This is a genomic window from Pseudogemmobacter blasticus (assembly GCF_003071405.1).
GTDB lineage: Bacteria > Pseudomonadota > Alphaproteobacteria > Rhodobacterales > Rhodobacteraceae > Pseudogemmobacter > Pseudogemmobacter blasticus.
Genome location: NZ_CP020471.1, coordinates 1 through 57,451, shown reverse-complemented (window position 1 = coordinate 57,451; position 57,451 = coordinate 1). Strand labels below are relative to the sequence as shown.

51 protein-coding genes and 3 pseudogenes (1 of these 54 cut by a window edge) are annotated in these 57,451 nt (G+C 61.4%); 25 read left to right on the top strand and 29 right to left on the bottom strand.

The window, feature by feature from the left end; all coding sequences use genetic code 11:
• The 5 genes and pseudogenes from B6K69_RS17535 to B6K69_RS18680 form a co-directional block, all read right to left on the bottom strand.
• Positions 1-135, bottom strand: partial view of a DedA family protein gene (locus B6K69_RS17535; RefSeq protein ID WP_108645032.1) — the start only. Its footprint begins 441 nt before the window's first position; the window shows 135 of its 576 coding nt (coding positions 1-135); the start codon lies at positions 133-135; the stop codon falls past the left edge of the window.
• A complete protein-coding gene (locus tag B6K69_RS17530) occupies positions 122-1,219 on the bottom strand; it encodes a ceramide glucosyltransferase (protein ID WP_108645031.1) in 1,098 nt (365 codons plus the stop codon). Before B6K69_RS17530 ends, B6K69_RS17535 begins: the two co-directional genes overlap by 14 nt.
• On the bottom strand, positions 1,216-2,088 hold the full coding sequence (locus B6K69_RS17525; RefSeq protein WP_108645030.1) for a UDP-2,3-diacylglucosamine diphosphatase: 873 nt from the start codon (positions 2,086-2,088) through the stop codon (positions 1,216-1,218). The genes B6K69_RS17530 and B6K69_RS17525 overlap by 4 nt, the downstream gene beginning before the upstream one ends.
• 148 nt (positions 2,089-2,236) lie before the next feature.
• Positions 2,237-3,168 (bottom strand): annotated as a pseudogene (locus B6K69_RS17520) (IS5 family transposase).
• Between the two features lie 9 nt (positions 3,169-3,177).
• Positions 3,178-3,438 carry a hypothetical protein gene (locus B6K69_RS18680; RefSeq protein WP_123876596.1) on the bottom strand — a complete coding sequence of 87 codons (261 nt, stop codon included), beginning with the start codon at positions 3,436-3,438 and terminating at the stop codon, positions 3,178-3,180.
• Positions 3,439-3,960: 522 nt separating this feature from the next.
• On the opposite strand from B6K69_RS18680, the gene B6K69_RS18280 reads away from it, so the two are divergent.
• Together B6K69_RS18280 and B6K69_RS17505 are read left to right on the top strand one after the other, a co-directional pair.
• Positions 3,961-5,934: a calcium-binding protein gene (locus B6K69_RS18280; protein WP_164682019.1), complete on the top strand. Its 1,974-nt coding sequence runs from the start codon at positions 3,961-3,963 to the stop codon at positions 5,932-5,934.
• Positions 5,919-7,265, top strand: coding sequence for a calcium-binding protein (locus B6K69_RS17505; protein WP_108645028.1), 1,347 nt, complete (start codon positions 5,919-5,921; stop codon positions 7,263-7,265). Before B6K69_RS18280 ends, B6K69_RS17505 begins: the two co-directional genes overlap by 16 nt.
• Before the next feature lie 1,963 nt (positions 7,266-9,228).
• Here the strand turns inward: B6K69_RS17505 and mazF are convergent.
• The gene (gene mazF, locus B6K69_RS17500; RefSeq protein ID WP_108645027.1) at positions 9,229-9,558 is read right to left on the bottom strand and encodes an endoribonuclease MazF; all 330 of its coding nucleotides are present in this window, start codon (positions 9,556-9,558) and stop codon (positions 9,229-9,231) included.
• Position 9,559: 1 nt separating this feature from the next.
• Entirely contained in the window at positions 9,560-9,802 is a 243-nt protein-coding gene (locus tag B6K69_RS17495; RefSeq protein ID WP_418260609.1) for an AbrB/MazE/SpoVT family DNA-binding domain-containing protein, read from the bottom strand.
• A 468-nt stretch (positions 9,803-10,270) separates the two neighbouring features.
• Here B6K69_RS17495 and B6K69_RS17490 point away from each other — a divergent pair, with 468 nt between their 5' ends.
• From B6K69_RS17490 to B6K69_RS17475, 4 genes are read left to right on the top strand one after another with little or no spacing between them, the layout of a single operon-like run.
• The gene (locus B6K69_RS17490) at positions 10,271-10,951 is read left to right on the top strand and encodes an SOS response-associated peptidase (RefSeq protein ID WP_108645025.1); all 681 of its coding nucleotides are present in this window, start codon (positions 10,271-10,273) and stop codon (positions 10,949-10,951) included.
• A complete protein-coding gene (locus tag B6K69_RS17485) occupies positions 10,941-11,543 on the top strand; it encodes an ImuA family protein (RefSeq protein WP_228156896.1) in 603 nt (200 codons plus the stop codon). Before B6K69_RS17490 ends, B6K69_RS17485 begins: the two co-directional genes overlap by 11 nt.
• Positions 11,470-12,954, top strand: a complete 1,485-nt coding sequence (locus B6K69_RS17480) for a Y-family DNA polymerase (protein ID WP_108645024.1) — start codon at positions 11,470-11,472, stop codon at positions 12,952-12,954. Before B6K69_RS17485 ends, B6K69_RS17480 begins: the two co-directional genes overlap by 74 nt.
• Positions 12,951-16,328, top strand: coding sequence for an error-prone DNA polymerase (locus tag B6K69_RS17475; RefSeq protein ID WP_108645023.1), 3,378 nt, complete (start codon positions 12,951-12,953; stop codon positions 16,326-16,328). Before B6K69_RS17480 ends, B6K69_RS17475 begins: the two co-directional genes overlap by 4 nt.
• 321 nt (positions 16,329-16,649) lie before the next feature.
• Here the strand turns inward: B6K69_RS17475 and B6K69_RS17470 are convergent, their stop codons facing one another.
• The 3 genes from B6K69_RS17470 to B6K69_RS17460 form a co-directional block, all read right to left on the bottom strand.
• Positions 16,650-17,078, bottom strand: coding sequence for a type II toxin-antitoxin system VapC family toxin (locus B6K69_RS17470; RefSeq protein ID WP_108645022.1), 429 nt, complete (start codon positions 17,076-17,078; stop codon positions 16,650-16,652).
• Entirely contained in the window at positions 17,075-17,329 is a 255-nt protein-coding gene (locus tag B6K69_RS17465; protein WP_108645021.1) for a type II toxin-antitoxin system Phd/YefM family antitoxin, read from the bottom strand. The genes B6K69_RS17470 and B6K69_RS17465 overlap by 4 nt, the downstream gene beginning before the upstream one ends.
• A 207-nt stretch (positions 17,330-17,536) precedes the next feature.
• Positions 17,537-21,334, bottom strand: a complete 3,798-nt coding sequence (locus tag B6K69_RS17460) for an SIR2 family protein (RefSeq protein WP_108645020.1) — start codon at positions 21,332-21,334, stop codon at positions 17,537-17,539.
• 197 nt (positions 21,335-21,531) lie between these two features.
• On the opposite strand from B6K69_RS17460, the gene B6K69_RS17455 reads away from it, so the two are divergent.
• Positions 21,532-22,158 carry a tyrosine-type recombinase/integrase gene (locus B6K69_RS17455; protein WP_228156895.1) on the top strand — a complete coding sequence of 209 codons (627 nt, stop codon included), beginning with the start codon at positions 21,532-21,534 and terminating at the stop codon, positions 22,156-22,158.
• 132 nt (positions 22,159-22,290) lie between these two features.
• On the opposite strand, the gene B6K69_RS18050 is transcribed toward B6K69_RS17455, so the two are convergent.
• Positions 22,291-22,653, bottom strand: coding sequence for a hypothetical protein (locus B6K69_RS18050; protein WP_123876595.1), 363 nt, complete (start codon positions 22,651-22,653; stop codon positions 22,291-22,293).
• 174 nt (positions 22,654-22,827) lie between these two features.
• Here B6K69_RS18050 and B6K69_RS17445 point away from each other — a divergent pair, with 174 nt between their 5' ends.
• Positions 22,828-23,223 carry a hypothetical protein gene (locus tag B6K69_RS17445; protein ID WP_164682018.1) on the top strand — a complete coding sequence of 132 codons (396 nt, stop codon included), beginning with the start codon at positions 22,828-22,830 and terminating at the stop codon, positions 23,221-23,223.
• Positions 23,224-23,495: 272 nt separating this feature from the next.
• Positions 23,496-23,705 (top strand): annotated as a pseudogene (locus tag B6K69_RS17440) (electron transfer flavoprotein subunit alpha/FixB family protein); the annotation flags it as partial.
• An 83-nt stretch (positions 23,706-23,788) separates the two neighbouring features.
• On the opposite strand, the gene B6K69_RS17435 reads toward B6K69_RS17440, so the two are convergent.
• Entirely contained in the window at positions 23,789-26,455 is a 2,667-nt protein-coding gene (locus B6K69_RS17435; RefSeq protein ID WP_123876594.1) for an ATP-binding protein, read from the bottom strand.
• Between the two features lie 106 nt (positions 26,456-26,561).
• Positions 26,562-27,380, bottom strand: coding sequence for a recombinase zinc beta ribbon domain-containing protein (locus B6K69_RS17430; protein WP_228156894.1), 819 nt, complete (start codon positions 27,378-27,380; stop codon positions 26,562-26,564).
• Positions 27,381-27,656: 276 nt separating this feature from the next.
• Here B6K69_RS17430 and B6K69_RS18045 point away from each other — a divergent pair, with 276 nt between their 5' ends.
• The 4 genes from B6K69_RS18045 (at position 27,657) to B6K69_RS17410 (ending at position 34,700) form a co-directional block, all read left to right on the top strand.
• A complete protein-coding gene (locus B6K69_RS18045) occupies positions 27,657-28,541 on the top strand; it encodes a hypothetical protein (protein ID WP_123876593.1) in 885 nt (294 codons plus the stop codon).
• Between the two features lie 420 nt (positions 28,542-28,961).
• Complete coding sequence (locus B6K69_RS17420; RefSeq protein ID WP_108645014.1) at positions 28,962-30,506, top strand: Fic family protein; 1,545 nt, start codon at positions 28,962-28,964, stop codon at positions 30,504-30,506.
• An 85-nt stretch (positions 30,507-30,591) separates the two neighbouring features.
• The gene (locus tag B6K69_RS17415) at positions 30,592-33,399 is read left to right on the top strand and encodes an AAA family ATPase (protein ID WP_228156893.1); all 2,808 of its coding nucleotides are present in this window, start codon (positions 30,592-30,594) and stop codon (positions 33,397-33,399) included.
• On the top strand, positions 33,396-34,700 hold the full coding sequence (locus B6K69_RS17410; RefSeq protein ID WP_108645013.1) for an McrC family protein: 1,305 nt from the start codon (positions 33,396-33,398) through the stop codon (positions 34,698-34,700). The genes B6K69_RS17415 and B6K69_RS17410 overlap by 4 nt, the downstream gene beginning before the upstream one ends.
• 260 nt (positions 34,701-34,960) lie before the next feature.
• Here B6K69_RS17410 and B6K69_RS17405 read toward each other — a convergent pair whose 3' ends face one another.
• Positions 34,961-35,644: a hypothetical protein gene (locus tag B6K69_RS17405; protein WP_123876592.1), complete on the bottom strand. Its 684-nt coding sequence runs from the start codon at positions 35,642-35,644 to the stop codon at positions 34,961-34,963.
• A 303-nt stretch (positions 35,645-35,947) separates the two neighbouring features.
• Here B6K69_RS17405 and B6K69_RS17400 point away from each other — a divergent pair, with 303 nt between their 5' ends.
• A complete protein-coding gene (locus B6K69_RS17400; RefSeq protein WP_108645011.1) occupies positions 35,948-36,631 on the top strand; it encodes an IS6 family transposase in 684 nt (227 codons plus the stop codon).
• 13 nt (positions 36,632-36,644) lie between these two features.
• Positions 36,645-37,136, top strand: a complete 492-nt coding sequence (locus B6K69_RS17395) for a hypothetical protein (protein ID WP_108645010.1) — start codon at positions 36,645-36,647, stop codon at positions 37,134-37,136.
• 60 nt (positions 37,137-37,196) lie between these two features.
• Here B6K69_RS17395 and B6K69_RS17390 read toward each other — a convergent pair whose 3' ends face one another.
• Positions 37,197-37,421, bottom strand: coding sequence for a WGR domain-containing protein (locus tag B6K69_RS17390; protein ID WP_108645009.1), 225 nt, complete (start codon positions 37,419-37,421; stop codon positions 37,197-37,199).
• A gap of 59 nt (positions 37,422-37,480) precedes the next feature.
• Here B6K69_RS17390 and B6K69_RS18675 point away from each other — a divergent pair, with 59 nt between their 5' ends.
• The gene (locus tag B6K69_RS18675) at positions 37,481-37,867 is read left to right on the top strand and encodes a DDE-type integrase/transposase/recombinase (protein WP_108645008.1); all 387 of its coding nucleotides are present in this window, start codon (positions 37,481-37,483) and stop codon (positions 37,865-37,867) included.
• Positions 37,868-37,947: 80 nt separating this feature from the next.
• Here B6K69_RS18675 and B6K69_RS18040 read toward each other — a convergent pair whose 3' ends face one another.
• From B6K69_RS18040 to B6K69_RS17375, 3 genes are all read right to left on the bottom strand, one after another.
• Complete coding sequence (locus B6K69_RS18040) at positions 37,948-38,511, bottom strand: DUF6990 domain-containing protein (protein ID WP_123876591.1); 564 nt, start codon at positions 38,509-38,511, stop codon at positions 37,948-37,950.
• A gap of 82 nt (positions 38,512-38,593) precedes the next feature.
• Positions 38,594-39,052: an IS6 family transposase gene (locus B6K69_RS17380; protein ID WP_108645007.1), complete on the bottom strand. Its 459-nt coding sequence runs from the start codon at positions 39,050-39,052 to the stop codon at positions 38,594-38,596.
• Entirely contained in the window at positions 39,033-39,263 is a 231-nt protein-coding gene (locus tag B6K69_RS17375; RefSeq protein ID WP_108645006.1) for a hypothetical protein, read from the bottom strand. The genes B6K69_RS17380 and B6K69_RS17375 overlap by 20 nt, the downstream gene beginning before the upstream one ends.
• 277 nt (positions 39,264-39,540) lie before the next feature.
• Here B6K69_RS17375 and B6K69_RS18035 point away from each other — a divergent pair, with 277 nt between their 5' ends.
• From B6K69_RS18035 to tnpC, 5 genes and pseudogenes are all read left to right on the top strand, one after another.
• Complete coding sequence (locus B6K69_RS18035; RefSeq protein WP_123876590.1) at positions 39,541-40,314, top strand: hypothetical protein; 774 nt, start codon at positions 39,541-39,543, stop codon at positions 40,312-40,314.
• Between the two features lie 90 nt (positions 40,315-40,404).
• Positions 40,405-40,544: pseudogene (locus B6K69_RS17370) on the top strand (transposase); the annotation flags it as partial.
• Positions 40,545-40,722: 178 nt separating this feature from the next.
• Entirely contained in the window at positions 40,723-41,112 is a 390-nt protein-coding gene (tnpA, locus tag B6K69_RS17365) for an IS66-like element accessory protein TnpA (RefSeq protein ID WP_107673214.1), read from the top strand.
• Positions 41,113-41,138: 26 nt separating this feature from the next.
• Positions 41,139-41,462 (top strand): IS66 family insertion sequence element accessory protein TnpB, encoded by a 324-nt coding sequence (gene tnpB, locus B6K69_RS17360; RefSeq protein ID WP_206340516.1) that lies wholly within the window; start codon positions 41,139-41,141, stop codon positions 41,460-41,462.
• A gap of 54 nt (positions 41,463-41,516) precedes the next feature.
• Entirely contained in the window at positions 41,517-43,073 is a 1,557-nt protein-coding gene (tnpC, locus tag B6K69_RS17355; protein WP_108645005.1) for an IS66 family transposase, read from the top strand.
• On the opposite strand, the gene B6K69_RS17350 is transcribed toward tnpC, so the two are convergent.
• The 3 genes from B6K69_RS17350 to tnpA (B6K69_RS17340) are packed head-to-tail and all read right to left on the bottom strand — an operon-like array spanning position 43,065 to position 44,284.
• Positions 43,065-43,490 (bottom strand): transposase, encoded by a 426-nt coding sequence (locus B6K69_RS17350; protein ID WP_228156892.1) that lies wholly within the window; start codon positions 43,488-43,490, stop codon positions 43,065-43,067. The two genes, tnpC and B6K69_RS17350, sit on opposite strands and share 9 nt — an antisense overlap.
• A 54-nt stretch (positions 43,491-43,544) precedes the next feature.
• Positions 43,545-43,868 carry an IS66 family insertion sequence element accessory protein TnpB gene (gene tnpB / locus B6K69_RS17345; RefSeq protein ID WP_206340516.1) on the bottom strand — a complete coding sequence of 108 codons (324 nt, stop codon included), beginning with the start codon at positions 43,866-43,868 and terminating at the stop codon, positions 43,545-43,547.
• Between the two features lie 26 nt (positions 43,869-43,894).
• The gene (gene tnpA, locus B6K69_RS17340; RefSeq protein WP_107673214.1) at positions 43,895-44,284 is read right to left on the bottom strand and encodes an IS66-like element accessory protein TnpA; all 390 of its coding nucleotides are present in this window, start codon (positions 44,282-44,284) and stop codon (positions 43,895-43,897) included.
• A 304-nt stretch (positions 44,285-44,588) separates the two neighbouring features.
• Between tnpA (B6K69_RS17340) and B6K69_RS17335 the strand changes: the two genes are divergently transcribed.
• Together B6K69_RS17335 and B6K69_RS17330 are read left to right on the top strand one after the other, a co-directional pair.
• On the top strand, positions 44,589-46,037 hold the full coding sequence (locus B6K69_RS17335; RefSeq protein WP_108645004.1) for an alginate export family protein: 1,449 nt from the start codon (positions 44,589-44,591) through the stop codon (positions 46,035-46,037).
• Positions 46,018-47,358 carry a serine hydrolase domain-containing protein gene (locus B6K69_RS17330; RefSeq protein WP_108645003.1) on the top strand — a complete coding sequence of 447 codons (1,341 nt, stop codon included), beginning with the start codon at positions 46,018-46,020 and terminating at the stop codon, positions 47,356-47,358. Before B6K69_RS17335 ends, B6K69_RS17330 begins: the two co-directional genes overlap by 20 nt.
• A gap of 69 nt (positions 47,359-47,427) precedes the next feature.
• Here the strand turns inward: B6K69_RS17330 and rnk are convergent, their stop codons facing one another.
• The 3 genes from rnk to B6K69_RS17315 all read right to left on the bottom strand — a co-directional run bounded on the left by rnk (position 47,428) and on the right by B6K69_RS17315 (position 48,831).
• Positions 47,428-47,844 (bottom strand): nucleoside diphosphate kinase regulator, encoded by a 417-nt coding sequence (gene rnk / locus B6K69_RS17325; RefSeq protein WP_108645002.1) that lies wholly within the window; start codon positions 47,842-47,844, stop codon positions 47,428-47,430.
• Between the two features lie 66 nt (positions 47,845-47,910).
• Complete coding sequence (locus B6K69_RS17320; protein WP_123876589.1) at positions 47,911-48,369, bottom strand: hypothetical protein; 459 nt, start codon at positions 48,367-48,369, stop codon at positions 47,911-47,913.
• 153 nt (positions 48,370-48,522) lie between these two features.
• Positions 48,523-48,831, bottom strand: coding sequence for a DUF1127 domain-containing protein (locus B6K69_RS17315; protein ID WP_228156890.1), 309 nt, complete (start codon positions 48,829-48,831; stop codon positions 48,523-48,525).
• A gap of 790 nt (positions 48,832-49,621) precedes the next feature.
• Here B6K69_RS17315 and B6K69_RS17310 point away from each other — a divergent pair.
• Both B6K69_RS17310 and B6K69_RS17305 read left to right on the top strand, forming a co-directional pair.
• Positions 49,622-50,374, top strand: coding sequence for a sulfite exporter TauE/SafE family protein (locus B6K69_RS17310; RefSeq protein WP_108645000.1), 753 nt, complete (start codon positions 49,622-49,624; stop codon positions 50,372-50,374).
• A gap of 311 nt (positions 50,375-50,685) precedes the next feature.
• On the top strand, positions 50,686-51,384 hold the full coding sequence (locus B6K69_RS17305; protein WP_107674936.1) for a spermidine synthase: 699 nt from the start codon (positions 50,686-50,688) through the stop codon (positions 51,382-51,384).
• 169 nt (positions 51,385-51,553) lie between these two features.
• Here the strand turns inward: B6K69_RS17305 and B6K69_RS17300 are convergent, their stop codons facing one another.
• The 5 genes from B6K69_RS17300 to B6K69_RS17280 form a co-directional block, all read right to left on the bottom strand.
• Complete coding sequence (locus B6K69_RS17300; protein ID WP_164682017.1) at positions 51,554-52,015, bottom strand: VOC family protein; 462 nt, start codon at positions 52,013-52,015, stop codon at positions 51,554-51,556.
• Positions 52,016-52,037: 22 nt separating this feature from the next.
• Positions 52,038-52,820, bottom strand: a complete 783-nt coding sequence (locus tag B6K69_RS17295; protein ID WP_108644998.1) for an SDR family NAD(P)-dependent oxidoreductase — start codon at positions 52,818-52,820, stop codon at positions 52,038-52,040.
• On the bottom strand, positions 52,817-54,052 hold the full coding sequence (locus tag B6K69_RS17290) for a dihydrolipoamide acetyltransferase family protein (protein WP_108644997.1): 1,236 nt from the start codon (positions 54,050-54,052) through the stop codon (positions 52,817-52,819). Before B6K69_RS17290 ends, B6K69_RS17295 begins: the two co-directional genes overlap by 4 nt.
• Before the next feature lie 3 nt (positions 54,053-54,055).
• A complete protein-coding gene (locus tag B6K69_RS17285) occupies positions 54,056-56,149 on the bottom strand; it encodes an alpha-ketoacid dehydrogenase subunit alpha/beta (RefSeq protein ID WP_228156887.1) in 2,094 nt (697 codons plus the stop codon).
• Positions 56,150-56,303: 154 nt separating this feature from the next.
• Positions 56,304-57,233 carry a LysR family transcriptional regulator gene (locus B6K69_RS17280; protein ID WP_164682016.1) on the bottom strand — a complete coding sequence of 310 codons (930 nt, stop codon included), beginning with the start codon at positions 57,231-57,233 and terminating at the stop codon, positions 56,304-56,306.
• Between the last annotated feature and the right edge of the window lie 218 nt (positions 57,234-57,451).

Here is a 57,451-nt window from a genome sequence, read left to right as displayed (position 1 = left end):
CAGGTCGAACACGCCCTTGCTGGCCAGGAAGGCGGCCAGAACGGTGATGACCGGCCCTTCAAGGACCGAGACGAGGGCCACGATCCACAGGCCCTGATCGGCCAGCGGGCCGAGCAGCGCCTCAGGCGGGATCATGCGCGACCTCCATCGCGGTACCACGCCAGTCAAAGCCGCGCCGCGCCCAGGTGGCCAGCCACAGCGCCGGCAGCATCAGATCGCGCAACACCATTGCCGCCAGATCGCGGGGGCCGGCCGGCCAGCCGGCCAGCTGGGACAAGGCGAGTTCGGCGCCATACCACAGCGCAAGGAAGAGCAGCACCGCGCCAGGGGCAAGGCCGGCCAGCAGCAGCGCCGGGGGCAGGGCGCCCAGCAGAATCTCGGGCAGGAACAGCAGCGGAAAGCCGTCGCGCCGCACCCGCGACCAGCGAAGCTGCCGGTCCCAGACCGCGCGCAGGCGGCGTTGCCCGACCGGCTGGGAAAAAACCTGCCGGGTCAGCCGCACCTTGCGCCCCGCTTCGCGCACCAGCTTGGTGAAGGCCACGTCCTCGGCCAGATTGCGGCCAAGGGCGGCAAGGCCACCAGCGGCATCCAGCCAGGCTTTCTCGACAAACAGCGTCTTCCCTTGGGCGAAGCCAAGCCCCGCACTGTCGGCGGCCAGTTGCCAGCGTGCCTGAAAGCCGTTCAGGAAGGCACATTCCACCGCCCCCCACAGGTTGCCGGGGCGCAGGCCGGCGGGCGGGCTGGTGACAAGGCCGCAATCAGGCGTCCAGGCCTCCAACAGCCGGTCCAGATAGTCGGGGGGCAGCAGAAGGTTGGCGTCGGCCATGGCGATATGGCTGCCCTCCGCCACTGCCCAGCCCTTCACAAGGTTGTTCAGCTTTGGGTTGCCGGTCACCGCATCGTTTCCGATCAGCAGCCGCGCGCGCACGCCCGGAGGCCGGGCGATCATCCCGCGCAGCGCCGCGCAAGCGGGGTCCGCATCCTGGGCGACGCAGAAGATTATCTCGTAGGATGGATAGGTCAGGTGGAACGAGCTTTCCAGCGTTTCGCTGTCGAACCGGTCCAGCCCGCAGACCGGGCGCAACAGGGTGATGAAGGGGCGATGGGCGGGCTGTTTCGGGCGACCCGGCAGGTAACGCCGGGCGGCAAAGGCGGCGGTGGCCAAATGCAGCAGCGTCAGGCTGGCAACAAGTGTCGCGACAAGGGCGGATGTGATCATGTCGCGTACCCGTGCAGGGCTGCGCTGGCGGTCTGCGGCTGCGGGACGGGCACCCATTCCAGCAGTTGCAACGTGCCGTCCTCGGTTTCGCCAAGGGCGGTCAGGCTGTCGACCCAGTCGCCGCAATTGGCATAGGTGCGGCCCGCGTGGTCGCGCAGAGCTGCGCGGTGGAAGTGGCCGCAGATCACGCCGTCATGCCCGCTGTCGCGCGCCAGCCGCACCAACCGCTGCTCGAATCCGTTCCCGACCAGAACCAGCGCGTTCACCGCCCGGCGCAGCATATCAAGAAAGCTCTGCTCGGCCCGGCTGCCGGTGGCGCGCAGCAAGGCGCGGTCCAGCCGGCGCAGCGCGGCCTCGATCCGGCTGCCAAGGCGGGTCAGCAGGTGCCATTTCAGGATGCGCGCGTCGCACTGGTCGCCATGCAGCACCAGATAGCGCCGGCCGTCGGCTGCCATATGGGTCACGCTGTCGTGCAGTTCAAAGGCCCCGCCGCGCAGGATGCGGTCGCCGATGCCGACGAAGTTGCGCATCGCGGCATCGTGGTTGCCGGGCAGATAGACCACCCGCGTCCCTGCCGCCGCGCGGTCGGCCAGTTCGGACAGGATCGCGTCATGGTCGGGCGACCAGGTGACCAGCCCGACATGCCAGATGTCGAAGATGTCTCCGACAAGGTAGATCGTCCCGCAGTCGGTGCCGCGCAGGAAGGCCAGGAAGTCGCCCGCTCTTGCGCCGCTGCTGCCCAGATGCAGGTCCGAGACAAAGAGGCTGCGAAGATGGCGTTGCCTGAGCGGGGAGGGTTTGGCCGGGCGCAAGGGCGCGCGGGAAGAGAGAAGACGCTTGAGGGACGATGTTTGGAACGACTGATCCATGGCGGTTCCTAGCCTCTGCTGCTTTTGCATCAGACCAAACCCCACAAGGTGACCCGCGTATGACACCTGTGTCCCGACCGTGTGACACTGCGGCAGCATTGTTGCGTAACTCACGCCTGAGGCATGATGGCCCCTTTCCCCTTCAGCATCAGGCCACGCGAACGATCTCGGCCGTTCCAAGGGCCGAGAAGCGGTTCATCAGTGCGATGCGGATCTGGATTTCAGCGGTCTGGCGGTGAGGTTCTCTTGCTGCGATGCGTTCACCGAAGGCCTTCAGGCACCGCATTTTCGCCTCGATGCGACTGCGGCCATGGTCTCCCGTCCAGCGCTTCCAGAATGCCCGGCCATAGTGCCGGGTGGCACGCAGGGTTTCGTTTCTGGCGATTGCGGCCGGGCAGTCCGTTTTCCAGGGTCGACCGTTCTTGCGGATCGGAATGATCGCGGTGGCCTGGCGGTCGATGATGGCGGTGTGACAGCGGCGGGTGTCATAGGCACCATCGGCGGTCACGGTGCCGATGTCTTCGTCCTCGGGGATTTGGTTGAGCAGTTCCGGCAGGACCGGACTGTCGCCATCGCTGCTGGAGGTGAACTTCATCGCGCGGATGTTCGAGGGGCGGTATCCATGGCCAGATGCACCTTACGCCACTGGCGTCGGCCCTGAACACCATGCTTTCGGGTCTGCCACTCGCCATCACCGAGGAACTTGATGCCAGTGCTGTCGACGAGCAGGCTCAGGGGGCCATCGGCGCGCCGATAGGGGATCTGGACGGCCAAGGTCTTCTGCCTCCGGCACAGGGTCGTATAGTCTGGCACGGCCCAGTCCAGGCCAGCCATCTTCAGCAGACTGGCCACCATCCCGGTCGTCTGCCTGAGCGGCAGCTTGAACAAGACCTTTATCGTCAGGCAGAACTGGATCGCCGCGTCCGCAAATGCCGGAGGCCGACCGGGGCTGCCGTCATGCGGCGCAAGCCAGGGCATGTCCTTGTCCAGCCAGATCAGCAAGGATCTGCGCTTGCGCAGAGACGCCGTGTAACTGGACCGGTTCGTCGTGCGGTAGCGGGCGGGTGATGGCTTGCTCATGCGCGCCGTCTAACCGCATGGATTCGTGATGTGAATCCATGGGGGACAGCGTTTTGCAACAACGCCGAGATCCGGGTGCCGACCCGTTTCAGTCGGTCGGTCCAGGCGAAGGGGCGTGAACTGGGTGCCCTGATCGGTGTTCATGATCTCGGGTGGGCCGAACCTGTGGATCGCCTCGCGGACCGCTTCTTCGGCGACCTCGGCCGCTGCCGCAGCCTTGCCGCCGCGTTCGAAGATGCCAGCGGCACCTTCCAGGTACTGCCAGGTCACACACAAGTCCCCGCACCCACAAACACCATTCAGAACAAGCCGGTAGTCCGCAGGTTTGCCTCCGCTATGTGCCTCGGTTGCCACGGCGCATGACGCGTGATCGCTCCGACGCGGAAATGCCGGGTGGTCCAGGCATGAGCGCAGCTGGATGTGAGTTCAGTGGCAGTTCAGAGACGCCGCTCACGCGGCGCAAAGGGTGGATCACTTCAAAGAAGGGGATACTCCGGACATCGGGAGATTTGAACAACAAAGCCGCCTGGGGCGGATATGCAATGTCTACTCTGTAAAACTCTATCTTTATCCCAAGCCTTGCATTAAGAATTTCTGAAGCTCATCAGGCCACCCTCACATCTCGGCAAGAGACAAGATATCTGGCAATCAGGCTTGGAGCAGAAGGCTCCACAGCAGCGGTCCCATAAACCTCCGCATCAGTTTTCAGAGGTATGACGGTTAAAGCCAATGGCTCCTGGCTGCAAGAAACTTATGCCTTGATCCGTTCTAATTACAGAGCTGAGGCCACCAATGCGCGCGACGTACCAGGAAGAGATCAAGAATTCGCAAAATGGCACGGAAGTAACCGGAAGTCACTTTGGGGCAAACCTGGTAGCACATACGAACTTTTCAATCGATGAAGGGCCTTTTGATCAAGCGACAACTGCCCTTGGCGTTACACATATCCGTTTCCCTGGCGGAACGATAACTGAACAGCTGATCGACCCGAGCGGAGATTTCTGGGTTCAGTTCCTGGGAACAAATGGAAATTCAACGGTTACCCTTCCCGACGGTCGGGTCATTCAGACCTTGGCGGCAACACTTGAGTATGCCTCAGAGCACGGTCTTCTTGTCGATATTGTTCTCCCTACGGAATTTTTTCTGTCAGAGGGCGAGCCAGGTAGCCGGCAGATTAACTTTGAGGCTATCGACTATATGGTGTCCTCCCTAAATGACTTCCTCGAGAGCAACCCGAATTCTGGCTGCATCTCAACGATCGAGATCGGGAATGAGTATTACTATGATGGCAGGATGACTGCCCTGGAATACGCTCAAATTGCCAACTACATGGTTATCGATCTTGCCAATGGATTTGAGGCACTTGAAGAGCATGGATACCATTTTAAGAATGGAGAACCAAAGATCGCTGTGCAAGCTGGCGCAGGCTGGCAGCCGGGAGACAATCAAACCATTCTGGACAACCTGAGCCCGGAGGCAAAGGCCGAAATAGATATTACCGTCGTTCACTACTACCCAAAGACACTCGATAAGGTTGGGAACTTCGCCAGACATCTTAATCAGCTTGACGATTGGCGCGCCGATCCTGATTTTAAAGATCTTTCGTTCTGGGGCTCAGAATGGAACATTCAGAACACAGACGTATCAGACAAGGGAATGCTGCAGGCGAGTGCGTTTGTCGCGGCCTTTCAGCAGCTGCTTCTTGAAGGCGTGGACATGGCATCTGTCTGGGGCACACAGTACAAATCCCTGGATTCCCGACTGTCCACACTCTCTCAGAAAGACTTGGGACCGCTCAACACCACGCCAATCGATACCGACCTGACAGCGACTGGTGAAGTCTTCAGCATCATGAGTCGTGGCCTCGTGGGGCTGCACTCCGCCGACATCTCGGAAGAAGCTTTCGCAACAATCTCGCGGGACGGTACGAAAATTGATCTGTCATCAGCGGATGTTTCGACAACATCCTTCGGCTCAGACAGCAGATACCTGGGGTTCATCTCGTCGAGAAGCACAGTCTCAGATACCGATGTGAGGCTTGACCTCTCGCAATACTTCGGACTGAACGGCCACGTCTCGATCCGGGTTATTTCTGCGGTTGACGATCCTTCAACCGTCGGCATCGACGAGTCCGTTGGATCTGGTGCGGCGGCGGAACCTGACCTTGATATCGTCTATTCCGGCGGAATCCCTGATACACCGATTTTCGTGCAGCTTCCACCGACCGCAATCCTGATCGTCGAAGTCAGCTTGACGGATCAGGGTATATATTTGTCCGGCCAGAATCCGATCAGCGACGAGACCTTCATCGACTATGAGGATCTCCTCGTCGGCTGGAAAGGAAACGATACGCTGGTGGGGTATTCAGGGGACGACACCCTGAGTGGTGGCAAGGGCGGCGATTTGTTGGACGGCGGCAATGGCCTCGACTATGCAACCTATGCCGACGCGACCGAGGGGTTGCGGGCCGACCTGACCAATCCGGCCAGCAACACCGGTGATGCGGCTGGCGATACCTACATCTCCATCGAGAACCTCGCGGGGTCGCAGTTCGCCGATATCCTGATCGGCGATGCCGGCGCCAATGCCATCGTCGGCAACGGCGGAAGCGATCTCTTGGCCGGAGGGGCCGGCAACGATGCGCTGGACGGGGGCGAGGGCAACGACACGCTTCGGGGGGGGCAGGTGCCGATCGTCTCAACGGCGGCAATGGCCTCGACTATGCAACCTATGCCGACGCGACCGAGGGGTTGCGGGCCGACCTGACCAATCCGGCCAGCAACACCGGTGATGCGGCTGGCGATACCTACATCTCCATCGAGAACCTCGCGGGGTCGCAGTTCGCCGATATCCTGATCGGCGATGCCGGCGCCAATGTGATCGTCGGCAACGGCGGAAGCGATCTCTTGGCCGGAGGGGCCGGCAACGATGCGCTGGACGGGGGCGAGGGCAACGACACGCTTCGGGGGGGGGCAGGTGCCGATCGTCTCAACGGCGGCAATGGCCTCGACTATGCAACCTATGCCGACGCGACCGAGGGGTTGCGGGCCGACCTGACCAATCCGGCCAGCAACACCGGTGATGCGGCTGGCGATACCTACATCTCCATCGAGAACCTCGCGGGGTCGCAGTTCGCCGATATCCTGATCGGCGATGCCGGCGCCAATGCCATCGTCGGCAACGGCGGAAGCGATCTCTTGGCCGGAGGGGCCGGCAACGATGCGCTGGACGGGGGCGAGGGCAACGACACGCTTCGGGGGGGGGCAGGTGCCGATCGTCTCAACGGCGGCAATGGCCTCGACTATGCAACCTATGCCGACGCGACCGAGGGGTTGCGGGCCGACCTGACCAATCCGGCCAGCAACACCGGTGATGCGGCTGGCGATACCTACATCTCCATCGAGAACCTCGCGGGGTCGCAGTTCGCCGATATCCTGATCGGCGATGCCGGCGCCAATGTGATCGTCGGCAACGGCGGAAGCGATCTCTTGGCCGGAGGGGCCGGCAACGATGCGCTGGACGGGGGCGAGGGCAACGACACGCTTCGGGGGGGGGCAGGTGCCGATCGTCTCAACGGCGGCAATGGCCTCGACTATGCAACCTATGCCGACGCGACCGAGGGGTTGCGGGCCGACCTGACCAATCCGGCCAGCAACACCGGTGATGCGGCTGGCGATACCTACATCTCCATCGAGAACCTCGCGGGGTCGCAGTTCGCCGATATCCTGATCGGCGATGCCGGCGCCAATGTCATTCTTGGGTGTTTTGGCAATGATGCGCTGTTCGGCGGGGACGGCCGCGACACCCTGGACGGAGGAGAGGGTGATGACCTTCTGTCAGGCTCTGCGGGTGCAGATTGCTTTGTCTTCAAGAGTGGCGCCGATGTCGTTTCGGACTTCGAAGACGACTTCGATACGATCATGATCTCAAGCGACCTGTGGGGTGGTTGCGCCAAAACAAGCGCAGAACTTCTTTCTTACGCCCACACCTCCGCAGATGGACAGTCCGTGATCTTCGAGTTCGGACCGGGCAACACGCTGGCAGTGATGCACGTCAGCGACCCTTTGATGCTGGTCGATGACCTGGTCGTGTATTAATGTGCTCACAGGGAGTGTTTTATCCCGTCAGAATGCGGGACGCAGCGTTAATTGCCGGTTAACCAGTTTGATGGAAGGTGACGCCAACAAGTCATCGCGCATAGGCTGCAATATGAACAACCATGAGTGGCTCCTGAACACACTGTGCGACATCAGGGCCTACGTCTCTCTCAACAAGATGCACCCGCTTCTACCGTCGATAAATCAAGCGTACGAGACACTGATCAGAGAGATTGGAGGATCAGGTCATGCTGTCAATGAGCGTGAAAGCAATATTGTACCGTTCCGGCAAAAAGGGAAGCCGATCGAGACGATAATCCGAGAATTGGGGCGCGACAACCCTCATGTTTGAGATGGTACTGTGAGTCCCCCGTCTGTTGCTACGCAGCATTCCCGTGAAGCGAACCCGTGGGCTTCAGCCGCAAAAGAGATCGACAGGCATGTGATTCTCTTAGCTCCAGCAAAGTCTTCCGGGGCAGCATTGCGTGATTTCACGTCGCTCTGAGAACATTTCTCCTTCGAGCGAGAATAGGATAGGCCGTAGCCTCCTTATGCTATAAGCAAACATTCTCTGCGGCGTCAGCCACTACGCTCGCAAGATATTTGCCTGCCTGAGGGCTCCTCTTGCCTATATCATTGCCTTGGTGGCGCTCCGGCAGGAACTTGCCAACTGCATGGTTCTGCGGGCACTTGATCGCGTTGTTCAAGCTGAACGAATTAACGAAATATTAATGAATTTGTTTCAAAGATGTCTACATTAAGCCAAGCTACGGAGGTACCCAGTGAATCTGAGTTACATCAGGAATCGAGCTATGACACTTGCCGATGTCGCCGATTCCGAAGGATACGTTGAAACTGCCCAAGCGATTCGAAAGTTTGCTGCAGCATGCCTCGAAGAGGCAAAGCGTCGCGACGCCCCTGTCTCTCGGCATGAGCCATCCCCAACATCGACTTCGCAGGATGGGTTATCCACCCACTGATTCTATGAGACGACTTTAATCGTCGCGCAAAGCTTGGACTGGTTTGGAAGCGGCATTTTCGATCCAAGATTTCTCACAGGCATAAGAGCCAGATTTCCTCGCACCTCTCACCTGGTTGCCTTTCCCATGCATGTGCATGGGGCATATGGGATGACTTTTCGGAGCAGTTGTATCACAGGGGTCATGGTTACGGTGATGAATTGAAGGGGTCTTCCAGGGATTTGATGAGTTTATTGGGCGTCACTTGCCACTCGTGACTTCCCAGAAGTTGATTAAATATGTGTGAATTTATTGGATATTTCTTCAACGCTCAATCATTGCTGCCGGAGCGTCGCGCTCTGGCTTTACTAGGATATTACCCTCACCGGTACTGAGAGAGGCGGCTTCGGCAACAGCAAGTCCTTGCACCTGAACTCAGGGACACGATGTCGGCCTACCTGGTCAGCTGATGGCTGGTCGAAAAGGCCGCCGCACGGCTACGAAGGGAAGGCCGCATAGCGGGCAGCTTCAGTGTTCATATCTCGCCCGAAATGGGGGAACTCTGGGAAAGACAGTCCGTTGTGCCGAGTCTCAGGACACGGCGGTTTTTCTCAGGATCAATCGCGCGCTATGGCGGAGAGCATGGCGACATATTCGCGGGACGAGGATCGTCGCGATTGGCGTCCATCTGAGCCATGTGGATTTCATAGAACGCATGAACGGTGATCAGCGGAAGATTGCAGGTGGCGAGCTGACACCAGGAGAACGCGCGGCGCGAGCCGTTGATTTCATCAACAATCGGTTCGGACCTGGCTCAATCACCTATGGCGCGAACATCCCGCACCCGGGCTTTTTTGAGCGCGGATGATCCTCACAGCACCAACGGCTCGATCAGTGCCACACCATCATCGTTTGGAACGAACGAGGCACGGGGTAGTGTCGAACCTCGAAATCCGCACCGATCTCTAGACCCCATGATCGGGTTGTGAGCTGACTGGGTTGGCCTAGCGACCGATGAGTGCTTTCGCCTTTGCGCGGACAGCCGCCAGTTCGGCTTCACTTATCCGGCTTTTGGCCTTTGCGTTGCGCGCCCGCCAATCCAAAGACTTGACCTGATCGGCCAGCACCGCGCTTTGTCGGTCATCGTTGATAGGCACCTCGAAAGGATACCCTTTTCGTTTCGTCGTGAGAGGGCAGCACAGCATAAGGCCAAAGCGATTGTAGGCCGCAGGAGACAGCACAACGGCGGGCCGATGACCTGCCTGCTCATGCCCCGCTTGCGGCGAGAACTCTAGCCAGACGATCTCGCCTGCATCTGGGATATACTCTGTCACGTCAGAACGCTTCCTGCCCGCGCGATCCGCCGAAATCGACCTCTTCATGAATGTTGTCAGGAGTCATGCCCGCGATCAAATCTGACAGGTCGGCCTCGATCTCGTGATACGGCTCGATAATGACCCGACCATGCTCCGAGCGAACATTAACCGTCTGATCGACCTGCAAGCCGGACTCACCGAGGATCGCAGCCGGTATCCTGACCGATGCGCTGTTTCCCCACATTTTCACCACCGCTCTCATAGCGACCCCCATTGATACAATGTCGATACTAGCCCATTAGCCGCCACGTTTCAACATTGTTTATACATTGCGGGTCAGCTATTTGTCATCTGTCGGATCGAAAGGCCCTTGGATTCCCAGCCAATCCTTCTGAAAATTGTAGTAGGCAGAGCGCCCGACCACGGGTCCGGTCAAAGCCTTGACCGCCTCCCAGACCTCAACGCCGCGCTTTCCCTGCACCAGCATTTCAACGGCAATCCTCTGTGCTCTTCGGTCATCACAGCGGGCCGCTCGTGCCGCCCACCCCGAGCTTTGGCCGCTTGAACGCCCGCAATGCTGCGCTCCCGGATCGGATCGCGCTCCATCTGGGCTTTGATGCCGTCGGGGGCGGTCACAGCATCAGAGCCCCGCAGGTCACCCTTCCCAGCAGCCCTGTGTTCTGGCAATGTTCCGGGCCATCCGACCCATTCGGCGAGCCCCGTTACAGCGATGTGCAACCTCTACTCCCAGACCAAGGCGCAGGATGCGATGCGGTGTGTGTTTGATGACGCGGTCGCGGAGGGTGAGGTTGTCGAGGATCTGGCAGGGAACCTGCCGCCGATGCCGGGGATCTTCCCTGACTATCCCGCCCCGATCCTGCGACACCGTGCGGGCGGTGGCTGGCAGTTCAGCCGGGCGCGCTGGGGCATGCCAACGCCGCCGGTGTTTCTTGCAGGCAAGCGCACGGATCCCGGCGTGACCAATATCCGCAACACCGCCTCGCCGCATTGGCGGCGCTGGCTGGGGGTCGAACATCGCTGCCTTGTTCCCTTCACTAGCTTTTCCGAGATCGACAGCCGGCCTGGTGCTCCGCGCAATCATCCGGTCTGGTTCGCCCTTGGCCCTGACCGGCCGTTGGGTTTCTTTGCCGGTCTGCGCACCGAATGGACCTCGGTGCGCAAGCTGAAGGAGGGCGAGGTGACGGCCGATCTCTTCGCCTTCCTGACCTGCCCGCCCAACCGCGAGGTAGCGGCCGTTCACCCCAAGGCCATGCCGGTGATCCTGACCCGGCCCGAGGACTGGCGGCGCTGGCTGACCGCGCCCGTCGAGGAGGCCCTGCTTTTGCAGCGCCCCCTGCCGGATGGCGAGTTGGAGATCGTGCTGGAGGGGGCGCGCGAGGATGTTGCATGACCGGCTGCGGCATTCGAACCAGGCGGATATGCCGTTCAGCCTTGCCCCTATGCGGGTGCATGAGGCGGAAGGGCATGGCCGGCGCGCCTTTGCGCTGTTCCAGGCGGCGCGGCACAAGGGACCGCTGGTCTGGATCCTGCCTGCGCACATTCCCGAACTGCCAATGCTGCGCGGCCTGCCCGAAGGCGTGGGCGAACGGCTGCATCTGCTGCGCCCCGAAGGCGAGACCGATCTCTTGTGGTGCGTGGAAGACGCGCTGCGCTCCGCGCCTGTCAGCCTTGTCATTGCCGAGCCGGAGAAGCCGCTGTCGCTGACCGCAGGTCGCCGGCTGCAACTGGCGGCCGAAGCCGGGCGCACCACCGGCCTGCTGCTTATCCGCCGCGATGCGGGCAGCAACGCCACCGAGACCCGCTGGATGTGTGAGCCCCTTCCCGCGATGGCTGCGGACTCGACTCCGCATCGTTGGAGCCTTAACAAGAACAAAAAGGGAACTATTGGAAGCTGGGTCTTGAACTGGGATGGCGCGTCGGCTGCTTTCGATCTGGTTTCCGCGGCTGGCGAGCGACATCAGCCTGCGGAGCCGGCCCGTTGACGGGCCTTTCGCCCTGACCCACCGGTCGGGCAATGCCGATCACCTGCATTGCCTCAACACGGCCGCTTCTGCGATGGGGCTCTCCCGCGGGATGGCGCTGGCCGATGCCCGGGCGATCTGTCCCGATCTGGCGACACGTCCCTCCGATCTGGCCCGCGAAGCAGCCGCCCTCGGCACCTTGCGCCGCTGGGCCAACCGCTACGCGCCGATGGTGGCAAGAGACGGGGTGGATGGGCTGATGGCCGACATCTCCGGCGTGCCGCATCTTTACGGAGGCGAGGCCGCCTTGCGCGACGACCTGCATGCCCGGCTGGAACGGGCGGGCCTGACTGCCGCCAGCGCCATTGCCGGGACCCGTGGTGCGGCCCATGCGCTGGCCCGTCATGGCGGCGGCATCCTGGCCGAAGGCCGGATCGCAGACGGAATCGGATCGCTGCCGGTCAGCGCGCTGCGGATTGACCCTGACACGGCCGAGGCGCTGGCCCGGGTCGGCCTGTCGCGGATCGCCGATCTGATCGGGCTGCCGCGGGCGCCATTGGCACGGCGGTTCGGGCCGGGGCTGGTGATGCGGCTTGACCAGACGCTCGGGGTGCAATCCGAACCGGTGGCCGCAGAAGCCGAGGCCCCGCATTTTGGGGTCAGGATGACGCTGCCGGAACCGATCGGACTGCAATCGGATGTGATGGCAGGGCTGGCACGGCTGCTTGACCGGCTCTGCGCCAGCCTCGCCCTGCATCAAAGGGGCGCACGCCGGCTGCGGCTGGAGCTGCGACGGGTGGACAGCGGCGCGGCTCAGGTCGAGATCGGGCTGGCCCGGCCCATGCGCGATCCGGCCCGGATGGCAGCCCTCTTCGCCCGAGGCGTGGAAGAGATCGACGCCGGCTTCGGCATCGACGCCCTGCGGCTGAGCGCGCCTCTGACCGAACCCCTGGCCCCGGAACAGATCGGCGGCAGTCCCGCTTTGCATCAGGATGACGCTCTGGCCGATCTGCTGTCCTCGCTTGGCAACCGGATCGGCTTTGATCGCGTCCAGCGGCTTTTGCCTGCCGACAGCCTGATCCCCGAACGCAGCTACCTGCTGGCGCCTGCCGCCTATGCCGGCGCGGAACCCGGTCCGTCACGCGCCGGGCCTGCCCGCCCGATCACGCTGTTCCCGCCCGAACCCGCAACCGTCACGGCCGGCACCCCGCCCGCCAGCTTCCGCTGGAGACGGATGCGCTTCACTACCTTGCGCGCCACCGGCCCGGAACGGATCGCCCCGGAATGGTGGTTCGACGACCCGGCCTGGCGCTCTGGCCTGCGCGACTACTGGCGGATCGAGACCCGCGAAGGGCCAAGACTGTGGCTGTTTGCAACGCCACAGGCACCGGACGCTGGCCGCAACTGGTATGTGCAGGGAGAGTTCGCATGACTGCCCCAGACACGGCTGACACGGCCTATGCCGAACTCTGCGTCACCTCGAACTTCACCTTCCTGACCGGGGCCTCGCACCCCGAGGAACTGGTGACCCGCGCCGCCGAACTGGTCCTGACCGCCATCGCCATCACCGACCGCAATTCGGTGGCAGGCGTGGTGCGGGCGTTTTCGGCATTGAAGGAACTGACCCGGCTGCGCGCCGAAGCCGAGACCGGCCAGACCGGCGCACCGCCAGGAACCACGATCCGGTCGCAGAAGGTGACCGATCCCTCCAGCCGTCAGACCGTGCCGCATTTCACCGGCGAAGGGCCGGCCCCGGCGCGATCGGACACGCCCTTGCCAAGGCTGATTGCGGGGGCACGGCTGGTTCTGACCGATTCCGCGGTCAACTGGATTGCCCTGCCCACCGATCTTGCCGCCTGGTCGCGGCTGACCCGGCTCCTGTCACTGGGCAAGCGCCGTGCACCCAAGGGGGAATGTCATCTGCACCGGGCCGATCTTCTGGAATGGGGGGCAGGCATGATCCTGATTGCCCTGCCGCCCGATCCACTTGATGAGGCGAACCCCACGGCCAGCCGCGCCGATCTTCGTCAACTCGCCCGCGCCTTTCCCGGGCAGTGCTTTCTGGGCGCCGCCCCGCACTATGACGGGCGTGATCAGCCCCGGCTGGACCGGCTGGCAACCCTTGCCCAGACCGTCAACCTGCCAATGGCGGCCGTGGGGGATGTGCTGATGCACCGTGCCGCCCGTCGCCCGCTTGCCGATGTGCTGACCTGCCTGCGCACCGGCTGCACCATCGACACCATCGGCACGCGGCGGCTGCCGAATGGCGAGCGGCGTCTGAAGTCGGGGGCCGAGATGGCGCGGCTGTTCCACCGTCATCCCGCCGCCCTGCGTCGCACAGTGGAGATCGCCGACCGCTGCGCCTTCCGGCTGGACGATCTGCGCTATCAATATCCCGACGAGGCGCAAGACGGCGAACCTGCGCAGGAACGGCTGGAACGGCTGGCCCGTGCCGGGCTCACCTGGCGCTATCCCTCGGGGCCGCCGCCCAGGATCGTGCACCGCGTCGAGACGGAGCTGACCCTGATCCGCGAGGTGAGTTATGCGCCCTATTTCCTGACCGTGCATGACATCGTGCAGTTCGCCCGGTCGAAGGGAATCCTCTGTCAGGGCCGCGGATCGGCGGCCAATTCGGTGGTCTGCTACCTGCTGGGCATCACCGAGGTGCCGCCCGAGAGCATCACCCTGATCTTCGAGCGCTTCATCTCGAAGGAGCGCGGCGAGCCGCCCGACATCGACGTGGATTTCGAACACGAACGCCGCGAAGAGGTGATCCAGTGGATCTATGACCGCTATGGCCGCCACCGTGCCGGGCTGACCGCCACGGTGATCCATTTCCGCTCGCGCGCCGCCATCCGCGAAGTGGGCAAAGTGATGGGTCTCAGCCAGGACGTGATTGCCCGGCTCTCCGGGCAGATCTGGGGCTGGTCCTCGGCCGCCCCTGGCGAGGACAGGCTGCGCGACGCGGGCCTTGATCCCCGTGATGCCCGTGTGCGGCTGGCCACCGGCCTAATCGGCGAGATCATCGGCTTTCCGCGCCACCTCAGCCAGCATGTCGGCGGCTTCGTCATCACCCAGGGGCGGCTGGACGAGCTGTGCCCGATCGAGAATGCCGCGATGGAGAACCGCACCATCATCGAATGGGACAAGGACGACATCGACGCCCTTGGTCTTCTCAAGGTGGATATCCTGGCCCTGGGCATGCTGACCTGCATCCGCAAGGCGTTCGACCTTCTGGCCGACCATCGGGGGCAGCGCCTGACCCTTGCCAGCGTTCCGCCCGAAGACCCCGGCGTTTACGACATGCTCTGCCGGGCCGATGCGGTCGGGGTGTTTCAGGTGGAAAGCCGGGCGCAGTTGAACTTCCTGCCCCGGATGCGGCCACGCACCTTCTATGACCTCGTCTGCGAAGTGGCCATCGTCCGCCCCGGTCCGATCCAGGGCGGCATGGTCCATCCGTTCATCAATCGTCGTCAGGGCAAGGAGAAGGTCGAAGACCTTGGCCCGGCGATGATGGAGGTGCTGGGCCGCACCTATGGCGTGCCACTGTATCAGGAACAAGCGATGCAGATTGCCGTGGTCGCCGCAGGCTTCACCCCCGCCGAAGCCGACCGCCTGCGCCGGTCTCTGGCCACCTTCAAGCGGATGGGCACCATCGGATCGTTCCGCGACCGCTTCGTGTCGGGCATGCTGGCGCGCGGCTATGACGCCGATTTCGCGGCCCGCTGCTTTGCCCAGATCGAGGGCTTCGGCAGCTACGGCTTTCCCGAAAGCCATGCCGCCAGCTTCGCCCGGCTGGTCTATATCTCGGCCTGGCTCAAGTGCCATCATCCGGCAATCTTCACCTGCGCCCTGCTGAACGCCCAGCCGATGGGCTTCTACGCCCCCGCCCAACTGGTGCGCGATGCCCGCGACCATGGCGTGGAAGTGCGCCCGGTCTCGGTCAACCATTCCGCTTGGGATTGCACGCTGGAACTCCGCCCCGATGGGGCCCTGGCCCTGCGCCTGGGGTTTCGCCAGATCAAGGGGCTACGCACGGAGGATGCCGACTGGATCGTTGCCGCCCGTGGCAATGGCTATCCCGATGTCGAAAGCCTGTGGCGGCGGGCGGGGGTGGCCCCCGACACGCTGGAACGGCTGGCCGAAGCCGATGCCTTCGCCCCCCTTGGCCTGACCCGCCGCGCCGCGCTCTGGGCCGCCAAGGCATTGAAGGCCCCCGCGCCGTTGCCGCTCTTCGGGCCGGATGGCGAGGGCGGCGCCGAACCCGTCGTCACCCTGCCGCCGATGACGCTCGGGCAGGAGGTGATCGAGGATTACCTGTCCCTGCGCCTGTCGCTGCGCGCCCATCCGCTGGAGCTTTTGCGCCCCCGTCTGCCCGAAAGCCTGCCGCACGACCGGCTGGGCACCGCGAAGGGCCGCGTCAACGTCACCGGGCTCGTCATCACCCGCCAGCGCCCCGGCACCGCTTCAGGGGTGATCTTCCTGACGCTGGAAGACGAAACCGGCACCGCAAATGTCGTGGTCTGGAAGCGCGTCTACGAGACCTTCCGCAAGGCGGTGATCGGCGGCCGTCTGATCCGCGTCTCCGGTCGCATCGAACGTGACGGCCCCGTGACCCACCTGATCGCCGAAAGGGTCGAGGATCTGTCACACATCCTGGCCACCCTCGGCCGTCCGGTGGTGATTTCCGTCAACGATGGCCGCGCCGATGAGGCAAAGCGCCCCGTCGGCGCCAGCACGCGCCCAACCGCCCGCCACCCCCGCGAACAGGCCAGGAAGCTCTTCCCAAGCCGGGATTTCCACTGAGGGGGACATGCTATCGCATCGAAGCCGCAAGACATGGCCAGGGCCAAGGCCGAGGCGCAACAATTCCGCAACAGGCTCCGCCTCTTCGAACTCCCCCCTTTGCGCGAATCGTCGATGTCCCCTATCCGAACGCTCCCGGCGCAACGCCTCATTCTGCAACCCCGAACAAAAGGAGGGCCTTCATGATCGTCATTCGCAGCGCCCTTCGCGGGCACACCGCCTGAACCGGATCCTCCGGCGCGGCAGCAGACCAAAGGGCTGATCCAGGATCAGCCTCTCCATATTCTATCGAGGCAAGTCCATGGACCATCCCGTCCCCAATCAGACGATAGGATCCCACGGGTTCAGCAAAACCGCGCCCGTGGCCTTAAAATCCTCGAAATTGCGCGTCACCATGGTGAAACCATGAACTAGCGCGGTCGCCGCGATCAAGGCATCGCGTTCTGACCGTGGATCGGGCACATGAAGCCCGGCGCAGCGTAGCGCCACGGCCATGTCAACCGGCAGCACGCGGGCTTCAAACTCGGGCAAGACGCGCTCCGTTAGCCAGGCCCGCAACATTCCCCCATGCGTGGAATCGCGACGCTCTATCCGGCGCACGCCAATTTCTAGCTCCATGACCGTGATGGCCGAGATGAAGAGCGTGCCCGCATCCTGTGCCCCAAGCCAGGCGGTGACATTGGCGTCAGCCTTGCCATCGCCGGCCCTTCGAAGCTCGGAGATCACATTCGTATCGAGAAGGAACATCAGGACAGATCGGCAAACCGGGCATTGATTGCGGCTTTGCCAGGATCGAAATCTACCTCGGACAACCCCGGCATTGCCAGCGCATCAAGGATATTCCGGCGCTGACCGCTCATTTCCTGATACCGCGCATAGCTCATCAGGACATGCGCTGGCCTGCCGCGGTCTGTGATGAATACAGGCCCCTCAAGCGCCGCCCGTTTCGCTCGGGCAAGATCCTGGTTCAGTTCACGGCTGCTGATCGTGTGAATCGTCATCGCGGCCTCCGACTTGTGGTTACGTTACTACATGGGGGCTGTCAGGTAAAGGTCAAGCGCATGCGAGTGCCGCGCCTGAAAGCGACATTGTGGGCGGGAAGCGGACATTCAGGAAGTGGGTCCACCCGGGCGGTCAGCTAACAAAGCTGCCACTCGGTTTCAATGTCGACCACCTTAAAGCATTGAGACTGCATTTTAGCCACTCACTCAGCCTGCACGCCGGCGCCGCAGTTCTGACAGGCGGGGATCGGCCCGGGTTTCGCGCACCTCGGCGAGGGCTTCAAGAACCTCCTCGATGTTGTAAGGCCAGAGCATCGCATCCTCGGCGAGGATCGCCCAGAGAAGGTTGAGCATAACGGCAGGATAGATCGTCACCAGATTGTTTTCAGCCCCTGAGTGGACTTGCAGTCCACGCAGCACTCCCCCCCGCACAGGCACCAATCGCGGCAGGATCACTTCCACAATCTGCGGAAACAAGTCGCCGCTCGCCAAAGCAAGATGTACGAGGCGGGCGGACATTTCCGGCGTCCGCATCGCCCGGTGCCTCGGCCAGACATCCATGAGGAATGGCACCAGGCGTGCGCGCCACTTGGATTCCGGCTCTGTCGACCAACGCTCCAGATGCCACAGAATCTGCCCGCGCAGGTCATCATCACTCTCAACGAGAATCTCGCGAAACTCGGCACTTGTTACAAGTTGCTCGGGCGGATCGGCGTCGAGACTCCCGCCCCAGCCGCTCAGCAGGAAGCCACTGATGACATTGGCTTCGGCGCGACGCCGCTTGGGTGACATCGCACGCGAAAGAAGCCCCGGCTTCAGGCGCTCGTATAGCGTCCGGCTCGGCACTCGCGCAGCCCAAAGGATGCCATCCCATAGGGCGTCGCCGTCGTCGCCCTCGTCATTCACCACGGTCAGCAGGTTTGCCGTGGCCCAATCGGGCGCGATGGCGAACAGCCAGTTGATTTGAAACCCCAGCATCACGAGCGAGTGGCGGCGCATGTCGCCTGGCAGCGCAAGCAGTTGCTCCTGACGACGCATCCAATCTTCGGGGAAACCCTGGCCAAGTTCGCGACCCTTGGTCGACGGATCCTGCATCAGCAGGCTGGAGAGCTTGCCGGCCGGCGCGTTCAACGCGTCGTTTGCCCAACTACTGTCGACGCGGTGCTTGCGGTCGTCATTGCGCAAAGGAAGTGCGACCATCAAGGGGTCCCACAAGCGCTCCAGCACAGTTGCGAGTTCGACGAAAAGGCGCTCGCCTAGGCCATGCAGCCATTCGGTCACTGGATAGGCGACGGTGCTGAGTTCGGCCGGTTGTAAGGACGCGAGGCGACCGCCGATTGTCCGTGCGAGCCGCGCGGGATCGGACTTGCGCTTCTCGGCATGGAGGAAGGCAGACCAGAAGGAGAGCGGGACGTCGCCCTTGCGCGCGGCATCGGTGAGGGCTGCGAGCGCGCGGGCGGGTTTCTCCTCTGCGAGGCCAATGAATGGACGGCGCCCGACATTGTCGACGAAGTCAGCTTCGCCAGCTTGCCGGGCACGTTCTAGGATCTCACCAATCGGCACATGGTCAAGCACGCGCGGGTTGGCATCAGTGTCGATGCTGCGGACGACCGGCGCATTCGAGTTCGCCGCCTCCTCGCCAGAGCGCTCGGACCACGTTTCCGCTATCGAACGAAGCGCTGCCATTTCTGCCTCGACATCGAACGAGAAGACCAGTCCCTGGCGGGACAGCCAATGCAGGCGATCGAGCCGACGATAGGCTTCTGCGCGTGCCTTGCCTCCGGGTGTGCTGTCTGGCCAAGGGAAGGTTGTGGTGAGGATGCGCTGTTCGAGGCGAACTCGATCCTCGGCCGAGAAGTTGCGCCAGCGGTCGCGAATCGCATAGAGAAGGTCGCGCTGATGCTCCGAGCCCCAGAACAAATTGTCGGGGAAGCCGAGCAGGATGTTCGCCGCTTCCGCTGGCGGGACGATTCTATTGCTCGCAGCCCAAATGCGCAGGCGGCCGAAAATATAGTGGTCGTCTCCGGGCCATTGGGCGATCTCGCTAAGCGCACGCTCGGGCGCAAAGTCAACCAACCGTTCCATCAGTTGGAGGAACAGCGCGATCGGGCCTGTGATGCCATAGCTATCATGGGCGATCGGAGGTCCGCCGTCGTCTGGCCGTGTCGTCTGCGTATAGACATAGTCGTGGCCAGATATTTCGGCCTCAAGTGAACGTGCCAGGTCGAGGTTCTCGCGAAAGCGCGTGACCGCATAAGCGAGCCGTTCGTTGGGGATCGGCAACAGTTCGTAGGGATGCGGATAGTCGACATCATATGACACCAACGGACTCGGTCGGCTACTGTCGGTCCAAGAAAGCGGATGCGACACGTCGAACTTGCGGTCGACCCGCAGCCGGGGCCGGAACAGCGCCGCATAGTCGCGCACGCGCGCTTCCGAGCAGCCTTCGCGTGCGACCCGCGAGACAAGCTCGAAATAGCCCTGATTAGGTTCCACCCGGCTATCGGACCAACTCTCGAACAGGAAGCGCCAGCCGCGCCGAATGTCATCCGGCCAGCGGCTCGGGTCCTGACGGAGCGAGGCTTCGATCATCGCGACGATGCGCGGATGGAGGGGGCCACGTGCCGCCGCCCACCACAGGGCAACAGGCTGATGAGCGACGCGGTGGAACCAGATGGCGAGGTGGTCGAGGCGCGTGTTGAGCGGGCCGGTTAGGTTGGCTTGGTCGCCGCAGAAGGCGCCGATTCCGGCTTCCTGCCCATCCTCCTGATCGAAGCGGGTCGGCACGAACGCACTCCAGGAGCCTTCGGGCACATGGCGCTTTTGAAGGGCATCGTCCTCGTCGATCGGCTTCGGCGGTGTGTCAAAGTCGAGCGATAGACTCTCATAGGGATCGATCCGCTCGCTGGATTCGCCATAGGGATCGATGGGAGCCGGCTTATCGAAGCGCTGGCGCGGATCGAGCGCCAGCAGCCATGAAGCCGGAAGTGGCGTGTCGGCGGTGCTGATGCGCCGGGCGCCCTCTCGGGTCGAAAGCACATGGGCGATTTGGCCGCGCACATGCGGATCGAGTGCAGCGGGTCCCGTAGATGCGGATTCGAGTAGACTGGCGTACCAACCATCGACGTTGCGCGCACGCTCGGCCCAAGCCGCAAGGCTATCCCATAGCAGATCATAGCCCTGACTATTGTCGAACGGGATCGCTCGCACGCCGCGATGCTCCCAAAGCGCGGCATCGTTGGTATTGCTTCCTGGCTGGAATGCGAACAGCCGGCTGCGATTGCCGGCGTGGAGATTGAGCGCTTCCAGCAAATACTGGATAGGCGGATCGTCGGCACCGTAGCCGACGAAGACAATCTGAAAGCGCGTAAGCAGCGACTGCATAAAATGGGTCGCCCAGCCGTCGGACAGATAGGCACGACCGAAGTCGGCGCTGGAGACAATGAACTCATCATCGCCCGGACCTGAATATTCGGCATTCACGCGTCCGTGGAGATGCACAATCCCGCCAAAGCCAGCACCGCGAGGATTGGGCAGGTCCGGTGGCCCGGAGCAGTGTATGGTGGGGGCTGCCGCCTCGAACAGCAGGTCAAAATTGGTCGTGACCAAGCGGACCGTGCCGTCGCGGCCCCGGGACAGGTCAATCAGGGTCCGGTGCGCGCTGAGGTCTGGATTGTTCGGGGGCCTGATGGCGCACGCGACGGCATTCCGGACATCTCGCTGCTCGAACTCGCGTTCGAGCAGGCTGAAGATGCGATCAGTGGCAATTAGGCCGCCCACGCCGTCGATCGGATCGAGCTCCTTGATCTGGCGGAATAGCTTACGGGCGAGGCTTTGCTCGCCGGCTCCGAGGAGCTTGATGACATCGCCGCCCAGCTTGAGAAAGTCGGGTAGACCAGCGCGGTGGCGGGACACGCCTGCGCCGCAGAAGAAGATGACATCGCCCGCGTCGCGCGCGATCAGAAGATCATCTGGGATAGAGGGACCGTTGGCGAAGAAGCGCATAGAGCAATGTCTAACCCGGATCGGTCAGTGTTGTCGAATGACTGCTACGGGGAATCCTACCATGTGGTATCCAATAGGCGCGAGCGTCAGCTCAGGGCCGAGGCTGTGTGAAAACTCGCTCGAGCATGGTCGGCTGCAGAACTGCGTTCTTCCGCATACGCTGCTGTGAGATTATGTTCCGCGCGAGGCGCCACCTGGTGCATGCCGAGAAAAAAATTCTTGTCAGGTTCCCAAGATCTGAGTTTTCACACAGCCTCGGCCAAAAGCGTCCCCTGCTGCCGAAGCATGTATGGTCCATCCGTGTCCGCCTTGAGATGGCGGATAACCGGCGGGATCTTGCCCTGTTCAATATGGCCATCGACAGCAAGCTTCGTGGCTGCGACCTCGTTTGCCTAAAAGTCCGCGACGTCTTCGCGGCAGGGAGGGTGAAGGAGCGCACCTCGGTCACCAAGAGCAAGACGGGTAAGCCTGTTCGCTTCGAAATCACTGAAACGACACGGCATTCCTTAGAGCGTTGGATCGCTGATCCGGAGATGCTCGGGCTGGAGTATCTATGGCCGAGCCGTTTGCATCACAGCGTGCATCTGTCCACCCGGCAGTACGCCCGCATCCTGCGTGATTGGGTGACATCGATAGGTCTCGAACCGAGCGCTTACGGGACACACTCGATGCGCCGGACGAAGGTTGCGCAGATCTATAAGAAGACCGGCAACCTGCGGGCCGTGCAGCTTTTGCTCGGTCACACGAAGATGGACAGCACTGTCAGATATCTCGGAGTCGACTTGGACGACGCGCTGACGCTGTCTGAGGGGATAGATTTGTAGCGACAAGCCGGTCGGCGGGTTCTCTGCCGGCCGGCCCTTTGCGGCCAGTCGGCTCCAACGAATGCTGCGATGCTGCGTTGATCGAAGCCGGCGCTCAGACCGAGTGCAGCGATACTTTCGCGACCATGGCAGTCATGCCGCGCCCGCCGTTGGAGCACTTGACGTAGTTAGTCGATCTCCTGTTTCATTCGAGATGAAACCGAAGAAACTTAGAGGGTCGATACCGTGTGGGAAGATATTGAGGTCATTGAGTGCTTGGGTGAGCGCGGCGACCTCATCGACGTTATCAAGCAGACGCGGATGAAAGACGGGCGACGCCAGCAGCGTTGGCTGTCGAGCCGCGGCGACGAAATCCTGACTGAGCGTAGCGATGGACATTTCGAAACCGAAAACGGCGGCGAGATCATCGCCAGAATTCCTGACTGAATTGGCGATAAAGATCTCACTCAGGAGGCTATTCTGAAGCACCGCGCGCATAGAAGAATCTGATGCCATGTCGGCCCTTAGCGGACTCTCGGGCCGGGCTTCTCCGTGCCATGCGGCGGGTCGGCCGAGACCGCCGAACCTGTTGGTAGCTGCCGCGCAGCACGTTGCTTCGAGCCCATTGCCGTCATTGGCTGAACGATGCAACGTCATCTTGTTTTGATGGTATGGGTGAGAATGGAGAACATGCAGCCGCCGCTCCCTGAGCGCTATTGGACGGGCACGTCCATCGAGTTCTTGTCGAAAAGGCTTGATCATCCGTTCGACGGAACCCAGCAAGATTGGCCCTTCGAGGTCGCCGATTTCTCGCACCTAGATACCTACCTCGCGTTGTATGACGATGTGTCCCTGGACGAGGATATCCGCTTCGCACTGGCGGATATGATCATTCAAGCGTTTGAAGTTGGCGGCGACTTGTCAACCGATCCTCGGTGGAACGAATTCCTTGTTCGACTGTCCGAGAACTTCAGCATCCATGCCTACCAAGTCTGGTATTGGGCGGCAAAAGGCTCGCCTGAAGCAGATCGTTGGAAAGTGTCTCCGTGGATGAATGATCTGCTCTGCGACAGAGCTGCAAGTTGAGCGACCGGCAGCTTCGTCCCGCATAGCTGCCATCATGGCCTGGGCTTTGCTGCGACGCCAGTCGATCGGCAGCTTTCGGGAACGGGGTGATGCACACTCTGACAGGCCGACCGGCAGCAAAGGGCCGGGCCTACCCTTTCGTGGGCTGGGGCGCGGCTGAGGGCACCAAACTTGCCGGTTGCTGTGCCGCAGCGTGTTGCTCGGAGCCCATTGCGGACGAGGCTTTAGATTGGCATTCTTCAGCGGGTTGACCCTGACAGCTAAATGGAGTGAACGACTGGCAGGTCGGTCAAACCGGCAAGGTCGTCGCTCCCCAGCTTTACATCGCCTGCGGCATATCGTGCGCGAACCAGCACCTGGCCGGAATGAAAGATTCGAAGGTCATCGCCGCCATCAACAAGGACGAGGAGGCACCGATCTTCCAGGTCGCCGACTACGGCCTCATGGCCGATCTCTGCGACGTGCTGCCGGAGTTCGAGAAACTGGCCGGTGCTCGGAGAGTACCCGGTCGGGCGGTAGGGCGTCACGCGCTCCGCACGTGTACTACTAGATTTCGACTAATCCCTTACTGAGCCATCCAGGACGTCCAGCGCTTTATTGCCGAGCCGTGACGCTCGCACGACCCCGTAGACCAGTTCAGGCCGTAGAGATCGGCAATGATAGCACCGAGTTCGCTGGCTGGAAGGCCCGGATATTCTATTTCGGCCAGGCTGCTCTTAAACGGCTCGATTTGCACGAGGGCCTGCCGCACAAGCATTGACGTCGGCATGTCGTCCTTCACATGATCTGCTATGCTTATCTCGCCATTCTGCTGAACGATCAGTCCAAGGGTGCTTGCAGCGAAGACCGCGTTGCGAAGGCCTTGGCTCTCCGCTTCCTTCTTGGTTTTGCAGACCCCGCCCCTGACCTGATCAACGAGTTCGATCACGCGCTCCGGCGGTGCGGCCGCCCGGAAAATATCGACTTCTCTGATGTTCGCCACTCGCTCGGCGGATTCCATGATGTCGAAAACGGGGTCGCCGAGGACGAAATGCATCCCGTTTTTCGACAGGAGACCGAAGTGCCAGCAATACGCCAAGATACGGCGATTGTACTGCTGCAACGTCTGCTCATCGATGGAAAGGAAGGCGTACTCCGGTGCGGACGCCGTGCAGATTTCCGCGAAAGTCGCCCCGCCCTGCGCGGCAATGAGCTCTCGGGCCTTGATGAAGATGCAATTGCTCAGCAGGAATTCGATGATCTTGGCCGTCGCAGCCGCCGAGTTCTCGAAAGCTCTTTCGAAATATTGCTCCAGACGGTTCGACCTGACGATACCCATGTTGACCAGGTCGCGGACGGCGTTGTCGGTCGTCGTGAGACTGAGATTCAAGCTCGCAGCGAAGTGCTCGTAGTCGAGCCGGTCCGCTCCGAGCACAGTTTTGAGAATGCCCCTAATTCGACGGACCGAGATCGTCGGGATGTATGTGTTCGGAAGCTGAGGCACCTCGTTATAGAGGATGTAGTCACGGAAAATGTCCCAGTAGAGGTTTAGCTTGCCACCTGTATTGATGACGAGCCGCTGGTTCACAAGCGACGCGACGTTGTCAGCACCGTACTTGTCCGCCGTAGCTCCGTATTCGACAGGAGAGTTCTGGGCAATGAACCGTATAGCCCGGATCTGGGTCTGCGACAGTTCCTGGAGATCGTTGTTGAAGAGCGTCTCAAGGCTCGGGAGCGATCCCAACGGTCCCGGATCACGGCCGGCCTTGGCATCTTCGATATAATGGCGCACCAACTTTTTTAGGAGCCACGGGTAGCCCGCGTAGTTTTCGACGATGAACTTCGAAATGTTGTATTTCAGGGCCTGCTTCGACTCGCGTTGTGCAAGTACGATAAAGCCATCCGCATCCTCGCGTGCGAACCTGTCGACCACGAAGTCCTTTCGACGATCCGAAAGCGAGTGCCACAGGTGATATCCGGGATAATCGGAGCCGACGGTTCCATCTGTTTTCCAGGAAAATCCGATAGCGAAAGGCGCTCGCGCTTCATCCGCTGCCAGTGCCAAGTCTCGCATACGGCTGAATGCCGCGCTGAGCTCGGAGCGATGGATGATTTCCTCGAACTGATCGAAAATTAGGCAGACTACCGCGTTCTGCGACTGAGCCTGCGCCAGAAGTTCATGCACTGCCGGATCGTTGAACGGATTCGTCTCGATCTTCGGAGTGCTGCGGAACAGCGGCCCGGGCGATATATACTGCTCGGCGGCCTGCAATGCCCGCAACATTGCCAGATCGGCGTAGTACGAAGTCTTCGCAGCTCGGCAATCGACCGGGAGAATAAAAATCTTATCCTTCCGTAGTTCGTCGGCAAGCTTCAGCGCTAGGCTGCTCTTTCCCCAACCAGACTGCCCCTTGATGCCGAAAAGCCTCGATGAGGTCTTACCTTCCCGGATGCGATCAAAGAAATCCCGCATCTCGTAAATCAGTCCCTCTCGACCCACGAAATCTACAGGTCGCGATGGGCGATAATCGCTCCATTCTTCGCCGGGGATAACTTCGACGACGGGCTGTACATCTTTGCTTGGAGGACCTTCCACGTGCTTGTGGTCTAGCCAGCTCGCCTCGGGATACGGAAAATCCGTGTTGGCCAGTTCCGGCAAGTCTCTTGGTTTCATCGGAGACCCGTCACTAGCGCCCCAAGCCAGAAGACCCTTGAGTTCCCTGTTAGGTGTCCACATCGGGACAGCCCAAATCTCTCGCCCCTCCAACAAGCAAAGGAAAACCTCGGTAGCCCCGTTGCTGCCCGGCAACGCCGGAAGTTCTAAACCCTTGGCGTCAACTAGAAGTGTCACCAGTTCATGCGGCGGGAAGAATTTGAAAACGTTCTTCCCAGCTTTTGCGTTGAATCTGTCCAGTCTCGCCTGAGCTTCCTTCCCGATGTCGGATATCGAAAAAATCCAGCCATGGTCGGCCTCTTCAAGACTGACATCACTGTGGAGCTTGTTAACCGCGTCGGTTTGGACAGTTTCCGTGCGCGCCTTGCATTCGACAATCGCGCTGTCGCCAGAAAGCCGGTTAAGGCATTTGAGGTCTATTTCGCTACCCACATCACGAACACGCTCTTTGACAACGTAGCTCTGATAGGTAAGGAAACGCCCGACAAGCGATTCAAGAAGACGGCCTTTGACTTCCCGAAAGTCGGAGCGGCCCTTGTCTAGCGGGATGGCTATTTTGAACTTCGAATCGTGGTTCATGCTGCAGCTGGAGAGGAGCGAATCCAAATGACGGAGTCCTAGGTTACCACTTTACAACGAAAATAGGCAGCTAGAACCACTGTTCCTGACCTGAAGTGCGGAACCTTCATGACTGTGTGCACGTAATCCGCACCTTGTCCGCCTCGGCAACGATCCGCCCGACAAAGGCAGAAGCAGATCCGCGGCGAAAGCCGTCCCCTCGCTCCAGCAGGCGCTGGCCTGCCGTCTCGATGACCGCGCTCAGCATCGATGCTGAGATCGTCACGGTGCCCACGCGGTCGAGTTCGGCCTGAAGGGTCGCGGCTTCCTCCGCCGTTCGGGCTTGTAATGACCGAAGAGAGGTCAGGCGCTCCTGCAACGATGGGTCTTCGAGGTCGAGCGCGCCGATTTCGATAGCTTTGCACAATCGCTTCAGGTGGAGCATCGCCTCCTCGGCACATCGGTTCAGTTCGTCAAGCCGGCCAGCTCCGTCCCGCGCTGTTTGCGCCTGCCGGCGTTCGAGGATCATTGTCAGAATGCCCTCGACGCGCTTCCGATCCAGCAGCCGGTCTATCATGTGCTGGGCGACCAGCGTGTCGAGCGCATCGATCGGGATCGCGATGCCGGTGCATCTGGCACTGTGCGTCCGCGCCGTCTTCTGGCAGGCATAATAGCGATAGCGCCCGGCCTTGCCGGTGCGCATGGTCATAAGGCCGTCGCACTGCGCACAGTGCAGCAGGCCGGTCAGCATGTTCGGGCTGCTGCTGAGATGCGGCATGAGCGTTTTCGGGTTGCGGTCGCGCAACAGCGTCTGAACGGCGTCGAACGTTGCCTGATCGATCAGCGGCGGCACGGCGACAATGATGACCTCGTCGTCCGCGTTGCGGGCCTTGTCTTTACTGAGCTGCTGCCGGATTCGTGGACACGAAGATAAGATCGTGCCCAAGGAACTGGAGTGCAGATATGACGAGACGGAAGTTCAGCCGCGAGTTCAAAGTTGAGGCCGTGAGGCTGGTGACGGACCGGGGTGTGGCGGTGGGTGCGAATGGCCTTTTCGAAGCCTGGCGGACAGCTTCCGCGGCACCCCGATCGAACGTCTGCTTTGGGGAGGCTGCAATGCAGCAGCGCTACTACTCTGACCGGCGGCTAAAGGCCGGCCTAGGCGTTTCGCGCGGCGGGTCTCGGGGGAGACCGCCAAACCTGTTGGTAGCTGCCTCGCAGCATGTTGCTCGGAGCCCTTAGCCGCCGTTGGACCCAACAATCCAAATCATCTACGGTGCAGCGAGAGCAACGAGGCGAAGATTTGAAACATCCAAAAATTGCTATCGGTATCACAACCTATGAAGACATTTCCTCGGTAGCCACTGGATTGGCTGTCTATGAACTGCTCCTAGAATTAGGGGGGAAGCTACAGCCAGAGTTCGTCAACTGGCACGAACCTGTGAACATACCCGTGGCGGATCGAGAAACCTGGAGCCGCTATTGGTCTATCGACGCCATGACCAGGATAGAAGGGGGAGCCACCGAGCTCAAGTTCGGCCCCATCTGGCGGCGCAGGACTTCGCTGGCAAGCACGGGATCTGTGACCCATGGGAATCGTTCAGGGCGTGACGCCGCCTCGACATTTCAGCTTTCCGCCAAGATGGCCGGTAGCGTTGATTGGCTTCAACTTTTCAGCAAGTTATGCACTATCTTGAAGCCTGCATATGGCATGCTGCACTGCTTTCCACCCGAAGAAGTCAAGAGACTTGATTACCTGAGTTTCAATGGACCTGTTGCGGGTGAGATCGCCTTCACTGCTCGCATTGCCTCAGATGGAAACCTTGTCAGACCAGACAAGCAGCGGCGAACCTTTCCACGTCAGTTCACCTATCTGCCAGAGCTTTCCTGGGCCAATTACTTCGGCCCAGAATGGGCGGGGACATACGATGTAGAGGGAGTCATTGGCCGGGCGCATAGGGCATGGCGTGACGAAAACGGGGTTCTCATTCAGGTTTCCGAAAACTTCGCTGACGTTTCGAAGAACCATGTGACGTTCAACAAGCAGCGCGACCTGCTTCGGTCATGCTTTGTGCCGGGGACATTTCGCACGGTCTTGCCCGCATAGATTTCAGTCGCGCCACCGGCGGCTCCGTCCCGCATAGCTGCCATCATGCCCTGGACTTTGCTGCGGCACCAGTCGAGCGTCGGCTTTCGGGTTCCGGACACGCAGCCTCGATCGAGGCCGACAGGCAGCTATGGACCGGCTGCCATCATCGCCAGGGCTTTGCTGCGGCAATCCTCCGGCCCTTCGGCAAGGCGATCGTCTGTCTTGCTGTCTGCGCACTGCAACGGCGCTCGGCCGTGGCCACTGATCGGGCACCGGGCTCACCACGCACCCCACATCATACCGATTTCTACATTCTTCTACAGCATGATGGATTTTCGACATCCGTGATTGATTTTCTGCCGGATGTTCGTATAACGATTTTCGACGCCGACACATGATTTACGGCCATAATCCGCGCAGATGAGGCCTTTTCGACGCATGAGACCCGAGAGCCTGACGCCCTCCTTCTTCCAGGATGAGCCCCTTCCCGAGGGCGCCAGCCTCGCAGGTTGGGCAGCGCTGGTCTCCGCGTTCGGCATTCCTGCGCCGGTGCGCAACCCTACCTGCATTTCGGAGCGACATGTGCGCGGCAACGTCCGCGCGGATGGGATCTGGCAGGTCTATGACAAGCGATACCTGCCGGATGCAACGCTGGAGGGCCATCTCGGCTTTGCCCTGCGGCACGAGAGCATCGACCTCCTGATCCTCAAGCGCGTGTTTGATGCCGTTCCGCAACAGGACATCGACGCGATCGTCCGCGCCACACCGACCGGCGCCTTCTCCCGGCGGCTGTGGTTCTTCTTCGAGACCCTGACGGGACGCATGCTCGATCTCGACGATGCGCCAACCGTCACGGCGGTCCCGGCTCTGGACCCCACCCAATACTTCACCGGCAAGGAGCGCTTCTCACAGCGCCACCGCGTCCGGGACAATCTGCTTGGCACCGGCGCCCTCTGCCCGATGATCCGGCGCACAGAGAAGCTCAAAGCACTGATCGGGCTCGACCTGGCCGCGCGGGCCAAGGAGACCATCGGCAAGACGGGCGGCCATGTCGTGGCGCGCGCGGCGAGCTTCATGCTGCTGGCCGACAGCCGCGCGAGCTTCGAGATCGAAGGCGAGCGCCCGCCCGTCAACCGCCTCGAACGCTGGGGACGCGCAGTGCTCGAGGCCGGCAAACGCCCCCTCAATCAGACCGAGATCTACCGCCTGCACCGCATCCTGATCGGCGACGATCGCCTGACCCCGATCGGCTATCGCGAAGACGGAGTCTTTCTGGGCGAACGGGACCACAGCAACGACCCCTTGCCCGAGTTCATCGGCGCGCGGCCCGAGGATGTTCCCGCCCTCATGACGGCGCTGAACGACTGCAACAACCGGCTACGGCTGACAGATGCCGAAGAGGTCGATCCCGTCCTGCAGGCCGCCATCATCGCCTTCGGCTTCGTCTATATCCACCCGCTGGCGGACGGGAACGGTCGCCTGCACCGCTGCCTGATCCATCACGTTCTCGCCGAGCGGAAGTTCACCCCACCCGGGATGGTCTTCCCGGTCTCGTCCGTGATGCTCGACCGCATCGACGATTACCGGGCGGTTCTGCAAGGGCACTCCGCCCCGCTGATGGAGCACATCGCGTGGTGTGGAACGCCCACCGGCAATGTCGAGGTGCTGAACGACACGGCCGATCTCTATCGCTTCTACGACTGCACGGCGGAGGCCGAATTCCTTTACGACTGCGTGCGCAAGACCATCGAGGAAGACCTGCCGCGCGAGATCACCTATCTCAAGCGTCACGACGTGGCGATGCGCGGGATCATGAACCGCATCGAGATGCCGGACGCTCTGGCACGGCAGGTGATCCTGTTCGTCACCCAGAATGAAGGGCGATTCCCGAAGCGCAGGCGCGACCGCGAACCCTTCGTCAAACTCACCGATGCCGAGATCGCCGATCTGGAGGAGATTGTAACGACGGCGTTCTCGAACTGAATTCAACCCGCACCCCGCACGGCACCCTACTTAAAGACGCGCAAGCATCCGATTTGACGGCCCTCGAAAGCACAGGACAGCAGTAATGGCGAGATTCAACCCGCACGAAAAAAGCGCCGCATTGTATCCTGTGGTCTCGGAATTCGCCGACCGCTGCTTGCTGCAGGATGGCTCTATCCTCCAGCCCGACCTTCGTCTTTGGACGGCCGAGAACCTCTCGGAGCTGGACCGCACCTTTGTCCAGAATCCCGATGAAGGCACGGACAGTTATTACCAGAAGCTCGAGCAGCAGATGTCCTCAGGCACACCGGAAAGCCGCCAGCTGATGGCTGAGTTGCACTGGGTCCTGTTCACCTTTCCCAGCGACATGGGCGCGGCGACCAAAGCGCAGCGGGTCAGAGAGATCTGGTCCTGGTCAGGCACCCCGCTTCCCGAGGGTGTTGCTGCCTTGAGCCCGGAGGTTCTGGAAGGCATCGGGCACGCGGGCACGGCCTATAACACGCACAGATGGCGGGAGCTGAGCTTCCTGATTGCCCTGGTTCGTGACTGGAAAGCGCAACCGCCTGAGCTGCAGGCCCAACAGCGCAAGGACCATGAAGCGTTTTGCGCGTTTCTGGATAAGGTGCCCAGTGTCGATGGCCGCCAACTGCGTCAGATCCTTCCGCATCTCCTGTTTCCCGATCACTATGAGCGGATTTCGAGCCCGCGGCACAAGCGAGAGATCCTTGAAGGCTTTGACGTGGCAACGCGGAAAGACATCCGGAAGATGCGGATTTCCGAGCTGGATTCACATCTTCTTGCCCTGCGCGGGAGGCTCGAGACCGAGCTCGGCCGGGAGATCGATTTCTATGAGCCGGACATTGAACAGCGCTGGCGCGACAGTCGCGCAACCTATCTGATCAGCTGGAATCCGTCACGCTGGGACTGGGAGAGTTTGGCGCAGGACCGCCAGCAGACCGCGTCCGGAGGCACTGTAGTCCATCGTTGGCGCACGAGTTCGAAGAAGCCAAAGCCTGACGACACGGTCTTCCTGATCCGAACCGGCGACGATTTCCGTGGCATCATAGCACGGGGACGGGTTGTGAAGGCCGCCTACTCTGACCTCCATTGGGACCCACAGCGCGCCGCCGCGGGTGAGACCGCGGATTTCATCGATGTGGAATTCGAGGACATACGGGACCCAGGGAAGGATGCCTACATCCCGCATGCGGTCTTGACGAGCAAGATCAGCGGGCAGGACTGGAGTCCTCAGTCTTCCGGAATTTTGATCAAGCCCGCTGCCGCGCGGGCGCTGGAAAAGCTTTGGGAAAACGCGGAACCTCCGAAAACAGACGTCGAAAAGGCCGTGCCGATCATGGGATCTACCGCTCACAACATCATCCTTTACGGCCCTCCTGGTACCGGGAAGACCTACCGCACGGCTGAGGAAGCCGTTCGGCTGTGCGGGGAACCTGTTCCGGATGACCGCTCCGCTCTGATGGCCTCTTACCAACGCCTCTTGGCCGCCGGTCGGATCGAATTCGTCACTTTCCATCAGTCGATGGCCTATGAAGAGTTCGTCGAGGGCCGACAGCCTATGACCGGCGCGGATGAGGGCGAGGACACATCCTCGGCCGGCTTCCGGCTGGAGACCGTGCCCGGCATATTCCGGCGCATCGCGAAACGCGCCGAGACCAGCCGTGGGCATTCATCCGAGGAGGAGTCGATACGCGTTGAAGGCCGCCAGGTCTTCAAGATGTCGATTGGCGAAGCGAACAATCCCGAGGACGCGCATCTCTTCGAAGAAGCGATCAATGGCAACTATGCCCTACTCGGCTTCGAGGACATTGACTGGTCGGACGCCAAGTTCGAAAGCCGAGAGGCGATCATCGAAGCCTGCAAAGCCCAGGGCGACCAGAACGGCACTGTCGATGCCAGATCCGGAATGGTGCAAATGCCCTTCATCTTCCGGAACTGGGTCCGAAAGGGCGACATCGTCATCGTGTCCAAAGGCAATGGACTGTTTCGAGCCATCGGTGAGTTTACGGGCGGGTACGAGTTTGCCCCCCGACCCGAGGGCGGATACGCCCATCGGCGTGCCGTCCGCTGGCTCTGGATCGACCGAGAGGGCGTGCCAGTCGGCGAGATCTATTCCCGGAAGTTCTCCCAGAAGTCGATCTACGCCCTCTACGACGCCGAGCTCAACGTACCGGCCCTCGAGCGTTACATGAACAGCCAGAGGAACGAGGGGCCCTCAGAACCTGAACCTTTCGTCCTGATCATCGACGAGATCAACCGCGCCAATATCTCCAAGGTGTTCGGAGAGCTGATCACGCTCTTGGAACCGGACAAGCGGCTCGGTCAGCCCAACCAGCTCAAGGTGCGCCTGCCCTATTCGGGGGATGAGTTCGGTGTCCCGTCGAACCTGCATATCGTCGGCACGATGAACACGGCAGACCGCTCCATCGCTCTGCTCGATACGGCGCTGCGGCGGCGGTTCACATTCCGGGAAATCATGCCCGACCCAGCCGTCCTGAAGGACGCCGCGACCCGCACGGGCATCGATTTGCCGAACCTTCTGACCATCATCAATGAACGCATCGAGTATCTCTACGATCGCGACCACCAGATCGGTCATGCCTATTTCACCGGCTGCGACACCCGCGCCGATGTCGACGCGGTGATGCGGCACAAGGTGATCCCGCTGCTGGCCGAGTACTTCTTCGAGGACTGGGGCAAGATCGCCGCGGTTCTCGGCGATCTCGAAACGCATGACAGGCCCATCGCGGGAGGCTTTCTGAACAGGTCGGTCCTCAAGGCACCACCGGGGCTCGACAATGGTGAGGCGATGCCGCGATTCCGGTGGGATGTGCGCAAAGACAGCTTCGATTACGCGCGGCTTCTCGGCTCATGATCCGCCGCACGCTCCGCGAATGGCAGCGCATCGGATATGGGGATGACGACACGACTATCCCGACCGCCGAGGCTGATCGGATCGCCGCCGTGGCGGCGCGCTCGAGCTTCGCGGGGCGTGGCGGCGAAGGCGTGCTCGAACACGGCCGCAAGGGCCTTCGGGCCTGCGGTGTGGTCGGCGTGATCGCAGCACAGGGCTGTCAGCTGGAGATCCTTCCAAAGATCGAAGGTCTTGGAGAACACGACGCCTCTGACGAAGCCCTTCGTCGCCGCCTCATCCACATGCTCGCGGTAGTTCACGATCTGCGGATCGATGCAGGATCGATGGCGCAGCTCGGATGGCAGAAGGATACCATCCTCGAATTGCTGATCCGCCTGTTCTGCGCCCGCCTGATGGAAGCGGTGCGGATGGGTCTGCCGCGCCGGTATGTGGATCATGCAGACGACCTCCCAGCCCTGCGCGGCAGGCTCGACGTCACCCGGCAGTTGTCCCGCCATGCGGTGGCGCCGCAGCGGCTGGCCTGTCGGTACGACGAGCTGTCCTCTGACATCGCGCTGAACCAGGTGATGCGCGCCGCCGTGACTCGTCTGCAGCGTGTGGCCCAGGCCCCCGACAATCAGCGTATCCTGCGCGAGCTGGGCTTCGCCTATGCGGATGTGACCGAGGTTCCCGTCCCAGCGCTGCGGTGGGACCAGATCACCCTGGATCGGACCAATCAGCGGTGGCGCGAGCTTCTTTCCTTCGCGCGTCTCCTTCTCGGAGATCGGCATCAGCAGACCAGCGCAGGGGCCATGGATGGTCATGCGCTCTTGTTCGAGATGAATGCCTTGTTCGAGCAATACGTCGCCCGACTGGTCACCCGTGCCCTGGCCGGAAGCGGATACCGGGTTTCATCGCAGGGTGGCCACCGGGACTGCCTGTTCGAAGCCGATACGGGGCGGTTTCGGACCAAGCCGGACCTCATCATCCGGCACGGGGATCAAGCCGTCCTCGTCGTCGACACAAAGTGGAAGCGGATGGCCCCTCGCATCGACGACCCCAAACAGGGGATCAGCCAGACCGACGTCTATCAGTTGATGGCCTATAGCCAACTGTATGGCTGCCGGGACGTCATGTTGCTCTACCCCCATCACGGCGATCTCCCGCCAGAGCCGATTTGCACCCGCTACGCCATTGCACATGAAGGCGCCGAAGAGACCCTTCACGTCGCAACCCTTGTCATGACCGGTCCCTCGGGATCGCATGTCGATGCGCTCAAGACGGTGCTGGACCGGATGTTGCCGGCTAAGGTGCCGGTCTAGCCAAAGCACCCTCCTAGACCAACGGAGTGGCGGCCTTCGGAACAGCATGAACTGGTCTTCGCCGGTCCAACTTGCCGAAAATGCGAGTCGATCACTGGCATGTTAGGCTTTTCGACAAGACATCGCGCCGTATCATAACCGTCAGATCGTCATCCTCAAGCGCAACGCTTGGCACCATCCATCTTCGCCCGCCCAGTTGCTGGTCGGGCCGGATCGCTGCTTAGGGGCAGGCGGCTGAGCGGGGTGCCTCGGTGCCGGGATCAGGGAGTGTCTCCAACGCTCGGATTATGCTCTGGATCGGTCGAGACCCATTGCGGCGGTGAACCACTTGGAAAGATCCATTCGCGACCCGTCTTCTCCTTCAATTTCTCAAGTTGGGCGTGGAGCCGATTAAACATCAGGCTATCAAGGAATTCTAAGAGAGATTTCCAATCGTTCGCTCCCCCTACATGGAAGCCCATGTTGAAGTTGACACCGATGTCGAAATTACCGCTTTCGAAGCCGATCTCTAGGCTCCCAATTATCGATTCATGACCAGCGTTGTGGGCGTAGCGCTTATTGCGAAGTTCTATGATATTGTCGTGCACCGGGCGTAGCTCAGGCGGCAGCGCGCTGCGGGAAACGCCACTACCGATGCCACCGTCGATGAGGCGCACGTACGTCGTCACAAACGCCAACGTCAGCATGTCGTTCTCGAGAACCCAATCCATCGTTGCTTCGAACTTGGTGGAGGCGAGTCGATGCTGGATGTAGCGAAGGCTGGCCATAGAAGGGAACGCATGAACGAGGCGATTCAAATTTCTCAAATTATCATCTGCTATCTCTAGAACGGCTTGTCCCTCGTCTATCAGCGCGTGGAAATGCTGTTGCCATTCTTCCGGAAGGAATTTAATAGCCTCTTCCGGGAGGACGAAATAATCGCGCGGTTGTTCGGGTTCTTCCACGTAGCTCCCCTTTTTAGCTTCGCGTTAGCTTCCTTGCAGATTCGCAGATTGGGCAGGCTCAGCACCTTCATTGTTCTAATGCAAAACGCTCCGGGTCGAACTGTGCAAGGATCCCCGCAACCTGCGGTTCGGATATGCACGGAAGCGCAAAGAGACCGCGCACACCCAATCGTTACTGGCTTCTTGCTGCGATGCCAGTGGTGCGTCGGCTTTGGGGAGCGCTGCGAAGCAGTAGGTATTGTCGCAAAGTTTCTGGTTCGGTGGTGTGCAGCGCTGTCAGGTAGTTGGCGAGGGGTTGTTGGCGTGATCGATTTCAAGGGCGTGCATTATCCAAAGTCGGTGATCCTGCACGCGGTGTTCTTCTACCTCCGCTACGCCGTCTCCTATCGAGATATCGAGGAGATCCTGGCGGAGCGGGGGGTGAAGGTCGACCACGCGACGCTGAACCGTTGGGTGGTGAAGTTCTCCCCGCTGATCGCTGCCCGGGCGCAGGCAGGGAAGCGGGCGACGGCCAAATCCTGGCGGATGGATGAGACCTACATCAAGGTGAAGGGCAAGTGGACCTACCTCTACCGCGCCGTCGATCGGGATGGCCAAACCCTTGACTTCATGCTCTCCGAGCGCCGGGATCTGGCGGCTGCCCGGCGGTTCTTCAGGCGGGCGATTGACAGGAACGGCGTACCCGACCGCGTCGTCATCGACAAGAGTGGCGCCAACCTGGCCGGGCTGCAGGCAGTGAACGTGATCCTGAAATTCACCGCTGGCGGGCGCACGATCAAGATCAGGCAGGTCAAATACCTCAACAACATCCTCGAACAGGACCATCGCTTCATCAAGCGGATCACCGGCCCGATGATGGGCTTCAAGGCGTTCCATTCGGCCGCGGCCACCATCGCCGGGATCGAAGCCGCACATATGATCCGCAAGGGACAGATCCCCGCCAATGGCGCCACCGCCTTCCAGACCTTCGCAGCGCTTGCAGCATAATCATGTCTGACGAATGGCCCCGCTCAGCCGGCTCGGAAATTTGCGACAGAACCCTCTGCCAAAGCATGTCAGGGGCGACGGCCAGCTTTGGCCTTTGGTGCTGAAACAGGCAATCTTTCCGGCGTTCCGCATCAGTTCAGCCAAACTGAACCTTGAAGGTCGTGCGACCAACATCTGCGCGCCCAAAGACGCCGGCAGGCCGTTCGTTGTGCTTGTGTGGAGCGGGAGGCGCGGCATGGCCGGGTTGCGGATCGGCTTCCAGTTCACCTATGGGGGGCAGGGCCAGTTTGCGTTCGACCTCAGCGCTGTCCGCTTTGAAGGCAACGTCCGGCATCAGACGAGCTTCTATCAGGAGTATCTGAGCGGGGACGAGCCCGACTTCGCTGCTCGGGTTTTGCACCTGTGCGGGTTCGGGATCGGACTGGCCCGCGGCATGGAAGCGTCGCCGCTCGCGGGAGCTTCCTGGCGCAGCACTGTTGTCCAGATGCCGAAGTGGCTGTGCTGAGAGGATTGCCCGTAGGCGCTATCGGTCTTCTGCGGGCGAGGCTCAAGAGGCCTGTGGATGTCATGCCGATAGATAGCCCTTCTTCAACTTTCTGCGGACAAGGCTTTCCATCGCGTTCCGGGCTTTGTCGCCGGTCTCGTAGGAATGCAGCATTTGTTGCCCCCTTGTGCCGATCCTTCCCCACGATTTGACAAGGGTTGCCACTCCGAACAAATCGGTGACGACATCCACGGTATAATACCGACGGGCGTTGGTTTCGGGCCGGATGCAATGGAGGGTGATCATCGCGAAAATCTCTCAACTCCGAATTAGTCTGTCATACAAGAATCTCGCAATCAATATAGATGGCAAAACATACGGCGAATACAGTCGAAAATGATGATGAAGTTTTCTTGCTGATCTACCCCCTGAGAACTGGATCGTTTGAATCTGGAGTTTTCCGCTACGTTTTCCTGGCTGGGAGAGGAGCGGAATCGCATGAAGGCGAGCAAGTTTCGGACGCACAGAAGGCGTTCATGTTGAAGCAGGTCTTGGACAAATACCTCAACAACATTCCAGAACAGGATCGCCGTTTTACCAAGCGAAACACTGGCTCAGTGATGGGGCTCAAGGCCCTTCATTCTGCCACTGAATCCATCGCCAGGATCGAGGCTGCACACATCATCCGAAAGGGTCACATGCCGGCCACCGGCAAGACCCCTTTCCAGACATTTGCGGAACTCGCGGCATGAATCCGTCCTCAGATGAGCCTAGCCACCAGACGGAAAACTTGCGACAGAGCCGGCCAGAATGCCAGTTCGAAACAGCATGGTTATGACGTTGGTGCGGCTTTTTCGGCCAGAACGACCGCCCGGTCAATATAATCCTTCGTAACATAATTCACGAACCCGAGCCGGTCACCGGATTCGAAGCTTGCCTGATAGGATTTCAGCTTTATTACGTTACCAAGCAACACCAAAGAAGCAAGGTGCCAAACTCCGGCAGCACCCGGTGTTGACGGATCAAGGTTACAGAGCTCCTCATAACGCTGATTAATATCAAAAGACATTGCCCACTCAATGGCTCTGTTACACGCTATCTCTATATGTTTGCGTGTGATTGCCGGCTCTTGAAACCTTACCTTTTCATTGGAACCTACCTTGAGGCGATCATTAATTTCCCTTCGGCCACCTTCAATCCATTTGACCGCATTCGTAAAGCCGATAGTCATAAGTGAATGGGTAGATTCAAACTTTTGGTAGACGGTAAAGTCCTTAACTTTGAACCCTACATGCACGATTCTATCGGAAAGCTCTATTTCTGCATAACGATCAACGTCTTGCCCAGGCGTCCAGCCTAACTGTTTGAATACTCCTGCTACATCGCTGGCGTTCATTGATTCACCCCCTCGAAATTACGTACTTCGGTTCTGTCGCAAATTTTCTCATCTTTTGAAAACGCCCGGCCTCTGGACAGAACTATACTGCGAGTTCCGCGAAGGTATGGCAGTCCGAAGCCCCGTTGGCGGGGATCTGCCCCTTGCGGGTCACGTGCGCGACCTCGATCCCTCCGATGGTCGCTGAGGCTGAATGGAATGCCTTGAAGCCCATCATCGGGCCGGTGATCCGCTTGATGAAGCGATGGTCCTGTTCGAGGATGTTGTTGAGGCATTTGACCTGCCTGATCTTGATCGTGCGCCCGCCGGCGGTGAATTTCAGATCGTGTTCACCGCCTGCAGCCCGGCCATGTTGGCGCCGCTCTTGCCGATGACGACGCAGTCTGTCAATCGCCCGCCTGAAGAACCGCCGGGCAGCCGTCAGATCCCGGCGCTCGGAGAGCATGAAGTCAAGGGTTTGGCCATCCCGATCGACGGCGCGGTAGAGGTAGGTCCACTTGCCCTTCACCTTGATGCAGGTCTCATCCATCCGCCAGGGCATGGTCGTCGCCCGCTTCCCTGCTTGCGCCCGGGGCAGCGATAAGCGGCGAGAACCTCACCACCCAACGGTTCAGCGTCGCGTGGTTGACCTTCACCCCCCGCACCATCAGGATCTCCTCGAAATCGCGGTAGGAGACGACGTAGCGGAGGCAGAAGAACACCGCGTGCAGGATCACCGACTTCGGATAGTGCACGCCCTTGAACTCGATCACGCCACAAGCCCCCTATAGACTTCTGACAATGCTGACAGAACCGTAAAAAATATCGCAAAACTCCGATCAAGGCGACAGATCAGATTAAGGCAAAGCTGATTTATGCGGAAGAGAACTCTATAGGTTACACTTTGGTGGTGCCCCCGAGGCGTATATTAATGCGGACTTCAAGATAGGATTGATCTAGTTAATGCAGCCGCAGGAAACCCGACTAATTATGGTGTTTTGAGGTTTAATATAGAACCGGACAATTTGTTCCGTGATCGCAGGGGAAGTGATGAAGTTTGAAACGGCATTCATGACCATCCATACTCATCAGCCAACATCCAATTGGGCGATTGGGCGGGAAATGTTTGCGCTCTTTGAGCGGCCCGAACATGATCTAAGACCTGCTTGGGTCTGGGGCGACGTTGAAAAAGACAAGGTGCGCTACCACGGGCCGGATTCTGCTGAGCCCTTCTGGTTTCTACCCGCCCCTCGCCAGAATATCTACACACCAAGTTGGGAAAGATCCGATAGCCTCAGAAGCAAGGGAGGCATGAAGCACTTCTCAATTCGAAAGGTTGATGGTTTTCCCTTGGCTGGTGGCCCGACGATCACTGGAACATTGACACGCTCTATTGACTTTCAGCTGCTGTTCAACCAACTTTGCGTGCTCTTCGAAGTTGAGGATGCTAGCCTGAAACCGAGCAAATGGGGGATTTCAGGAGCCCCCGAAGATGCACACCTTAGGGTGCCTAATGGTTTGCAAGAAATTACTACTGACCGTCCTTGGATATGTTTCAACGCTCATAGCGCTTGCTTTTCACCCCGACATCTTACAGATGCAATTTTTGAATCTGTGATTGCCCACAGGTTTCCCTATGCTTGTGTTGGAAAGGCTCGGATGGTATCCGTAAGCGAAAACATATTTGATGTGATCGACAGGCCCGATTGGTACTCTGAACGGCAGAATCTTTTGAGGCACCTCCTGAACCCAGAGGGTCGCAAACTGAAGAAGCGTCGCCAAATAGGTCCGGGCCTGTGGGAGGAATATGAAATAGATGCCTGATGGATGTCGATGATTTACCCATATGCTGTCGGAATCTGGACTTGCCCGGGAAATGTGGAGAGCACCAACTGAGGAATCAGGAGGTGTTCTATGGGAAACGGGAACAGACCGACGCCGGAGTTTCGGCGTGAAGCGGTGCGGCTTGCACTGACCCGCGGCGGGAGATCGCGGAGGATCTGGGCATCGGGCTGTCAACGCTGACGCGATGGCTGAGCCAAGAGCGTGATGCCAGCGGGTTCTGTCGCAGAGCGCTTCCGGTCCTCTGCTGAAGGTTGCTCTGTCAGCATTGTCAGAAGTCTATAGGGGGCTTTTGGCTTGATCGAGGTAAGCGTTTCCAGCCTCCCACCTTCCGGCTCTCATCCTGATCGGTTCTTTGGACTTTGGTGATTGTTGGAATGGATTTTCTCCATGGAGACTACATTGGAGGTTTTCCCGGTTGGCGGTCGCGGCCGTCGGAACCGGAAGTGGCCTGATGAGGTGAAGGCCCGGATCGTGGCGGAGACGCTGACGCCGGGTATCACGGTGAATTCTGTCGCGCGGCGTCATGGTGTTCCGGCGAACCACGTTTCGGCGTGGCGGACGCTGGCGCGCAAAGGGCGGCTGGTGCTGCCGGCGCCGGAGGATCCGGTGGAATTTGCATCGTTGATGATTGGCCCGGTTGGTGATGGACCGCGTTGTGCCGTGGGCGCCGCGGACCGGCCTGAGATCATCGCGGGCGCGGTGGCTATCCGTCTGGAAACCGGAGCCTCGGCGGAGCGGATTGCGTCGGTCGTGCGCGCCTTGGCTGCCAGCCCATGATGTTCCCGTCGAACCGGGTTCGGATCATGGTCGCGACAAAGCCCATCGACTTCAGAAAGGGTCATGATGGCCTGGCAGCGCTGGTGTCGTCTGTGCTGCGCAAGGATCCGTTCACCGGGGCGGTCTTTGTCTTCCGCTCGCGTAAGGCGGACAGGCTGAAGCTCTTATACTGGGACGGCACCGGCCTCGTGATGGCCTACAAAAGGCTGGAGGATGCGACGTTCACCTGGCCCGCGATCAAGGACGGGGTGATGGCGCTGAACCATGCCCAGTTCGAGGCGCTGTTTGCCGGGCTGGACTGGCGCAAGGTAAAGGCGCTGGAGGGGCGTCCACCGGCTGCGGCAGAGTGAACCAACCATTTGGTTTTGCGTGTTTTTGCGGGGATATTATGGTAGCTCCAGCCCATGCAAACCGCACCCGTCATCGACCTTTCCACCATCCCTGCCGCGCAACGTGCGGCTGTTCTGGCGTTGATGGAAACCGTGGCGGCGCTGACGGAAATCACCCGTCGGCAAGAGCATCTGATCGCCGAACTAAACCACGCCCTGCATGGCAAGCGGTCAGAAAAGCTGTCTGAAGATGAACGGCAGTTGGCGTTTGAGGACCTGTCCATCGCTCTGGCCGAAGTCGAGGCGGAGAAGGAAACGCGTGCCGCCAAAACAGGTGACGGGGCGGCCAAACCTGCGCCAAAGCGCACCATCGGCAACCTGCCCGCTGCGTTGCCGCGCATCGAAGAGGTCATCGAACCTGACAGCCTGATCTGCCCCTGTGGCTGCGGCGTCATGCACAAGATCGGCGAAGACCGTTCGGAACGTCTGGACATCGTTCCCGCCCAGCTGCGCGTGATCGTGACCGTGCGTCCGAAGTATGCCTGCCGCGCCTGCACCGATGGCGTGACCCAAGCCCCTGCGCCGTCTCACCTGATCATGGGCGGCCTGCCGACCGAGGCAACGCTCGCCCATGTGCTGGTTCGCAAGTATGCCGATCACCTGCCGTTATATCGGCAGAGCCAGATCCTGGCGCGGGCGGGTCTTGATCTGCACCGCGCTGTGCTGGCCGACTGGGTCGGCAAGGCTGCGTTCCACCTGAAACCCATTGTCGACCGGCTGGCTGAACATCTGAAGCGGTCATCCAAGCTGTTCATGGATGAAACCACTGCCCCGGTGCTGGATCCGGGGCGCGGTGTGACAAAGACCGGATACCTTTGGGCGCTGGCCCGCGATGACCGACCGTGGGGCGGCGAGGACCCGCCCGGCGTGGTCTACTTCTATGCCCCCGGCCGCGCGGGAGAGAATGCCGAGACCTTCCTCACCGGCTTCGACGGCATCCTGCAGATTGACGGTTACACCGGCTACAACCGCCTGACCAAACCATCCCGCAAGGGCGGCGCGCCCATTCGGGTGGCCCACTGTTGGGCGCATGCACGGCGCAAACTCAAGGAAGTCTTTGACCGCGACGGATCGGAGATCGCCGCCGAGGGTCTGCGCCGCATCGCCGAACTCTATGCCGTCGAGGCCGACATCCGCGGCATCTCGCCCGGCCAGCGCCTCTCCGCCCGTCAGGCCCGCACCGCGCCGCTGGTGGCCGCCTTCGGCGACTGGCTGCAGGCACAACGCCGCAAGATCTCCGCCAAATCCCGGCTCGGCGAAAAGCTCGCCTACATCCACAATCACTGGGACGGGCTGCAAACCTTCCTGACCGACGGCCGCGTCGAAATCGACTCCAACAGGGTCGAAAACCTGATCCGCCCGATAGCCCTCAATCGCAAAAATACGCTCTTCGCCGGCCATGACGAAGGCGGCATCGCCTGGGGCCGCATCGCCTCGCTGATCGAAACTTGCAAGATCAACGGCATAGAGCCCTTCGCCTATCTCAAGGCCACCTTGACAGCTATCGCCAACGGCCACCCGCAAAGCCGCCTCGACGACCTGCTGCCGTGGAACTTCACGCCGTCAAGATAAGCCGTCCGTGGTCCCCCGCGAACGCTTACTCTTGTGCATGACACCGCAGCCACAGGGGCAGATCAGGCTGGCGGGTTCGATGATCTCTTCGATGCGCGGCAACGCGGCCGGCAGATTGCCGATAGTGCGCTTGGGGGTGGGTTTGCTCGCCTTGTCATCTGCTTTGGCGGCGCGGGTTTCCTTTTCCGCTTCAACCTCGGCCAGCGCGATGGACAGATCCTCGAATGCCAACTGCCGTTCATCTTCAGACAGCTTTTCCGACCGCTTGCCATGCAGGGCATGATTCAACTCAGCGATCAGATGCTCTTGCCGACGGGTGATTTCCGTCAGCGCCGCCACGGTTTCCATCAACGCCAGAACAGCCGCACGTTGCGCGGCAGGGATGGTGGAAAGGTCGATGACGGGTGCGGTTTGCATGGGCTGGAGCTACCATAATATCCCCGCAAAAACACGCAAAACCAAATGGTTGGTTCACTCTGCCGCAGCCGGTGGACGCCCCTCCAGCGCCTTTACCTTGCGCCAGTCCAGCCCGGCAAACAGCGCCTCGAACTGGGCATGGTTCAGCGCCATCACCCCGTCCTTGATCGCGGGCCAGGTGAACGTCGCATCCTCCAGCCTTTTGTAGGCCATCACGAGGCCGGTGCCGTCCCAGTATAAGAGCTTCAGCCTGTCCGCCTTACGCGAGCGGAAGACAAAGACCGCCCCGGTGAACGGATCCTTGCGCAGCACAGACGACACCAGCGCTGCCAGGCCATCATGACCCTTTCTGAAGTCGATGGGCTTTGTCGCGACCATGATCCGAACCCGGTTCGACGGGAACATCATGGGCTGGCAGCCAAGGCGCGCACGACCGACGCAATCCGCTCCGCCGAGGCTCCGGTTTCCAGACGGATAGCCACCGCGCCCGCGATGATCTCGGGCCGGTCCGCGGCGCCCACGGCACAACGCGGTCCATCACCAACCGGGCCAATCATCAACGATGCAAATTCCACCGGATCCTCCGGCGCCGGCAGCACCAGCCGCCCTTTGCGCGCCAGCGTCCGCCACGCCGAAACGTGGTTCGCCGGAACACCATGACGCCGCGCGACAGAATTCACCGTGATACCCGGCGTCAGCGTCTCCGCCACGATCCGGGCCTTCACCTCATCAGGCCACTTCCGGTTCCGACGGCCGCGACCGCCAACCGGGAAAACCTCCAATGTAGTCTCCATGGAGAAAATCCATTCCAACAATCACCAAAGTCCAAAGAACCGATCAGGATGAGAGCCGGAAGGTGGGAGGCTGGAAACGCTTACGTTCCGGGGGTGCGCCATGTCGGCTCGGATAACATTCTACAACCACCAACGCCCTTACACTGCCCATGGCGGACAGCCGACCACCGTGGTCTACATCAATAGCATCGAAACCGATCAGCAGGCGCAGGCAGTAGCTTGAATCAGCCGGAAATATGTCCAACGATCACGGAGCAGCTTACGCAGGTCCAGTTTCAGGCCCCCAACCCACAGGGGAAGACACATGGCAGACTTGTTGTCCCGGAGACGCCGTTCCCGAAATCACGCCCGAACGACGATTGCAGCAGCGATAACAACACTCTTCGCCAGTCCAGCTCTGGCGGAAGACCGAACCACGATCATCAATCGCGACGGTCTGACCCTTCGCTGGCATTTCCAGGCCGGGCTGAACGCAGTGAGCGAGCAAAACCTGTTTTGGGACCTTTCTGCCACGACTGCGCCGGGCAGCACTTTTGACCCGGACACCAACTGGCTGGAAGGTTACATCAAACCGGGCCTGAGCTTCGACTATCGGCTGGAATCGGGCGCTGTTATCTATGGAAAGCTCTCGGTCGTGTCGTCCTATACGATGGGGACTGATGCGTTCGACACGGGCGACACCGGGGCGACCACCCTTGAAGAAGCCTACCTTGCGATCCGTGGCGATGTGAATGGCGGGCTGTCCTACGATTTTTCGTTCGGGCCGCGCGAACTGACCCTTGGGACGGGCATGCTGATCGCGAATGGCGCGAGCAGCGGGTTTGATCGCGGCGCCCTGAAGCTTGGCCCGCGAGAGGCATGGGAAAGGGCCGCCATCGGGCGCCTGGCCTTTGGTACGGTCACAGGGACCGTCTTCTATCTTGATCCCAACGAACTGCCCGCCAATGACAGCGGCAACAAACTTGCTGGCATCGACCTTCGTCAAGATGGCCCGAACGGGGGCTACCTCGGCGCGACATTTGTGGACGTTCTCAACTCGGGTTCGCCTTATCCGCAGGCCGGATCGGGCGGTGCCGCTCCAACGATCATTCCGGGGGGGCGGGACGGGACCAAGACAATCAACCTTTACGCCAAGACGAATCCTTTTGCCGGCACGATGGAGAATTGGGTCTTCGCAGGAGATTTCGCCTATCAATGGAATGACCGGATCGATCTTGAATCCTGGGCAGGCCGGGTGACCGCAAGCTACAATTTTGTGGATGCGCCCTGGTCGCCAAGCCTTACCCTGGGCTACCAGACCTTTTCCGGCGATGACCCGAACACGGCAAAGCTCGAGCGGTTCGATCCTCTCTACTACCAGGGAAGCCCCAGCGCCTGGGCGACAGGATCGAAGTCCGCGTCAACTTTCCTGAACTCGAACGTGAATGCCCTGACCTTGGCGCTGCAGCTCAGGCCAACCCAGCAGGACACGCTGACAATACGTTACGCGCATATCCGGGCGAACGAGTTGAACAGCCAGATCCAGTTCGGCCAAGCCACCCGGCTGGACGAGAATGGAAATCTGGTCACGGGTGTGACCAACGCCGAACTCGCAGATGATATCTTCCTTGAATACAGCCGCATCATCAACCGCAACACGTTCCTGACAGCAGGAGTATCGGTTTCCTTCCCCGGAGCAGGAATCGACAATGTCATCGGCGGGGACGCATCCCCATGGACAGGAGGTTTCGTCAATGTCGTCATCAATTTCTAAGGTTCTCAGCCTGACAGCAGGAGTGGCCATGTCCCTTGGCGCAGTGACGGTTGCACAGGCCCAATCCGCCCCGCTTTCGGCGCAGGAGTCCGACCCGCGGGTCATGGGCTGGATGCAGGGCTTTCCGCCCCCCGAGGACAAGATCATTACCCAGCCGGATTCGGTGTATTTCAGCTTCCCCAAGCTGCGCTGGTCGGTCTGTCACCTGCGGGAATTCCTGCCGACGGAAGAAATCAGCCGTGGCCTTGGCGCGCCGGTGCCGCTGTCCTACCCGTCACCTTCGGAATTCGCCGACCTGCGCAGCAAGATCGACGCGCTGACCTTCACTCCGCTCGGGGCGGAGGCGCCGATGACCTGGGAAGAATCGCTTTACGCCAACTACACCGACGGCATCCTTATCCTGCACAAGGGCAAGGTCGTGTACGAGCGTTACTTCGGCTGCATGGATGAAGGCGCCAAGCATGCCGCAATGTCGATGACCAAATCCGTGACGGGACTTCTGGCCGAAATCCTGGTGGTGGAAGGCGCCCTTGACGACACGAAGCTGGTTCGCGACATCATCCCCGAAGTGGCGGACGGGGCTTTCGGAAGCGCGACGGTCCGGCAAGTCATGGATATGGTCACGGGCGTCAGGTATTCCGAGAACTACGCGGACCCGAATGCCGATATCTGGATCTACTCGGCCGCGGCAAGCCCGCTGCCGAAACCCGAAGGCTACACGGGACCGAACGGATACTGGGAGTATCTGGCCCAGGTTCAGCCCGAGGGGAACCATGGCGACGCGTTCCACTACAAAACGATCAACTCGGATATGCTGGGGTGGATCATCAGCCGCACGGCGGGCAAATCGGTGACCGACCTCGCCTCGGACCGGCTGTGGAGCCGGATGGGTGCGGAACAGGACGCCTATCAGACCGTGGACGGCAAGGGCGTGCCCTTCGCGGGCGGGGGCATCAGCCTTGGCTTGCGTGATGCGGCGCGGCTGGGCCTTTTGATGCTGAACAAGGGAGAGATCAACGGCGAACGGCTGTTCCCGGCAGAAGTGGCCGAGAACATCGCCAAGGGTGGCGATCAGTCCAAGTTCAGCGGCTATGCAAGCATTCCGAACGGCAGCTATACCAGCCAGTGGTGGGTGTTCCACAACGACCACGGCGCTTTTGCCGCGCGTGGCGTGCATGGCCAGACCATCTATGTCGATCCGACGGCCGAAATGGTGCTTGTGCGCTTCGCGTCATTCCCGACGGCCGCCAACGCCGACATCGACCCGACATCGCTGCCGGCGTATCAGGCCGTTGCGGAATACCTGATGGCTGGGCACTGACCACAAAAGACAGGCATCGGTGCCGCCGGGGTCCGTCAGCCCCCCCTGCGGCACCGATGGGCTGTTCGGTCACCCTGGTGGCGGCGTGACCTTCACAACCAGCAGTTGGCGCGTTGCGTCATCACGCGTGGTCCACGAGATTTCAGCCCCCGGACTGAGGCCAAGCAGGGCGACGCCCACCGGCGTAAGCACGGAGATGCGGCCTTTCTCGATATCCGCATCCTCGGGATAGACCACAGAGACGGTATTCAAACGCGCCGTGCCAAGGTCACGATAGGTGACCTCACTTCCAATCGTCACCACATCGCTGCGCATTGTGGCCGGGGCAACCAGCTTTGCCCGCGCGATCTCGTCGATAAGGCGCTCGCCAACCTCTGGCGAGCGTCTCATCACGGAAGCCGCCAGCGCTTCAAGGCGGCCGACCAGGCTTTTGTCCAGGTAGATTTTCGGCAGCCGTGCCGACACAGGGTTGGTGCTGGTTGTCATGTTTCTTTCTCGATTGTCATGTTGGAGGGGCCAGGAAGACCCCGGTGTTTCATTTTGGACCTGCCGTTATGCGTGAGCCCGCTCGACGCTGAGCAGACGCACGCGGCGAAGCGTTCCGTCTGCCTGCAACAGCGGCCCATGGGTGCCGGCCTTCATGCCGATCAGCGTTGCCCCCAGCAGCGATCCGACATGAAGGCCGTTATCTTCCTCGGCAAATTCGTCGTAGTGGAACAGCCTTCCCGACTGTGGCCGCAGGTCGTCGACGGCATAGATCACCCGTGAGCCACCGGCCGCGGTCTGGGTGCCGATGCTTCCGTTCTCCACAATCGACGCATACAGAAGCTTGAGGCCAAGAAGCCTTGCCAACATCGCAGGCGCTCCGGCCCCGACCTTTTCGGCGCGCAGAATGTGGTCAACCAGGGCACGGCGGTCCGTCTTCGTCAGCACACTTGTGGCGGCGTGCTGGCAGAGAATTGCGTAACTGATTGAATCTCCGGCAAGTCGTTGTTCTTTCGAAACGGTCATGTTTGCTCCTCTGGCGAGGCTGTCGCCATCGTTTCACATCGGGTTCAGGCTGAGGTGAAAGACCCGGAGCAGCCGCGACACATGCGCGAATTCAGACCGCCCCGGGCAGGGGGCGGTTTTGAAGAAGCCCCCGGAAGTGGATGGAAACGGCACTCATCCGGTCATCCTGCAAGTCGTGGCTGAAGCCGTCAGCTTGTAGTTTCCAGACGGGTTTTCGGCACGGGTGCCGGTTCGGGGTTCGTCTCGGCTCAGGCCGTTGACAAAGTCTTCGATTTCTCCACGGCACAGGCCGATGTCCCACAGGACGCGGTCATCCAGTCTGGCCAGAACCGCGATCATCTTTCGCCGTTCCCAGCGTCGGACGGCGCTTCTCCAACAGCGCAGGATGAAGGATATCCCGGGCATCTGGCCGATGTTGCTGTCGGTGCCTTGCCCGGACCCGGACTTGATGTAGACGGACATTTCGTTCTCCACTTCTGAAACGCACTGAATCCCTCACCAAGCGCAGAAGCGGGCCGCCCGTGGACGAGCCGGCCTGGTTCAGACGAATTGTGAGAGGTCGGATTGGACAACCCCGGGGTGTCGGCAGGCGCAAGCCTGTGCCGCCCGGGGCTACCGGCGGTTCAGCAGAACCCCTGCAGAGCGCAGGGCCCTTATGTGGAAACCGAAGATCGACATGGTTCCCAGATGGGCCTTTACGCGCGCAGTTTCAATTGTGCCGGGGAACATCCGGCCACCGGATAGGCGCAAAGGTGCCGATCGCGCTGGAACCCCGTGAAACACGCCGGGCCGCGTCGCACCCGACGCCGGCCGCGCGGGTTGACTGGCCGCGGCAGGGTACCTAGCCTCGGTCCATGGCCTTGCTGGAAAACCACTTCCGGTTTCATCTTCTGAACCGCCTGCATCCCCGGGCGGTTCAGGCGCTGATGCGCTGACTGAATCTCCCGGGGCCTCATCCCTTTCCCAAACACCATGAGGCGACAAACTGTCCGAGGAGGCCTAATGGCCAGCTTGATCACCCCCCGAACCGATGTTGAGTGGCCACTCGCTGGTGCCAGAACAAGACCGCGCCTCGGGGCTGTCGTGCCGGCATCATCCTTGCCGGGCGCCACCCTGCTCGGGATGTGAACGGGCTGCGCGCGCCGCTTCGGTGCGCGGACGACGCGGTCAAGTCGCTTGCCTTCGCCGATGCCGTGCTCCCGACCTGAGGCGTCCACCGACCAACAGATGACATGCAGGAGAGACGGCGGAAATGGAATATCTGGTACTGATTGCTGCCGCATTTTGTGCAGGCGTTCTGAATACCATTGCGGGAGGAGGAACCTTTCTGACCTTCCCCGCGCTGGTTTTTACCGGCATGCCTCCTGTGATCGCCAACGCCACCAGCACGGTTGCTGTCTTTCCGGGCTATCTGGGCGGCGCGCTGGGGTTTCGGCAAGAGCTGGCCGGCTTTGACCGCAGGAGGCTTTGGCGGCTGGCCAGCATCACCCTGGCGGGCGGGCTGATCGGGTCGGGACTGCTGCTATTATCTTCAAACGAAGCCTTTTCCTTTGTGGTCCCGTTTCTTCTGCTGACCGCCACCCTGGCTTTCCTGTTCGGAGACCGGGTTCGACAATGGGCCGCTGCAAGGGCGCGGGACGCGTCAACCGAAGGTGCCCTGGGTCTGTTCGCCGTTGCTCTTTATGGCGGCTACTTCAACGGCGGGCTTGGGATCATGCTGCTTGCGCTGTTCGCATTATGGGGAATGAGCGACCTCAACCACATGAACGCCCTGAAATCGGGGCTGAGTTTTCTGTTGTCGGCAATCTCGGTGGCCGTGTTCGCCGTGGCGGGCATGGTGGCATGGCCACAGGCGGCCATCATGATGGTCGCCGCGACCGCGGGCGGCTATGCTGGTGCCCCCGTCGCGCGTGCCTTGCCGAAACCTGTGATCCGGGGGGTGATTGCGACAGTAGGTTTCGGGATGAGCGCGATCTTCTTCTGGCGCCTTGTCGGCCCGGGCTGACGGTTTCCAGGTGGCGGTCCTGCACATCGCCCGGGAGCGGTGCCTGGCCACTCGGGGCGGGTCAATTGCATAGGGCGCTCTTGGGCACTATATGAACGGTCGGCCGTTCCTGATTGCGGCCCATGTCCGTCAGGCGAGATAGATGAATTCGTTTTTCAACATTTCGGCTGTCTTCCCCCTCCTGTGCGGGTTCAGTTCGAACAATGTCTGAGGGTTGCCTTTGCGCCTGAGGCGCAGGGCAACCCCGGCAAGCGATGAACCCTTGATCGCCCCCGCCGATGAGCGGGGTCTCTTTCATTACAGGACCAGACATGACCATGTGGACCACACTGGCCCGCGCCGAGACGGCGTTGGGAGACGATATTCTTTTGCGTCAGCGCGGCGATCTGTTCGAGATCTGCTATAACGGCATTGAGCTGATGTCGAACCTGAACCACCAGTCCGAAGACCAGCTCGCGCTGCGTTCCATGCGTCGCATGGACTTTGCGGCGCAGCGCATCCTGATCGGGGGCCTGGGGCTTGGCTTCACGCTGAGAGCGGTGCTTGAGCTTGCCGCACCGGATGCCGAAGTGACCGTCTGCGAACTGATCCCGGAAATCGTCGAATGGAACCGGGGGCCGCTGGCCCATCTGACAGATCATGCGCTTGATGATCCGCGGACGCGGGTGCTTCTTGGCGATGTGCAAGCACATCTGGAAGCGATCGACACAGGCTACGACCTGATCCTGATGGACACGGACAACGGGCCCGATTCCCTTGTCCGGGCGGCGAACATCGGGCTTTATCAGGATGGCGGCCTTGGCGCTGTGGCCAGATCCCTTGGTCCGAAGGGCGTGGTCGCATTCTGGTCAGCCACCGCATCCCCAGAGTTCGAGCGCAGGTTGTCGGCCCAGCCGTGGTTCTGGCTGCGGGACGACATTGCGCCCATTCCGGGCCGTGCAGATGTGATGCATTACATCTACAGTTGCAGCTTCAGTGCCGCAGCACTGGGGCAGCGCAAGGCTGCCTGAGATACGCGTCAGTTCTGGCAAAGCCATAAACAAGCAGGGCTTTCCCGGGTGCATTTGAACAAAGGCACCCGGGCACGATCAACGATCCATCAGCGCTGCCGTCTTTTGAGAGACATCATCCGATAGGCTGGCAATGGGCCTGAGCCCTTCGGCACCACGCGGTGCTTTGCTATGACCCGTTCTGGCCGTTCGGCGCTGGCTCGATAAGCTCAAGAACAAGGCCATCGCGGGGGTCTCGCAAATAGACGATCTTCGCCCCTTTGTTCGGCCCGGCGTTCACAACGGCGACCTCGCCCATCAGTTCAAGCGACCATTTCCTGGCCTCGTCCATGGCCTGAGCAAGGTTTGCGACGTTGAAGCCCATATGCAGCGACCCCAGGTCACACGGCCGCGGACGAAAGTCTGCGCGGTCTTCCGGCGCAGCGTAACACAGCAACTCAACAGTGGCAGAGCCGTTGCGCATATAGGCCACCTCGACGCGCGCATTTGGCACGCCCGTCACCCGTGAGATCATGTCGGGGTCTCTCGTCGCGCGCGACAGGGTTTCGAACCCGAACAGCTTTTCAAACATCGCTTCGGAATGGTCGAGATCGGCAACGGTTATGCCGGTGTGATTGACAGTCATGGCCATGTGCCGTCTCCCTATGTTGTTCTCACCGGGCAAGAAAACCTCCGTCAACGGCAAGAACATGGCCGGTGACCATCGCCGCTGCCGGGCTGCAAAGATAGAGCACCGCCGCCGCCGCATCCCGCAAGCTGCCAAAGCGCCCAAGTGGCGTTGCCGCCAGAAGCGGGCCGGCATTGCCGGGCTGATCAAGGAAATCCCTGTTGAAATCGGTGCGAATCCAGCCCGGTGCCACAGCATTCACCCGGATGCCCGCCGATCCCCATTCCACCGCCAGCGCCCGGGTCAGATTGACCAGACCGCCCTTCGAGGCATGGTAAGAGGCAATCGGATAGAAGCCGCCCCCCGACATCGCCATGATCGAGGCGATGTTGACGATGGCGCCGCCGCCGCGCCCCAGCATGCCGGGGTGAACGCGGCGGCAAAGCTCGAACCCCGCGTCAAGATTGACCGCCATCGCCTGGCGCCACAGTTCGGGCACAAGGTCGCTTGCCGGGCTGCGCTGCACCATGGCGGCGTTGTTCACCAGAATATCGGCGCCGCCGCGCCAGTCGGCCAGCCGGTCGAACAGCCGATCCAGCGCCGCCGCATCGGTGATGTCGGCCGCCACCGGCAGGCAGGCGATGCCTTCCTCTGCCAGACCTCCGGCGCTGGCCTTAAGCGCAGCGGTATCGCGGTCGACCAGCACGACCGCTGCCCCCGCGGCCCCCAGCAGCCGCGCGGTTTCCAGCCCGATCCCGCGCGCCGCTCCGGTGATCAGGGCGGTGCGGCCGGTCAGATCGAACAGCCCCTGCAATGCGTCGTGCATCATGCGGCCAGCAACAGCGGCGCTTCGATCAGCCGCTTCAGGTTCTGCAGCAGCCGTGCGCCCACCGCGCCGTCAATGGCCCGGTGATCAACCGACAGGGTCAGGCGCAGGCGCCGCACCTCGACCGGCTGGCCATCCCGCAGGGCCAGATCGGTTTCGATGGTGCCGACGGCAAGGTTCATGCTTTGCGGCGGGTTGATGATCGCCGAAAAGGCGCTGACGCCGAACATGCCAAGGTTCGAGATGCCCGCAAGCCCGCCGGAGTATTCCTCGGCACCAAGCCGGCCTTCACGGGCGCGCCCGATGGCCAGCCGCGCCGCATCCGACAGCGCCCCCAGCGACAACCGGGCCGCATCGCGCAGAATGGGGGTGATCAGCCCGGCATCAAGCGCCACGGCCATGCCAAGATCAACCTGCCGATGGCGCACCAGCCCCTCGTCGGTCCAGGTGACCATGGCCTCGGGCGTCCGGGCGATGGCCAGCGCATAGGCCTTCATCACCAGATCATTCACCGTCAGCTTCGTCTCGGCCCCGCCATCGGCCAGCGCCGTGTTCAGTTGCGCCCGCAGGGCCAGAAGCGCGTCCGCCTCGCAGCGGATTTCCAGATAGAAATGCGGCACCGTCTGCTTGGAGTCCACCAGACGGCGGGCAATGGTGCGGCGCATGGCGCCATGCGGCTCAAGCTCTGTGCCCGCGGGCAGCGGGGTGGTGATGGCTGCTGGCGGTGCTGCAACCGGGGCGGTAGCCGCCACCGCGGCCACCGGCGCCGGGGCGGTAACCCGCGCCGCCGCTTCGCGAATGTCGGCGGCGATGATGCGCCCCTTCGGCCCGCTGCCCCGCAGACCATCGGTTTCAACCCCCAGATCCCGCGCAATGCGGCGTGCCAGGGGCGAAATGCGGCGCGGCGGTTCATCCGCCCCGGGCGCCGCAGGGGCAGCCTGTTGCCCGGACGGTGCCGGGGCAGCGCCTGCCACAGCCGGCGGGGCGGCGGATTTTCCGTCACCGATCAGCCCGATCACCGTCTGGACCGGCACATCCGGGGTGCCGCCTTCGATCAGAATCCGCTCCAGCACGCCATCGGCGGGAGATTCGATGTCCAGCGCGGCCTTGTCTGTTTCCAGCTCTGCCAGGACATCGCCCTTCTTGACGGGCGTCCCCGGCGCCACATGCCAGCAGACCAGCTTGCCCGCGACCATCGAAGGGGACAGCGCCGGCATCAGGATTTCAACGGCCATGGCTTAAACCTCCGTGCCGCGATCACGGTGGCAGATGCGCCGCGCGGCCTCGGCAATCGCGGCCGCACTTGGCATCACCTCGCGTTCAAGCCGGTCGTTATAGGGCATCGGCAGTTCGGCCGCGCCCAGCCGTTCAACCGGGGCATCCAGCCAATCGAACGCCTCTTCGGTGATCTGGGCGGCAATCTCGCCGCCAAGCCCGCCGGTGCGCCAGGCCTCGTGGACAACAAGGCAACGGCTGGTCTTCTTCACGGAACGGATGAAGCAATCCATGTCCAGCGGGCGCAGGCTGCGCGGGTCGATCACCTCGGCGCTGATGCCTTCGCGGGCCAGCGTATCGGCGGCGGAAAGGGCGCGTTCCACCATGGCAAGCGTCGCGATGATGGTGATGTCGGTGCCTTCGCGCTTGATGTCGGCCTTGCCGATCTCGATCTCATACGGGGCTTCGGGCACCGGGGCCGCGCCGCCCAGATACAGCAGCTTGTGTTCCAGGAAGACCACCGGATTGTCGTCCCGGATTGCCGCGATCAACAGCCCCTTTGCGTCATAGGGGGTTGAGGGGGCCAGCACCGTCAGCCCCGGAACATGCGCGAACCAGGCCTCAAGCGACTGGGAATGTTGCGCCGCCAGCCGGATGCCACCGCCCTGCGGCCCCCGGAACACCACCGGAACCGACACCTTGCCCCCCAGCATGAAGCGCAGCTTCGCCGCCTGGTTGACGATCGGGTCCATCATGAAGGTGACGAAATCGAAGATCTGGATCTCGGCAATCGGGCGCCGCCCCGACAGGGCCGCCCCGACCGCCGCCCCGGCGATCACGCCTTCGGAAATCGGGGTGTTCATCACACGGTCGGTGCCGAACCTGTCATGCAGGCCACGCGTGACGCCAAAGGTGCCGCCGACGGGGCCGACATCCTCGCCCATCAGGAAAACAGAGTCATCGCCTTCGATGGATTGGGCAATCGCCTCGCGCAGGGCTTCGGTATAGGTCAGCGCACGGTCGCCCGGCGCGGGCGGCGGCGGCGGGCTTCGCCGCGGCGCCAGCACCTTGTCGAACAGTGATTTCAGCTCTGGCTCGGTCTGGGCTTCCGCTTCGCGGATCGCGGTTTCGATCCGGTCGCGCGCCTCGTCCTCAAGGGCGGCGAAAGCGGCCTCGTCCACCTGCCAGTCCTCGGCCAGTCGACGCTTCAGGCGGTGAAGCGGATCTTCGTCCAGCCATTTGCGCACCTCGTCATCGGTGCGATAGCCAAGCAGGTTGCCCCGCACGGAATGGTCGCCATGGCGGTAGGTCAGCGCCTCGATCAGGGTCGGCCCCTCGCCGGCGCGGGCGCGGGCAAGGGCTTCTGCCACGGCGGCATAGACCGCCACCGGATCATTGCCGTCGATGCGTTCGCCCGGAATGCCATAGCTGACCGCGCGCCCGGCGACCGATCCGCCGGCGGTGGCATGTTCGAACGGCGTGGACATGCCGTAAAGGTTGTTTTCACAGAAGAAGATGATGGGCAGCTTCCACAGCGCCGCAAGGTTCAGGGATTCGTGGAAGATCCCCTCGTTCGATCCGCCGTCGCCAAAGAAGGCGATGCCCGCATCATCCGACCCGTGCTGCTTGGCGGCCAGTGCCGCGCCCACACCCAGGCCCATGCTGGCCCCGACAATGCCGTTGGCGCCCAGGATGTTCAGTTCGACATCCGCCACATGCATCGAACCGCCGATCCCGCCGCAGATGCCGCCGACCTTGCCGCAAAGTTCGGCCATCATGCCGTTGATGTCGGCGCCCTTGGCGATGCAATGGCCGTGGCCGCGATGGTGGGTGGTGATGAAATCGCTGCGGCGCAGGGCAAAGCAGGCCCCTGCGGCAATCGCCTCCTGTCCGGCCGAGGAATGGGCGGTGCCCTTGATCACGCCGGATTTGAACAGCTCTTCCGTGCGGGTTTCGAACCGGCGGATCAGCAGCATGGTGCGCGCCATGGCCAGCATATCCTCGCGGTCGGGGGCCGGCACGTTGCGGTTCAGGCGCCCCGGCGCCGTGATGACAGCCGGGATTCCGGCATGTGAAGACGAACCGCTTTTGGCGGTGGTGCGGGCATTTTGTGCCACTGGTGATCCCTCCCGGACAGCCGGCCGGCATCGCAAGGATGCGGCCATTGTGGCGACCCAAACATGTTTGCCGGGCTAGGACAAAATCAATGCGCTGATGCCAGACATAACTTCAGGCTATTTCTGGCAGTCCATTATCATAAAATGCTATGCGTCAATCGCCGGGGGGCAGCTCTGCCGTGACCCACAGCCCATTGGCAACCACGCGCTGCGCATGGCTGACCACCAGTTCCTGAAACACCCGCATCGCGGCTGTGCGTGGCCGGTCGCGCGAGGTGGCGATGATCCAGGGCCAGGTGATTCCGGCAATCGGCGCGATCGAGATCTCGCCCCGGCTGAAGGCCTGATGGCAGGCACTGTAAGGCAGGATGCTGTGCAGCCCGCCGCGCGAAACCAGATCAATGATGATCGAATTGGTCTCGACGATCACCGGCGGGTTCCGGCTGCGCCCGGTCTGCGGCAGCATTTCATCGACAACCCGCCGCAGCCCGTTGTTCGAAGGGGTCAGCACCAGATCAAGGTCGGCCAGGGAATCGGCCCCCACCGGCTGATCCAGCCGAAGGCCGGTCGCCCGTGACGACAGCCGCACCAGCGCCTCGGAACACAGGGCTTGCCGGTTCAGCCCGCGCGAGGCCCCGTGATCGGAATAAAGCGCCAGATCAACATGCCGCGTCACCAGGGCCTCGCGCACATTGACCGAGGTGCCCTCCTGGATCTCGACACTGACCTGCGGGTGAAGGCGATGGAATTCAGCCACCACATCGGCCATCAGCAGCCCGCGCAGGGAATATGCAGAGGATATGCGCAGGGTGCCCGCGGGCAGCGTCTCGGCGGCGATGATGTCTTCCTTTATCAGCTCGACGCTTTGCATCAGGGCGCGGACGTGATCGGCCAGCCGCTGCCCGGAAGGTGTCAGCGCCACACCCCGCGGCCGCCGTTCGACCAGTTGGGTGGACAGCTCTTCCTCCAGCAACTGGATCTGCCGGCTGAGCGCGGGCTGCGAGACATTCGCCCGCTCGGCGGCATGGGTGATGTTCAGCGTGTTCACCACATGGATGAAATACTCAAGCTGCCTGATTTTCATGACCGCGCGCCACCCTCTCCAGCTTTGTCCATCGGCGGGCGCCCCGAAGGGCGGCCTTGCTCCGTTTGGAAGGCATGACATTAGCCTATGGATCGCATGTCAATTATCTATTTTACACATACCTGCGGGTTGCATAGCGTCAGACCCCATGGGCAAGGCTGGCAACGGCCCCCTGGAAAAATGCGGGAAGGGGAGAGCCCGCGCATTTCTTCGTGACA

Bases quoted from the DNA above. Each gene is read 5' to 3' on its own strand.
- B6K69_RS17530 (WP_108645031.1), bottom strand. From the start codon at position 1,219: ATGATCACATCCGCCCTTGTCGCGACACTTGTTGCCAGCCTGACGCTG.
- B6K69_RS17525 (WP_108645030.1), bottom strand. From the start codon at position 2,088: ATGGATCAGTCGTTCCAAACATCGTCCCTCAAGCGTCTTCTCTCTTCC.
- B6K69_RS18280 (WP_164682019.1), top strand. From the start codon at position 3,961: ATGCGCGCGACGTACCAGGAAGAGATCAAGAATTCGCAAAATGGCACG.
- B6K69_RS17495 (WP_418260609.1), bottom strand. From the start codon at position 9,802: ATGAGAGCGGTGGTGAAAATGTGGGGAAACAGCGCATCGGTCAGGATA.
- B6K69_RS17490 (WP_108645025.1), top strand. From the start codon at position 10,271: ATGTGCAACCTCTACTCCCAGACCAAGGCGCAGGATGCGATGCGGTGT.
- B6K69_RS17485 (WP_228156896.1), top strand. From the start codon at position 10,941: ATGTTGCATGACCGGCTGCGGCATTCGAACCAGGCGGATATGCCGTTC.
- B6K69_RS17480 (WP_108645024.1), top strand. From the start codon at position 11,470: ATGGCGCGTCGGCTGCTTTCGATCTGGTTTCCGCGGCTGGCGAGCGAC.
- B6K69_RS17475 (WP_108645023.1), top strand. From the start codon at position 12,951: ATGACTGCCCCAGACACGGCTGACACGGCCTATGCCGAACTCTGCGTC.
- B6K69_RS17465 (WP_108645021.1), bottom strand. From the start codon at position 17,329: ATGACGATTCACACGATCAGCAGCCGTGAACTGAACCAGGATCTTGCC.
- B6K69_RS17460 (WP_108645020.1), bottom strand. From the start codon at position 21,334: ATGCGCTTCTTCGCCAACGGTCCCTCTATCCCAGATGATCTTCTGATC.
- B6K69_RS18050 (WP_123876595.1), bottom strand. From the start codon at position 22,653: ATGGCATCAGATTCTTCTATGCGCGCGGTGCTTCAGAATAGCCTCCTG.
- B6K69_RS17445 (WP_164682018.1), top strand. From the start codon at position 22,828: ATGCAGCCGCCGCTCCCTGAGCGCTATTGGACGGGCACGTCCATCGAG.
- B6K69_RS17435 (WP_123876594.1), bottom strand. From the start codon at position 26,455: ATGAACCACGATTCGAAGTTCAAAATAGCCATCCCGCTAGACAAGGGC.
- B6K69_RS18045 (WP_123876593.1), top strand. From the start codon at position 27,657: ATGTTGCTCGGAGCCCTTAGCCGCCGTTGGACCCAACAATCCAAATCA.
- B6K69_RS17420 (WP_108645014.1), top strand. From the start codon at position 28,962: ATGAGACCCGAGAGCCTGACGCCCTCCTTCTTCCAGGATGAGCCCCTT.
- B6K69_RS17415 (WP_228156893.1), top strand. From the start codon at position 30,592: ATGGCGAGATTCAACCCGCACGAAAAAAGCGCCGCATTGTATCCTGTG.
- B6K69_RS17410 (WP_108645013.1), top strand. From the start codon at position 33,396: ATGATCCGCCGCACGCTCCGCGAATGGCAGCGCATCGGATATGGGGAT.
- B6K69_RS17395 (WP_108645010.1), top strand. From the start codon at position 36,645: ATGGCCCCGCTCAGCCGGCTCGGAAATTTGCGACAGAACCCTCTGCCA.
- B6K69_RS17390 (WP_108645009.1), bottom strand. From the start codon at position 37,421: ATGATCACCCTCCATTGCATCCGGCCCGAAACCAACGCCCGTCGGTAT.
- B6K69_RS18675 (WP_108645008.1), top strand. From the start codon at position 37,481: ATGGCAAAACATACGGCGAATACAGTCGAAAATGATGATGAAGTTTTC.
- B6K69_RS18040 (WP_123876591.1), bottom strand. From the start codon at position 38,511: ATGAACGCCAGCGATGTAGCAGGAGTATTCAAACAGTTAGGCTGGACG.
- B6K69_RS17380 (WP_108645007.1), bottom strand. From the start codon at position 39,052: ATGCCCTGGCGGATGGATGAGACCTGCATCAAGGTGAAGGGCAAGTGG.
- B6K69_RS18035 (WP_123876590.1), top strand. From the start codon at position 39,541: ATGAAGTTTGAAACGGCATTCATGACCATCCATACTCATCAGCCAACA.
- tnpA (WP_107673214.1), top strand. From the start codon at position 40,723: ATGGAGACTACATTGGAGGTTTTCCCGGTTGGCGGTCGCGGCCGTCGG.
- tnpB (WP_206340516.1), top strand. From the start codon at position 41,139: ATGGTCGCGACAAAGCCCATCGACTTCAGAAAGGGTCATGATGGCCTG.
- tnpC (WP_108645005.1), top strand. From the start codon at position 41,517: ATGCAAACCGCACCCGTCATCGACCTTTCCACCATCCCTGCCGCGCAA.
- B6K69_RS17350 (WP_228156892.1), bottom strand. From the start codon at position 43,490: ATGCAAACCGCACCCGTCATCGACCTTTCCACCATCCCTGCCGCGCAA.
- tnpB (WP_206340516.1), bottom strand. From the start codon at position 43,868: ATGGTCGCGACAAAGCCCATCGACTTCAGAAAGGGTCATGATGGCCTG.
- tnpA (WP_107673214.1), bottom strand. From the start codon at position 44,284: ATGGAGACTACATTGGAGGTTTTCCCGGTTGGCGGTCGCGGCCGTCGG.
- B6K69_RS17335 (WP_108645004.1), top strand. From the start codon at position 44,589: ATGGCAGACTTGTTGTCCCGGAGACGCCGTTCCCGAAATCACGCCCGA.
- B6K69_RS17330 (WP_108645003.1), top strand. From the start codon at position 46,018: ATGTCGTCATCAATTTCTAAGGTTCTCAGCCTGACAGCAGGAGTGGCC.
- rnk (WP_108645002.1), bottom strand. From the start codon at position 47,844: ATGACAACCAGCACCAACCCTGTGTCGGCACGGCTGCCGAAAATCTAC.
- B6K69_RS17320 (WP_123876589.1), bottom strand. From the start codon at position 48,369: ATGACCGTTTCGAAAGAACAACGACTTGCCGGAGATTCAATCAGTTAC.
- B6K69_RS17315 (WP_228156890.1), bottom strand. From the start codon at position 48,831: ATGTCCGTCTACATCAAGTCCGGGTCCGGGCAAGGCACCGACAGCAAC.
- B6K69_RS17310 (WP_108645000.1), top strand. From the start codon at position 49,622: ATGGAATATCTGGTACTGATTGCTGCCGCATTTTGTGCAGGCGTTCTG.
- B6K69_RS17305 (WP_107674936.1), top strand. From the start codon at position 50,686: ATGACCATGTGGACCACACTGGCCCGCGCCGAGACGGCGTTGGGAGAC.
- B6K69_RS17300 (WP_164682017.1), bottom strand. From the start codon at position 52,015: ATGGCCATGACTGTCAATCACACCGGCATAACCGTTGCCGATCTCGAC.
- B6K69_RS17295 (WP_108644998.1), bottom strand. From the start codon at position 52,820: ATGATGCACGACGCATTGCAGGGGCTGTTCGATCTGACCGGCCGCACC.
- B6K69_RS17290 (WP_108644997.1), bottom strand. From the start codon at position 54,052: ATGGCCGTTGAAATCCTGATGCCGGCGCTGTCCCCTTCGATGGTCGCG.
- B6K69_RS17280 (WP_164682016.1), bottom strand. From the start codon at position 57,233: ATGAAAATCAGGCAGCTTGAGTATTTCATCCATGTGGTGAACACGCTG.